55 protein-coding genes (2 of these 55 only partly in view) are annotated in these 57,671 nt (G+C 50.3%); 18 read left to right on the forward strand and 37 right to left on the reverse strand.

The window, feature by feature from the left end; genetic code table 11:
- Window positions 1–808 carry the 3' portion of an Hsp70 family protein gene (locus tag J2I47_RS15275; protein WP_207365452.1) on the forward strand. Its footprint begins 503 nt before the window's first position, so 808 of the gene's 1,311 nt are visible here — the last part of the coding sequence; its start codon lies off the left edge, out of view; it ends in the stop codon at window positions 806–808.
- Here J2I47_RS15275 and purQ read toward each other — a convergent pair.
- The 5 genes from purQ to J2I47_RS15300 all read right to left on the reverse strand — a co-directional run bounded on the left by purQ (window position 769) and on the right by J2I47_RS15300 (window position 4,874).
- Complete coding sequence (purQ, locus tag J2I47_RS15280; protein ID WP_207365453.1) at window positions 769–1,458, reverse strand: phosphoribosylformylglycinamidine synthase subunit PurQ; 690 nt, start codon at window positions 1,456–1,458, stop codon at window positions 769–771. The genes J2I47_RS15275 and purQ overlap by 40 nt on opposite strands.
- Before the next feature lie 240 nt (window positions 1,459–1,698).
- Window positions 1,699–2,661 (reverse strand): beta-1,6-N-acetylglucosaminyltransferase, encoded by a 963-nt coding sequence (locus tag J2I47_RS15285; RefSeq protein WP_207365454.1) that lies wholly within the window; start codon window positions 2,659–2,661, stop codon window positions 1,699–1,701.
- A 6-nt stretch (window positions 2,662–2,667) separates the two neighbouring features.
- A complete protein-coding gene (locus tag J2I47_RS15290) occupies window positions 2,668–3,621 on the reverse strand; it encodes a bifunctional metallophosphatase/5'-nucleotidase (RefSeq protein ID WP_207365455.1) in 954 nt (317 codons plus the stop codon).
- On the reverse strand, window positions 3,599–4,339 hold the full coding sequence (locus J2I47_RS15295; RefSeq protein WP_207365456.1) for a 5'-nucleotidase C-terminal domain-containing protein: 741 nt from the start codon (window positions 4,337–4,339) through the stop codon (window positions 3,599–3,601). Before J2I47_RS15295 ends, J2I47_RS15290 begins: the two co-directional genes overlap by 23 nt.
- A 112-nt stretch (window positions 4,340–4,451) precedes the next feature.
- Window positions 4,452–4,874: a response regulator gene (locus J2I47_RS15300; RefSeq protein ID WP_207365457.1), complete on the reverse strand. Its 423-nt coding sequence runs from the start codon at window positions 4,872–4,874 to the stop codon at window positions 4,452–4,454.
- A gap of 287 nt (window positions 4,875–5,161) precedes the next feature.
- Between J2I47_RS15300 and J2I47_RS15305 the strand changes: the two genes are divergently transcribed.
- Entirely contained in the window at window positions 5,162–6,427 is a 1,266-nt protein-coding gene (locus J2I47_RS15305) for a sensor histidine kinase (protein WP_207365458.1), read from the forward strand.
- Window positions 6,428–6,456: 29 nt separating this feature from the next.
- On the opposite strand, the gene J2I47_RS15310 is transcribed toward J2I47_RS15305, so the two are convergent.
- Together J2I47_RS15310 and J2I47_RS15315 are read right to left on the reverse strand one after the other, a co-directional pair.
- Window positions 6,457–6,708, reverse strand: a complete 252-nt coding sequence (locus J2I47_RS15310) for a hypothetical protein (RefSeq protein WP_207365459.1) — start codon at window positions 6,706–6,708, stop codon at window positions 6,457–6,459.
- Between the two features lie 151 nt (window positions 6,709–6,859).
- Window positions 6,860–7,408 carry a hypothetical protein gene (locus tag J2I47_RS15315; protein ID WP_207365460.1) on the reverse strand — a complete coding sequence of 183 codons (549 nt, stop codon included), beginning with the start codon at window positions 7,406–7,408 and terminating at the stop codon, window positions 6,860–6,862.
- A 189-nt stretch (window positions 7,409–7,597) separates the two neighbouring features.
- Between J2I47_RS15315 and J2I47_RS15320 the strand changes: the two genes are divergently transcribed.
- Window positions 7,598–7,840: a hypothetical protein gene (locus J2I47_RS15320; protein WP_207365461.1), complete on the forward strand. Its 243-nt coding sequence runs from the start codon at window positions 7,598–7,600 to the stop codon at window positions 7,838–7,840.
- On the opposite strand, the gene J2I47_RS15325 is transcribed toward J2I47_RS15320, so the two are convergent.
- Window positions 7,786–8,283, reverse strand: a complete 498-nt coding sequence (locus J2I47_RS15325) for a rhodanese-like domain-containing protein (RefSeq protein WP_207365462.1) — start codon at window positions 8,281–8,283, stop codon at window positions 7,786–7,788. The two genes, J2I47_RS15320 and J2I47_RS15325, sit on opposite strands and share 55 nt — an antisense overlap.
- Window positions 8,280–8,993 carry a DUF2490 domain-containing protein gene (locus J2I47_RS15330; protein ID WP_207365463.1) on the reverse strand — a complete coding sequence of 238 codons (714 nt, stop codon included), beginning with the start codon at window positions 8,991–8,993 and terminating at the stop codon, window positions 8,280–8,282. Before J2I47_RS15330 ends, J2I47_RS15325 begins: the two co-directional genes overlap by 4 nt.
- A 151-nt stretch (window positions 8,994–9,144) precedes the next feature.
- Here J2I47_RS15330 and J2I47_RS15335 point away from each other — a divergent pair, with 151 nt between their 5' ends.
- The gene (locus J2I47_RS15335) at window positions 9,145–12,264 is read left to right on the forward strand and encodes a serine hydrolase domain-containing protein (protein WP_207365464.1); all 3,120 of its coding nucleotides are present in this window, start codon (window positions 9,145–9,147) and stop codon (window positions 12,262–12,264) included.
- 108 nt (window positions 12,265–12,372) lie between these two features.
- On the opposite strand, the gene J2I47_RS15340 is transcribed toward J2I47_RS15335, so the two are convergent.
- The 5 genes from J2I47_RS15340 to J2I47_RS15360 form a co-directional block, all read right to left on the reverse strand.
- Window positions 12,373–13,236, reverse strand: coding sequence for an alpha/beta hydrolase (locus J2I47_RS15340; RefSeq protein WP_229374633.1), 864 nt, complete (start codon window positions 13,234–13,236; stop codon window positions 12,373–12,375).
- A 105-nt stretch (window positions 13,237–13,341) separates the two neighbouring features.
- Complete coding sequence (locus J2I47_RS15345) at window positions 13,342–14,547, reverse strand: serine hydrolase domain-containing protein (protein ID WP_510186172.1); 1,206 nt, start codon at window positions 14,545–14,547, stop codon at window positions 13,342–13,344.
- 218 nt (window positions 14,548–14,765) lie between these two features.
- Complete coding sequence (locus J2I47_RS15350; protein ID WP_207365467.1) at window positions 14,766–16,145, reverse strand: sugar transferase; 1,380 nt, start codon at window positions 16,143–16,145, stop codon at window positions 14,766–14,768.
- Window positions 16,146–16,303: 158 nt separating this feature from the next.
- A complete protein-coding gene (locus tag J2I47_RS15355) occupies window positions 16,304–17,839 on the reverse strand; it encodes a capsule assembly Wzi family protein (RefSeq protein WP_207365468.1) in 1,536 nt (511 codons plus the stop codon).
- Between the two features lie 137 nt (window positions 17,840–17,976).
- Window positions 17,977–19,875, reverse strand: a complete 1,899-nt coding sequence (locus J2I47_RS15360) for a beta strand repeat-containing protein (protein ID WP_229374635.1) — start codon at window positions 19,873–19,875, stop codon at window positions 17,977–17,979.
- A 267-nt stretch (window positions 19,876–20,142) separates the two neighbouring features.
- Between J2I47_RS15360 and J2I47_RS15365 the strand changes: the two genes are divergently transcribed.
- Genes J2I47_RS15365 through J2I47_RS15375 form a run of 3 tightly spaced genes read left to right on the forward strand, consistent with a single transcriptional unit; the run spans window position 20,143 to window position 22,922 of the window.
- The gene (locus J2I47_RS15365) at window positions 20,143–20,877 is read left to right on the forward strand and encodes a glycosyltransferase family 2 protein (protein ID WP_229374637.1); all 735 of its coding nucleotides are present in this window, start codon (window positions 20,143–20,145) and stop codon (window positions 20,875–20,877) included.
- 54 nt (window positions 20,878–20,931) lie between these two features.
- Window positions 20,932–21,651, forward strand: coding sequence for a glycosyltransferase family 2 protein (locus J2I47_RS15370; RefSeq protein ID WP_374759910.1), 720 nt, complete (start codon window positions 20,932–20,934; stop codon window positions 21,649–21,651).
- Window positions 21,652–21,671: 20 nt separating this feature from the next.
- The gene (locus tag J2I47_RS15375) at window positions 21,672–22,922 is read left to right on the forward strand and encodes a WcaI family glycosyltransferase (RefSeq protein ID WP_207365470.1); all 1,251 of its coding nucleotides are present in this window, start codon (window positions 21,672–21,674) and stop codon (window positions 22,920–22,922) included.
- Between the two features lie 20 nt (window positions 22,923–22,942).
- On the opposite strand, the gene J2I47_RS27075 is transcribed toward J2I47_RS15375, so the two are convergent.
- The 15 genes from J2I47_RS27075 to J2I47_RS15450 all read right to left on the reverse strand — a co-directional run bounded on the left by J2I47_RS27075 (window position 22,943) and on the right by J2I47_RS15450 (window position 41,491).
- Window positions 22,943–24,745 carry a hypothetical protein gene (locus tag J2I47_RS27075; RefSeq protein WP_229374639.1) on the reverse strand — a complete coding sequence of 601 codons (1,803 nt, stop codon included), beginning with the start codon at window positions 24,743–24,745 and terminating at the stop codon, window positions 22,943–22,945.
- Window positions 24,746–24,802: 57 nt separating this feature from the next.
- Window positions 24,803–26,428, reverse strand: coding sequence for a glycosyl hydrolase family 28-related protein (locus J2I47_RS15385; RefSeq protein WP_207365471.1), 1,626 nt, complete (start codon window positions 26,426–26,428; stop codon window positions 24,803–24,805).
- Between the two features lie 84 nt (window positions 26,429–26,512).
- Window positions 26,513–27,808 (reverse strand): oligosaccharide repeat unit polymerase, encoded by a 1,296-nt coding sequence (locus tag J2I47_RS15390; RefSeq protein WP_207365472.1) that lies wholly within the window; start codon window positions 27,806–27,808, stop codon window positions 26,513–26,515.
- 14 nt (window positions 27,809–27,822) lie between these two features.
- Window positions 27,823–28,665 carry a glycosyltransferase gene (locus J2I47_RS15395; RefSeq protein ID WP_207365473.1) on the reverse strand — a complete coding sequence of 281 codons (843 nt, stop codon included), beginning with the start codon at window positions 28,663–28,665 and terminating at the stop codon, window positions 27,823–27,825.
- A complete protein-coding gene (locus J2I47_RS26885; protein WP_207365474.1) occupies window positions 28,658–29,755 on the reverse strand; it encodes a glycosyltransferase family 4 protein in 1,098 nt (365 codons plus the stop codon). The genes J2I47_RS15395 and J2I47_RS26885 overlap by 8 nt, the downstream gene beginning before the upstream one ends.
- Window positions 29,752–30,543, reverse strand: coding sequence for a class I SAM-dependent methyltransferase (locus J2I47_RS15405; RefSeq protein WP_207365475.1), 792 nt, complete (start codon window positions 30,541–30,543; stop codon window positions 29,752–29,754). The genes J2I47_RS26885 and J2I47_RS15405 overlap by 4 nt, the downstream gene beginning before the upstream one ends.
- 54 nt (window positions 30,544–30,597) lie before the next feature.
- Window positions 30,598–31,506, reverse strand: a complete 909-nt coding sequence (locus J2I47_RS15410; RefSeq protein WP_207365476.1) for a nucleotide-diphospho-sugar transferase — start codon at window positions 31,504–31,506, stop codon at window positions 30,598–30,600.
- A gap of 21 nt (window positions 31,507–31,527) precedes the next feature.
- The gene (locus J2I47_RS15415; RefSeq protein WP_207365477.1) at window positions 31,528–32,868 is read right to left on the reverse strand and encodes a flippase; all 1,341 of its coding nucleotides are present in this window, start codon (window positions 32,866–32,868) and stop codon (window positions 31,528–31,530) included.
- Between the two features lie 40 nt (window positions 32,869–32,908).
- The gene (locus tag J2I47_RS15420; RefSeq protein WP_207365478.1) at window positions 32,909–34,087 is read right to left on the reverse strand and encodes a glycosyltransferase family 4 protein; all 1,179 of its coding nucleotides are present in this window, start codon (window positions 34,085–34,087) and stop codon (window positions 32,909–32,911) included.
- On the reverse strand, window positions 34,084–34,515 hold the full coding sequence (locus J2I47_RS15425; RefSeq protein WP_207365479.1) for a GNAT family N-acetyltransferase: 432 nt from the start codon (window positions 34,513–34,515) through the stop codon (window positions 34,084–34,086). The genes J2I47_RS15420 and J2I47_RS15425 overlap by 4 nt, the downstream gene beginning before the upstream one ends.
- The gene (locus J2I47_RS15430) at window positions 34,484–35,608 is read right to left on the reverse strand and encodes a DegT/DnrJ/EryC1/StrS family aminotransferase (protein WP_207365480.1); all 1,125 of its coding nucleotides are present in this window, start codon (window positions 35,606–35,608) and stop codon (window positions 34,484–34,486) included. The genes J2I47_RS15425 and J2I47_RS15430 overlap by 32 nt, the downstream gene beginning before the upstream one ends.
- A 10-nt stretch (window positions 35,609–35,618) precedes the next feature.
- The gene (locus tag J2I47_RS15435) at window positions 35,619–36,992 is read right to left on the reverse strand and encodes a lipopolysaccharide biosynthesis protein (protein WP_207365481.1); all 1,374 of its coding nucleotides are present in this window, start codon (window positions 36,990–36,992) and stop codon (window positions 35,619–35,621) included.
- On the reverse strand, window positions 36,985–38,049 hold the full coding sequence (locus J2I47_RS15440; RefSeq protein WP_207365482.1) for a GNVR domain-containing protein: 1,065 nt from the start codon (window positions 38,047–38,049) through the stop codon (window positions 36,985–36,987). Before J2I47_RS15440 ends, J2I47_RS15435 begins: the two co-directional genes overlap by 8 nt.
- 2 nt (window positions 38,050–38,051) lie before the next feature.
- Window positions 38,052–40,343, reverse strand: a complete 2,292-nt coding sequence (locus J2I47_RS15445; RefSeq protein ID WP_229374641.1) for an SLBB domain-containing protein — start codon at window positions 40,341–40,343, stop codon at window positions 38,052–38,054.
- Between the two features lie 173 nt (window positions 40,344–40,516).
- Entirely contained in the window at window positions 40,517–41,491 is a 975-nt protein-coding gene (locus J2I47_RS15450) for a GDP-mannose 4,6-dehydratase (RefSeq protein ID WP_207365484.1), read from the reverse strand.
- Window positions 41,492–41,798: 307 nt separating this feature from the next.
- Here J2I47_RS15450 and hisH point away from each other — a divergent pair, with 307 nt between their 5' ends.
- The 8 genes from hisH to J2I47_RS15490 all read left to right on the forward strand — a co-directional run bounded on the left by hisH (window position 41,799) and on the right by J2I47_RS15490 (window position 46,627).
- Entirely contained in the window at window positions 41,799–42,383 is a 585-nt protein-coding gene (hisH, locus tag J2I47_RS15455; RefSeq protein ID WP_207365485.1) for an imidazole glycerol phosphate synthase subunit HisH, read from the forward strand.
- Window positions 42,384–42,451: 68 nt separating this feature from the next.
- A complete protein-coding gene (locus tag J2I47_RS15460) occupies window positions 42,452–42,904 on the forward strand; it encodes a four helix bundle protein (protein ID WP_207365486.1) in 453 nt (150 codons plus the stop codon).
- Window positions 42,904–43,626: a 1-(5-phosphoribosyl)-5-[(5-phosphoribosylamino)methylideneamino]imidazole-4-carboxamide isomerase gene (gene hisA, locus J2I47_RS15465; protein ID WP_207365487.1), complete on the forward strand. Its 723-nt coding sequence runs from the start codon at window positions 42,904–42,906 to the stop codon at window positions 43,624–43,626. Before J2I47_RS15460 ends, hisA begins: the two co-directional genes overlap by 1 nt.
- Complete coding sequence (locus J2I47_RS15470; protein ID WP_207365488.1) at window positions 43,623–44,051, forward strand: GNAT family N-acetyltransferase; 429 nt, start codon at window positions 43,623–43,625, stop codon at window positions 44,049–44,051. Before hisA ends, J2I47_RS15470 begins: the two co-directional genes overlap by 4 nt.
- Window positions 44,045–44,806: an imidazole glycerol phosphate synthase subunit HisF gene (gene hisF, locus J2I47_RS15475; RefSeq protein WP_207365489.1), complete on the forward strand. Its 762-nt coding sequence runs from the start codon at window positions 44,045–44,047 to the stop codon at window positions 44,804–44,806. The genes J2I47_RS15470 and hisF overlap by 7 nt, the downstream gene beginning before the upstream one ends.
- Window positions 44,807–44,865: 59 nt before the next feature.
- Window positions 44,866–45,480 (forward strand): bifunctional phosphoribosyl-AMP cyclohydrolase/phosphoribosyl-ATP diphosphatase HisIE, encoded by a 615-nt coding sequence (hisIE, locus tag J2I47_RS15480; protein ID WP_207365490.1) that lies wholly within the window; start codon window positions 44,866–44,868, stop codon window positions 45,478–45,480.
- Between the two features lie 92 nt (window positions 45,481–45,572).
- The gene (locus tag J2I47_RS15485; RefSeq protein WP_207365491.1) at window positions 45,573–45,908 is read left to right on the forward strand and encodes a phage holin family protein; all 336 of its coding nucleotides are present in this window, start codon (window positions 45,573–45,575) and stop codon (window positions 45,906–45,908) included.
- An 11-nt stretch (window positions 45,909–45,919) separates the two neighbouring features.
- Entirely contained in the window at window positions 45,920–46,627 is a 708-nt protein-coding gene (locus J2I47_RS15490; protein ID WP_229374643.1) for a VIT1/CCC1 transporter family protein, read from the forward strand.
- Window positions 46,628–46,746: 119 nt separating this feature from the next.
- On the opposite strand, the gene J2I47_RS15495 is transcribed toward J2I47_RS15490, so the two are convergent.
- From J2I47_RS15495 to J2I47_RS15510, 4 genes are all read right to left on the reverse strand, one after another.
- On the reverse strand, window positions 46,747–48,084 hold the full coding sequence (locus J2I47_RS15495; protein WP_207365492.1) for a dihydroorotase: 1,338 nt from the start codon (window positions 48,082–48,084) through the stop codon (window positions 46,747–46,749).
- A gap of 247 nt (window positions 48,085–48,331) precedes the next feature.
- Window positions 48,332–49,306, reverse strand: coding sequence for a porphobilinogen synthase (gene hemB / locus J2I47_RS15500; RefSeq protein ID WP_207365493.1), 975 nt, complete (start codon window positions 49,304–49,306; stop codon window positions 48,332–48,334).
- Window positions 49,307–49,413: 107 nt separating this feature from the next.
- On the reverse strand, window positions 49,414–50,100 hold the full coding sequence (locus J2I47_RS15505) for a response regulator transcription factor (protein ID WP_207365494.1): 687 nt from the start codon (window positions 50,098–50,100) through the stop codon (window positions 49,414–49,416).
- A gap of 120 nt (window positions 50,101–50,220) precedes the next feature.
- Complete coding sequence (locus J2I47_RS15510) at window positions 50,221–52,200, reverse strand: sensor histidine kinase (RefSeq protein ID WP_207365495.1); 1,980 nt, start codon at window positions 52,198–52,200, stop codon at window positions 50,221–50,223.
- 170 nt (window positions 52,201–52,370) lie between these two features.
- On the opposite strand from J2I47_RS15510, the gene J2I47_RS15515 reads away from it, so the two are divergent.
- On the forward strand, window positions 52,371–53,402 hold the full coding sequence (locus tag J2I47_RS15515; protein WP_229374645.1) for a T9SS type A sorting domain-containing protein: 1,032 nt from the start codon (window positions 52,371–52,373) through the stop codon (window positions 53,400–53,402).
- Window positions 53,403–53,482: 80 nt separating this feature from the next.
- Here J2I47_RS15515 and J2I47_RS15520 read toward each other — a convergent pair whose 3' ends face one another.
- Genes J2I47_RS15520 through J2I47_RS15530 form a run of 3 tightly spaced genes read right to left on the reverse strand, consistent with a single transcriptional unit; the run spans window position 53,483 to window position 55,179 of the window.
- A complete protein-coding gene (locus J2I47_RS15520; protein WP_207365496.1) occupies window positions 53,483–54,175 on the reverse strand; it encodes a hypothetical protein in 693 nt (230 codons plus the stop codon).
- Between the two features lie 3 nt (window positions 54,176–54,178).
- Complete coding sequence (locus tag J2I47_RS15525; RefSeq protein ID WP_207365497.1) at window positions 54,179–54,835, reverse strand: hypothetical protein; 657 nt, start codon at window positions 54,833–54,835, stop codon at window positions 54,179–54,181.
- Between the two features lie 2 nt (window positions 54,836–54,837).
- Entirely contained in the window at window positions 54,838–55,179 is a 342-nt protein-coding gene (locus J2I47_RS15530) for a PadR family transcriptional regulator (RefSeq protein ID WP_207365498.1), read from the reverse strand.
- A gap of 185 nt (window positions 55,180–55,364) precedes the next feature.
- On the opposite strand from J2I47_RS15530, the gene J2I47_RS15535 reads away from it, so the two are divergent.
- Window positions 55,365–56,276 carry an ROK family protein gene (locus J2I47_RS15535; protein WP_207365499.1) on the forward strand — a complete coding sequence of 304 codons (912 nt, stop codon included), beginning with the start codon at window positions 55,365–55,367 and terminating at the stop codon, window positions 56,274–56,276.
- A gap of 151 nt (window positions 56,277–56,427) precedes the next feature.
- Here J2I47_RS15535 and murB read toward each other — a convergent pair whose 3' ends face one another.
- Window positions 56,428–57,453, reverse strand: coding sequence for a UDP-N-acetylmuramate dehydrogenase (gene murB / locus J2I47_RS15540; RefSeq protein WP_207365500.1), 1,026 nt, complete (start codon window positions 57,451–57,453; stop codon window positions 56,428–56,430).
- A gap of 80 nt (window positions 57,454–57,533) precedes the next feature.
- Here murB and J2I47_RS15545 point away from each other — a divergent pair, with 80 nt between their 5' ends.
- Window positions 57,534–57,671, forward strand: partial view of an SPOR domain-containing protein gene (locus tag J2I47_RS15545; RefSeq protein ID WP_207365501.1) — the 5' end (the start) only. 438 nt of this gene lie beyond the right edge of the window; 138 of the gene's 576 nt are visible here — the first part of the coding sequence; it begins with the start codon at window positions 57,534–57,536; its stop codon lies beyond the right edge, outside the window.

Raw genomic sequence — 57,671 nt, forward strand, 5'->3', positions numbered from 1 at the left:
TGAGCGTATGGTACGGGGCGAAAAGCTGGCTATTGTAGTCGACCTGGGCGGCGGCACGTCTGATTTTACCGTGATCAGGCTGTCGGACCAGTTTACCCACAAGCCCGACCGGTCGTCTGATATTTTGGCGAATACAGGTGTTCGGATTGGAGGAAATGATTTTGATAAGGCGCTGAGCCTGAGCGCTATTATGCCTGAACTGGGTTTCCGCAGTACCTACGGCGATAAGCACCTGGAAGTTCCTTTAAAGCCCTATCACGACCTGGCCGAGTGGAGCAAAGTTAATTTCCTTTACACAGCCAAACTGATTTCGCAGATCAGGCAGTTGCTATACCAATCGCACGATAAAACGCGCTTTGGGCGACTGTTGCAGGTATTGGAGGAAGAAACGGGTCATACGCTGCTTGCCGCTGCCGAAGGAGCAAAAATTGCCCTCACCAGCCAGCCTGTACATACTGCCGTACTGGATTTCATTGAACCCGGGTTTGCCATCCCGATCCTGCGCAGCACGTTCGACGAGGCTATTCAGGCAGACGTAGCCAACATTTCGGCTTCGGCACAGCAGTGCATCCGGGAGGCGGGCGTGAGTAACGATGCCATTGAGTTGGTTATTCTCACAGGCGGCTCAACGGAAGTACAATCTGTACAGGCCGAATTTCGGCGGCTCTTCCCCCAAGCTGCTATCGCCGATAACAATAAACTGTCGAGCGTGGGGCTTGGGCTGGCTTACGACAGCCGGAATAAATTCGGTGAGAAAAAGAAATTGCCTTACGCTAGCACAGCCGTCAGCAATTGCTCCAGTATGTAGCGGCCGTCTGTGTTACCAAGGGCTGCATCGGCGGCGCGTTCGGGGTGGGGCATCATGCCAAAGACGTTGCGGCGGTCATTGCAAACACCGGCAATATTGTCGAGGCTGCCGTTGGGGTTGGCTGCGTCGGTGCTATTTCCGGCCTCGTCGCAGTAGCGAAACAACACCTGATCGTTGTCGTTCAGACGGGCAAGTGCCTCATTATTGGCAAAGTAACAGCCATCGCCGTGCGCAATAGGTATTTTATACGCCCGGTCATGATCGAGCCCCGCCGTAAGCAGCGCACTGGTCGACTGGGGTTTCAGATAGATGTTTTTGCAAACGTATTGCTGGCTTGTGTTCCGTAACAACACGCCGGGCACCAGTTGCGCTTCGGCCAGGATTTGGAAGCCGTTGCAGATCCCCATCAGGTAGCCGCCCCGGTTGGCGTGGGCAATTACCTCGGTCATGATAGGCGAAAACCGGGCCACGGCTCCTGTTCGCAGGTAATCGCCGTAGGAGAAACCGCCGGGCAGAACGACCAGGTCGCAACCCTGCAAATCGTGGTCTTTGTGCCAAAGCTTAACCACCGACAGATCAAAGCTTTCAAAAGCATCAACCGCGTCCTGATCGCAGTTGGAACCGGGAAAAACAACAACGCCAACTTTCATAGGGCAAAGATAATAGTCGTAAGTGGAGAAGTCGTAAGTGTAAAGAGTCATAAGTCGTAAGTGGCTACGCGTTCTATGTTGCTGTCGCATAGCCCTTCGACTAGGCGTCCCCGACAGGCTCAGGGTGACAGGCCATCTTGGTCCAAGTTCCTAACTGGATTCAAGGTTGTTGTCACCCTGAGCCTGTCGGGGACGCCTAGTCGAAGGGCTATGCGACAGCAACATAGAGCGCGTAGCCACTTACAACTCTAGTTCTTTTAGCAGTTCCTTCGACCTGTTTTCGTCGAACTTGCGGGCGAAAAGGCAGTCTGTGTGGCGCAGACCGTCGGCGTCACGCTCGTCGAGGATAGCGGGTTGCTCGCGCATCGGCGACCAATCGATGTAGGTGAGGTGAAAGAGTTCTTCGGCTAAAAGGTGGTCGGCTTGTTTAGCGGCATCAGACGTTTCAAGGCTCCAGGCTTCGTAGGCCGCCCTCCGAACGACGTTGTCGGCGTGGGGTGAATGCTGCAATAGCGTCTGAAAAACCAGTTCATCGGGCGAATCGGTGTGGCGGAAAAAACCGACCAGATCGGGGCGGTTGTTAAGTGAATCGACCACATAATAAGCCGATTCGGCCCGTAATGCCCACCACTGCGCGCCCCCGTACGGAACCAACGGCTGACCGTTGGGGCCAACAGGTAAGGGTCTTTGACGAAAGCCGTAGCGCAGGGTGCGGCGGTATAACTGCAGCAGGAGACGAGACCACCCGGCGTGTCGGCTATTAAGCCAAAACGTGTCGTGGAAATACCGAAAACGTACTTTGTGCAGCCAGGAAGGCCGGTCAGACAGTCGCCAAAAACTATAGAAGTCGATCTGTTGCTGGTCAAAAAAGACGACCAGATCAGTTGCGCTGCACAATGGGAAACTATCGGCCGATAGCAATTTCAGGTACCGAAACGAGTGACCGCTTTGCCTGGCTGCCCGGATCAGGGCCAGTTCAGCCTCGACCATGCTGTAGCCTTTATGCCAGACCGTTACGCGATCATCAATAAACGTCAGTGAAGCAGGCCAGTTATGATCCTGTTGAAAGATAGCGAGGTCAACCCGTGCGTCGAGATGCACAAATAGGCGGGCCTGCGGGTGCGTGAGTGCCAGGGCCAGTTTGTGGAGCATGCCCGGCTGACGATGCGCCAGTATCAGGTAGGCGATGGTAGGAGTAACCATACAGGTCTATCCCACCGGCACCACCTGCGTACCGCCCACTACGGGTGTTTTCCCCGGCTCGAACGTAAGGTCAATACGCCCCAGGTTAATGCCCGCAAAACCTACCTGGTTGATCAGCATGGGCTTTCCGATAGCATTATTGACGGTGAGGGGAGCATCGAGAAACGTGTGCGTATGCCCACCAATAATGAGGTCTATGTCCTGACTTTTGGCCGCCAGCACGTTGTCTGAAACGGTGGCGTCCGGGTACTTATAGCCTAAATGAGACAGGCAGATTACATAGTCACATTTCTCCTGTTGCCGCAACCGGCGGGCCACGTCGGTGCTGATTTCTACAGGGTCGAGGTAGCGGGTTTCCCTGTATAAATTGTCAGGTATCAGGCCCTTGGGTTGAATGCCAAGCCCAAAAACACCTATACGGATGCCGTCTTTTTTAAACACCTGCCAGGGCTTTGTGCGGCCATCCATCACCGTGTTTTTGAAGTCATAATTAGCCACCAGCAACGGAAATGTGGCCTTGCCAAACTGATCGCGCATGTTATCGATGCCCCCGTCGAAATCGTGGTTGCCAATAGTGCCTGCGTCATAGCCGAGGCGATTCATGGCCAGTATTTCGGGCTCGCCTTTGTAGAGGTTGAAGTAGGGCGTTCCCTGGAAAACGTCGCCTGCGTCGAACAGCAGCACATTTTTCTGTTCATTTCTAATCTGTTGCAACAGCGTCATACGGCGGGCAATGCCTCCACGACCAGCGTTGCGGCTGCCATCCATCGGAAACGGGTCGAGACGACTGTGCACATCATTGGTGTGCAAAATCGTAATCGATATGGGCGGCACTCCGCTGGGTAACACTCCTCCCGCTTGTGTGGCGGCCATGAGTGTCTGAGGCAGGGCGGGGGCAAGCACAGCTGCCGCGCCAAGGTGTTTCAGAAACTGACGTCTATTCGAGCGTGATGCGTCCATCGGCTTGTGGCGTTAGTGGTTTGCCCGCCTTGCCCTGTTCGCGGAAGTAGTCGATCAGGGCATCGCGGATAAGGTAGTTTACGTTGTCGCGCCCGCCGACGGTTTTCAGGAAATCAGCTCCACCACCGCCGTTAGCCACGTAGTCGCTCATGGCCACGGTGTAGGACTGGTCGGGAACGATGGTGCGGCCGTTGGTAAGCGTAGCTGAAGTAACAGCTTTATCATGCACCCGTACCCGCACACCGCCTACGACCAGTGCGTTGTCATTGGCGGCAAAGTGATTTAAAAACTGCATGAGCTGGGCACCCGTCAACGTAAGTACCACAAGCTGGTTGTCAAACGGCATTACTTCAAACAAGTTGCCCGTGGTGACAGACCCGGCGGGTAATCCGTTGCGGATACCGCCATAGTTGAGGTGCGATACGTCGATGGTTTTACCGTATTTTTTACCTGCCTGTGCCAGCAAAGCATCGGCCAATAGGTCGTCGAGGGCCGACTCGGGCGTATTTTTTTCGAGCCGTTCCGTGATGGTAACCAACGGCGCGTTCATCGTAGCGTCGAGTTGCTGTTTGTAAGGAGCCAGCCAGCGCAATGTACTGCTGTCGGCCGCTACGGTTGCATCAACGGACAAACGGCTGCTCTGCTGCCTGGCTACGTAAAAACTTCGCTGGCAGGCGGTCGCGGCGAGTAGTAGGCCGAAGAGAGTGAGTTTTTTCATTGATAAAGGCAAAAGAGGGAGAAACAAGAGATAAGAGTTAAGAAGTAGGGATCAGGTGCCAGACTGCTTGTTTCCTGAGTCTCATTTTTGTCTCTCTGCCACGTTGTTGCGCTTATTGATTAGGCAGGGTAACGGTTTCCCACCAGTAGCGGCGAATGGTTTCAAAGTAAGTCAGCCATTCGGCCTGACCAATTGGCTTCGATATAAATGAGCTGGCACCGAGTTGATAAGCCTGGGCAATGTCATCTTCTTCCCGCGAAACACTCAATACCACCACCGGTGGACGCATCGTAGCTGGCATCTGCTTCACATGCCGCAAAAACTGCCACCCATATTCGGCTTTTGGTAGATACAGATCTAGTAAAACAAGCTTGGGTGGTGCCAGATCGTTTGTGACACAACTATCCAGATAAGCTACTGCCTGGTCGGCAGAATCGGTGAAAACGGGGGTTGTATTCGTCAGGCTACGCTGAATAACATAGCGAAGAAGCACCTGATGATCGGGGTTGTCTTCAACCACCAAGACAGTTTGCATGCGAGATGAAGTATTCACAGAGTGCGTAAAGTCGTTAACATTTTTAGTAGCCTGTTTAGCTGGTAATCTACCCAAAACAGACCCGCCTTTTTAGCAAATATAAGCTCTGGACGACGGCTTTAATATGAAATTTGTTTAATGCTTAGCCGATTTTTGCCCAAAAAATAACCTTGATTACTGCCTGATATCGCTGAAAAACAGCCGCAATAAGTACTTTTGCTTATCTGCCAGTCTATTAAGGTAAGTTTAGGCGTTTGTCTCATTCACTACTTGATATTCCTGCCGTTATGCCAAACGAACCAATCTCAATGGGTATCCAATTGTCTCAGCTAGCCACCTTCTTGTTTAGTCGCCGCGAAGCAATCCTTACCAACTGGCGTACTATCTGCGAAAATGATCCCAGTCTTTTTGGCGTGGCAGGCCTTACGCGCGAAGAGTTTACGGACCAGATACCCGCGCTGTTAAGCGTTGTTGAGCGGCGGCTGCGGCAAGAGCCTGACGCTACATCACCACACCAGATTGCCCGCGAACATGGGCGGCATCGGTGGCACAAAGGCTATGCCCTCCATGAACTGCTCCATGAACTGTCACATTTGCACGAAACCTTACTAGGTGAGTTGCGTACGTTTTGGGGAAAATACGTTGACGTTAGCCCAGATGTACTTATGGTGGCTTACCAGTTGGTTGGAACGCTGATTCACGAAGCCATTGGCGGTAGCATTGCCCGGTATGATGAATTTCAGAAAGCCGAAGCCACCGAACGGGCCCTCAACCTGCAGCGGGTGCTCGACAACGTGAACGAACTGGGTCGGCAACGGGGTGCGATGCTGCGCGTGGCATCGCATGACCTGCGGAGCAGCTTCAGCGTGATACAGGGAGCCGCCTCGCTGCTTGATATGCCTGATAATACCGAGCAGGAACGCACCGAAATGTTGCAGATCCTGAACCGAAATTTCCCCAGGCTGGCCGCTTTGCTGACTGAGCTTATGGATCTGGCCCGCCTTGAAGCAGGCCATGAATCGATGCAGGTAAAAGTATTTGATGCGGCAGATCTGCTTCGGTCGCTCATTAACTCAGCACAGCCATTGGCCGCCAAGCAGTCTGTTTTCCTGACGGGCGATGGTCCTGCCAACCTGATCGTTACCGGCGACGCCACTAAGGTATTTCGTATTGCGCAAAACCTGCTCACCAATGCCTTAAAGAACACCGTTGATGGGCAAGTGTCAGTATCGTGGTCGCATGAAAGCCAGTTTCGCTGGATTCTGAGCATACAGGATACGGGGTCCGGCCTGTCGTCGGCGGCGGCCAACTGGTTGTCTGAACAGCTACAACCCGTGGCGGAAGCAGCAGCAGTATTCGACGAAGATTTGCCAATACAGCCGCCAACGGCTTCCGAATTGTCTGGAGAACCAGTTCCGCCAGATGGTGAAGGGATAGGCCTCTATATCGTGAAGCGCCTTTGCGAACTGCTCAACGCCAGCCTGGACGTGGAGACACATGCCGGATCGGGAACACTAATTCGCGTTCGCTTTCCCATCCAATACGCTAACTAGCAAAACCGCAACCGGACATTGTCAGGAAACTATCGCCGTCCTCTAACTGTATCGATACGGCTCATACCTACCCGCCGGGGTGCCGAATCGAACTGGTTAGCCCGGTAACGCCGGTTCAGCGTATCTACTTTTTGCAGGGCTGTATTACTGGTGGGACGACTGCTCGACGGTCCGGTTTGGACAGGCCCCTGTTGCCATTGAGCAGGGGTGGGCAACGTGCAGGTAACGAATAGTACGCCAGCTGCCAGGCTACTACTAAGCAAATCTTTCAGGAAGTACATTACGGTTTTAATAGGTTATTCTACTCGCAAAAATACAACGCCGTCCAGACGTCAATAAAACTTATTGACCGGACGGCGTTGTCTGTTACTGAACTTTACCTGCTACCGTAGTTTGCCTAGTCAAGCAGGGGAAATAACACATGAAAAAGACTTAATTCGTTGTCGAATTAGGCCGGGTAGTGGTTGTCGACGAACTACGCGTAGACCGTGTGCGTGAGTTATTCCGATTCATGCTACCCTGGCCACTTGGCGTGGTCGTATCCATTTGGTCCATCGTTGTGCGATCCGTAGAACGGGTCCGGTTCCCATTCTGCATGGTTCCGTTTTGCATGGTCCGGTCAGACTGGGTAGACGAAGAGCCGCTCCGCATAGTTCCACTTTGGGTAGACCCTGTTTGCGACATAGTCCCGGTTGTGGGGCTCTGTCCCGTGTTGCTCTGCGTGTTGTAATTACCCGTGTTTGTATTCTGGCTCTGCGGATAGGTACCGGCTGGTTGGGTACCCTGAGTGCCTGTAGCTGGCTGCGTCTGATACGTACCCGTGTTGGTCGACGTGTTCGTCGAGTTATTGTATGTGCCAGTGCCTGTAGTTCCGGTTGCTGGCGTACCCGTTGTTGAGGGTGTTGTGGGTGTCGTTTGTGCCTGGGCACCAAACGAGAGACCTGCAATGAGCAAAGCCCCTAAAATCATTACCTTTTTCATACGTTTAGCCTTTATGTCTATCGTCTTGATAGTCTAATAGCTGAACGCCCGCTACAGCCGGATGTTAGGTTATATTGAGGGAACGGTCTTCATCTGTTAAAAAAATAAAAACAGGTACTTTGTATTGCATAGTACATAGCTATGTATTATGTTTGTGTCGTTATAGAACGGACATAAACCGATCAGGCTATGAAAGCGGCACTACTTGTTGGCATTATCTGGCTCACCACCAGCATCAGTAGCTATGGCATTGGACGACCCCATAACCTGTTTGCTGCTCGCAAAGCCATTCTTGAACGACGGGCCGCCGCCGCTTCCAATCGGGCTGGTACCCCTTCCGAAACAAAGGCGGCGCGGGGCCTGCGCGACATCAGCCGTTACTCGTATATTTTTTCGCCACGTTTCAGCCAAATGCCCCACGTGCGTGAGTAGGCGTGCACACGCTGCGTAGGCTGGCCGGTGTTATCGACAACCGGGTTTCCCTGATTAACCCACTCGAACAGGCTGCCGTATAGGTTTTGTACATTGGTATAACCCGCCGCTTTCAGTTTCTCCCCTACCTTTTCGCTCCGCACACCCACTGAGCAATAAACCACAATAGGGGCTGTTTTGGGCAAGTCGGCCACGCGTTTCAGGTCAAAATCATCGTAACCAATCCAGCGGGCACCGGGCAGGTGGCTCACGTCAAATTCCTTTCGTTCGCGGGCATCGAGTCGTATAGCCTGCGGCATTCGCTTCAGTTCGTTGCAGGTAACTACCGGCACCGATTCGCTGATGAGCGCGTCGACCATGACGCCGAAGGCCTTGCTGGTAGTTCGTTGGGCCAGCGTAGGCAGGGAAAAGGCGGCCAGGGTCATAAGGAGGGCAATTTTCATCTCGATAGTTTTGTAAAAAGTGTCAGCGTCAACGCGTGCTCTTCGTCGAATTCAACCTGACTTCGACGCTGACGATGCGTAAACTGATAACCCACTTCAACCGTCGCCAGGTTCGATATAGCGTAGCCAACTGCCAGATTGGTACGGTTGATTTCGAACAGGTTGTTTGTACTGGTAGCATAAGGTGGGGCATACAGCAGGGTTTCATTCCATAACTGTCCATAAGCATGCGGACCTATACCCTGCCGCCAGGCCGCCCGCGCCCGAAACCGGCCGATGTCAGCGAGGTCCGGGTTCGTAAACAGCCGGTATTCATAACCCGCCCGCAGCCGCAACGCCGATCTACGGGGCATGTCCAGCGTCCATTCGGCCAGAACGGATGGTCGCCACTCGGCAACGGGCGCCCGCCGCAGGTCCGACGCATTGGCCAGGGCCGGATTGGTGTAAAAATAGGAAACCGGATAAACCGTATACAACCAACGCTTGCTGCGATAGCCAATGCCTATGCGCCCTGCCAGCAGCAGTGGTGAATGAAGCGGATTAAGCAGTCCATAATCTGGATGGCTCTGTCGGCGGTAATACAGATCGGTCAACGCGCTCCAGTGCGTTGTAAATGAATAGGTGGGGGCCAGTCGCAACCAAACAGCCGTATGCGAATAGGTCTGTGCGCAGAGGACGGGTGGTTTACTGAGCAAAAATGAAATAGACAAAAAGCAGGTAAACAGATGTCGCATAGGCCTTATTTTCCAGTAAAGCTATGGTTTAAGCTGTTCAAGGGCTAAATTTAGGGTTCCCGACACCCTACATGAAGCTATTGACTACCGTGAGATTGTACGATTTTACTGACCTATGTGCGTGCTTATGCGGAAACGTATTGTTCTGCTGTGTGCAACCAGCATCCTGCTGATTGCTACCTATTTGACGAGTCTGGGGACAAGCGGGCGCGGTTTTTCACGAAACAATACCAGACATCTGGCTGGCTGGCGTGGCGCATCAATGACTTCCAGCGTTTTAAAAACAGCCCATCGACCCGTCGATGATGGGGGTGAACGCAGTCTCCGGCGGCGGTTGCTCATAGCGTTGCCCAAACCCGTCGATGTGTTGCAAATGCCCCTTGCGGGTGAACAATGGGTGGACAGTGTGTTCCAGACCATGACGCCCGACCAGAAAATAGGGCAGTTTTTTATGGTCGCGGCCTGGTCTAACCACAGCGACAGCCACCGGCAGTACATCGAAACGCTGATTCATAATTACCATATCGGCGGGGTTATCTTCTTTCAGGGCGGCCCCTACCGGCAGGCCGTTCTCACCAACCGCTACCAGTCGATCTCAAAAATTCCGCTCTTCATCGGCATTGACGGTGAATGGGGATTGGGCATGCGCTTGGACAGCACGATGGAATTTCCGAAGCAAATGACGCTGGGAGCCATCCGCGACAATGACTTTATCTACCGCATGGGAGCCGAGATAGGCCGTCAGTGCAGCCGATTGGGCATTCATATCAATTTTGCGCCCGTTTCCGACATCAACAGTAACCCCCAAAACCCGGTGATTGGTAACCGTTCTTTCGGAGAAGGCAAAGAGAACGTAGCGGGGAAAGCATCGGCCTATATGCGCGGGTTGCAGGCGCAGCACATCATTGCTACGGCCAAGCACTTTCCCGGCCACGGCGACGCCAGTGCTGACTCGCACCATACGTTGCCGCTCATTAGCCGGTCGTCAGAGCAACTTCACGACATTGACCTGTATCCCTTCCGCCGCCTCATTGCCGACAGCCTTATGGGCGTAGTGACGGGGCATCTGCATGTGCCGGGCGTAGATAACCAGACCCCCGCTGTAGCGGCCACGCTGTCGGGCAAGATCGTGACGGATTTGTTGCAGAAAGAGCTGGGTTTCAGAGGAATAGTGTTTACGGATGCGCTGAATATGGGTGGCGTGAGCCGGTCGCAACGCTCAGAAGTGGTAAACCTGAAGGCATTGGCGGCGGGTAACGACATCTTGCTCTATCCCGAAAATATACGTGAGGCTACGCGGGTTATTCTGGAGGCTGTTCAGAATGGTACGCTGTCGCAGTCGTTCATTGATGAAAAAGTAAAGAAGATTCTGCGGGCTAAATATTGGTCAGGGCTGAGCCAGTATAAGCCCATTTCGCTAGCCAATCTGGCCCAGGACCTGAGCAGCCCGGAGGCGAAACAGCTCAAGCGCGAACTGTGCGAACAGGCCGTAACGGTGGTCAGCGACGAACGTAAGCTGCTGCCACTGACCATTTTAGACACCAGCCGTATCGTTTCGGTGGCCATTGGTACTGTTCCGGGCAACGTATTTCAGCGAACACTGGCTACACTGGCGCCTGTGCGTCAGATCGTTTCGCCCGAACGGCCACAGGGTGATGCCGAGGTTGATGAACTCCTGGCTTCTGTGGGCGATGCCGGTACGGTGATCGTGAGTTTCCATGGCATGAACCAGTCGGCCTTTCGGCAATACGGCATCAATCAGCCGTCGTTGGCGCTCATAAAACGGTTGAAGGGACAAGGCAAACGGGTGGTAGTAGCGGCGTTTGGGTCGGCCTACAGTCTCAATAAACTGACCGATGCCGATGTTCTTCTGTGTGCTTATCAGGAGTTCGACGAAATGCAGCAGGCCACGGCCAAAGTTTTGTTTGGAAATCTGGCGGCCAAGGGCGCATTGCCCGTATCAACGGGCGATTTTAAGGCTGGACTTGGGTTATCTGCCGACCCTGCCGGGCGGCTGGTGCCGGGCACGCCAGAGAGCGTAGGTATGTGGTCGTCGGAACTGGCTAAGATTGACAAGATGGTTGAACTGGCTGTTCACGACCGGGTAGTGCCGGGTTGCCAGGTGTTGGTAGCCCGCCGGGGTAAGATCGTCTACGACCGAAATTTTGGCGGCCTGACCTACGCCAGTAACGCCGAAAAAGTAACCGATCAGACCCTCTATGACCTGGCGTCGCTGACGAAGGTGCTGGGAACATTGCAGGCAGTTATGGTACTCTACGACCAGAAAAAGATCGACATAACCCAGAAGGCGTCGTTCTACCTGCCCGAACTGCGGGGCAGCAATAAGCAGAATATGCTGATACAGGATTTGCTCTGGCACCAGGCCGGGTTGATCTCCTTTTACCCCACTCTTTGGGACCGCACCCGCACCTCGTCGGGGAGTTTGAACCCGGCTTATTACAGCAACAAGCCCGACAGTGCTCATACGCTGCAGATAGCTCCTACGCTCTGGGCCAGGGCCGCGGTGAAAGACTCGGTTTGGAAGTGGGTAATTCAGTCGCCGCTGTCGCGCAAAGTAGATGCCGATGGTAAGCCTTCGTTTGTTTACAGCGACCTCAGTTTTCTGATGTTGCAGAAGATCGTCGAGCGGGTAAGCAAGCAATCGCTCGACCGGTTTCTAGAGCGGGAAATATACCAGCCGCTGGGGCTTAAATACCTGACATTTACCCCGTTGCAAAAAATGACCAATCCGCATTGTGCCCCCACAGAGCAGGACACCTATTTCCGCAATCAGTTGCTAGTGGGCACCGTCCATGACCAGATGGCGGCGGTGCAGGGAGGTATTTCGGGTCATGCGGGCCTGTTCGGCAATGCGCACGACATCGCCAAACTGCTACAAATGGACCTGCAGCGGGGGGTATATGGCGGTCAGCGAATATTGCAGCCACAGACGCTGCCTTACTTTACCCAGACAATCAGCTCCCGTAGTCACCGGTCGCTGGGGTGGGATAAGCCAAACCCGGAAAGTAACACCAGCAGTTATTTGGCTCCGCAGGCATCGGTCCAATCGTTTGGCCATACGGGCTTCACAGGCAACATGGTGTGGGTTGACCCTGCCGAAGAACTGGTGTTCGTGTTCCTGTCGAACCGCCTTTACCCCACTGGTGGCAACAACGCTATCAACACCACCCGCCTCCGCCGCCGTATTCACGAGGTTATTTACGGGGCCTTGAAAGAGGAAAAGTAGGTTTGGCAGAGACAAGAAACGAGAGGCAAGAAGTAAGACTGCGTTACCCGACAATAGGGACGTGGAAAAATCTTACTTCTTGCCTCTCGTTTCTCGTCTCTTCAAATCCTATTTCAAAAAGCTCTTCAGCCAATTTTCGCAGGCGGCGGGCCAGCCTGACACTGATTCGCCGGGTTTTGTGCGCAGTGCAAATCCGTGACCACCGGTAGGGTAAAGGTGCATTTCGGCGGGTACGTTATTGTTGACACAGGCCTGATAATACAGTATGCTGTTATCTACTGGCACGCCTTTGTCGTCCATGGCGTGTACCAGAAACGTACGCGGCGTTTTGGCCGAAACCTGCTTCTCATTGGAATAAAAATTGAGCAGTGCCGGATCCGCCTTGTCGGCACCCAGCAATTTATCGCGTGAGCCGCCGTGGGCTTTTTCGCCGAAGGTGATCACGGGATATAGCAGAATGGCGAAATCAGGCTTAGCCAGTTCGTCGGCTTTGGGGCCTTTGTCGTAATGCGTAGACAGCGTAGAGGCCAGGTGTCCCCCCGCCGAAAAACCCATTACACCAATCCGGTTGGGATCGATACCGTATTTGCCAGCCTGCTGCCGAATCAGGCGCAGGCCTTGCATGGCATCGGTCAGGGGCACTTCCCGAGGCAGCGTTTGGGTGCGGTCATCCGGGAGACGGTACTTCAGCACAAAGGCAGTTATACCTCTGTCTGTGAACCACTTGGCTATTTCTGTACCTTCATGGCCCGATGCTAAAATAGAGTAGCCACCGCCGGGGCAGATCATCACGGCCGTTTTCGGGGCTACCGAGCTTGTAGCCGTCGGCAGGTAGACCGTTAGCGTGGGCGTCGTTACGTCGCTAATGCGAAGAATGCCCCCCTCTGTTATTGATTTTTCGGTTAACGTGGTTCCTGATTTAGCCAGCGGAATGGCTCCAGTGGGCCAGAGGGGCAGAACAGTTTGAGCCATTACGGCAGAAGTAAGCAGACTGACTAAAAGGGCCAGTCCAGTAGTGAAGCGAGTATGCATAGCTGGGTGCTCATTGACAAATGACCAGCAGATAAGCGACTCGCTCTAAATCTCTACTTCACCATCGGCGGTTGGCGTTCCCGACTTGGTACCCCCGTGAAGAATATCGATTAGCTCCTGCACCCGGTACACGGTCGAGTTGAGCCGGTTGCCCAGCATGATGATGACGTACTCGTCTTTGGGGCTAAACCAGAACATGGTGTTATAGCCTTTCCACCAGCCGGTATGGTAGATGAACTCAGGCTGGTTGAGCGCGTTGAGCTGCATCCGGAAGCCATAGCCGTAGTTACGGGCACCTTTCCGCTCGAAACTACGCGGAATAAACGCTTCGGCCAGGGTTTTTCGCGAGAGCAGGCAATCGCCATTGAGGGCACGATACCAACGGAAAAGGTCTCCTATGGTTGAGTAAACGCCTTTGTCGCCTACTACATCATCGAAGTAATCTTTAGGAATACGCCGGTTCATCTGGTAGCCCGCCGTTCGATTCTGATTGATCGAATCGTTTTTGGTAGTGGCCACATACGTATCGTGCATACCCAAAGGCAGAAAAATCGTGCGGCGCAGGTATTCGTCAAACGGTTGTTTCGTCACCTTCTCCACAATAGCCGCCAGCACCATGTAGTTTGTGTTATTATACACAAATCCCCGTCCCGGTACGTTGTAGCGTTTTGGCGTTGGCGACACCGTGGCGAACCAATGCATAATATCGGCATTGGTAGGCAGGTGCGGGTCCTTGCGGTAGTAGTTTACTTTCATACTATCGTCGAATGAATAGACGTAGTTGGGCAAACCGCTACGATGACTCAGCAAGTCGCGGATGGTAATGTTGTGGTACGGAAAATCCGGAAAAAAATGCTGAATAGAGTCCGTGAATGCCAGTTTATGCGCCTCCTGTAGTTTCAGCACCGCCACTGCCGTAAACGTTTTCGAGAGCGAAGCCAGTTGAAACTTTGACTGCTCGACCAGTGAATCGCGGCAGCTTTTCTCGAAATGCGATAGGCCAAAACAGTGTTTGTAGAGAACAATCCCTTTTTGAGCTACCAGCACGTTGCCGTTTAGGCCACCACGTACTTTCTGCTGCATGATGGCGGCAATCTGCCGGCTTTTCTCGTCGGCCCTGATCGCTTTACGGATTGTTTGCTCTTCCGTTGGCGACAAAATCTGATCATCGGCACAGTTGCGGAGTTCAGCAACGGAACGGTTGGTGGTTTGGGTTGATTGCCCACACGACAAACCAACAACAGTGCTCACAATTACAGTGGCAATAGCTGCCCAACGGCGACACAACAACAGTCTCATCTGCACGAATCCAGTCGCTCAATGCGATCACTAACAGGTTGAAAAGAAAGAGGAGGTTAATAAGCGTAGAGCCTATTGGTTGCAAAAATACCCATCTCTACGGCCTGTTAACGACCAGTGAGCTTAAAATCGCGCTGTAAAAACGAAAATTTAGGGAATAGCCCAGAAAATTATCGGCCCCGGCCCTGAGCCATGACGCGTAAGGTTTGGATGATGATCCACAGATCAAGCACCAGTGAGCGGCGTTCAGGATAGAGCAGGTCGAACCGAAGGCGCTGCACCATTTCGTCGACGGTGGCGGCGTAGCCAAACCGGATCTGACCAATAGAGGTAATGCCAGGCTTTACTTTGAGCAGGTTGTTGTATTCGGGAGCCAGCTCCACAATCTTATCAATGAAATATTGCCGTTCGGGCCGTGGGCCTACCACCGACATATCGCCCCTCAACACGTTGACAAACTGCGGAATTTCGTCGATACGGGTTTGGCGCATAAACCGGCCCCAGGGCGTAATGCGGTTGTCGAGCAATCCCTGCGATAAGGAAGGGCCTGCTTTTTCAGCGTCGACATACATACTCCTGAACTTATAGATCATAAACGGCTTGCCATGACGCCCAACCCGTTCCTGTTTGTAGAGCACTGGACCCGCTGAAGTGGCACGGGTAATTAACGCGACCAGCAGGTACAGCGGCGACCCCAGCAGCAGCACCCCCGCCGAGAAGAGTACATCAAACGAACGCTTTAAAAATGCCACCCGGAAATCGTCCAGCTCTTTGGTCGACAGGTTCAGAACGGGCAAAAAATCGTGGTATTCAACGGAGGCTCCCTTTGTCAGAAACCCCCTGAAATCAACTAATAGCTTGATCTGAAAGTCGAGCCGTTCGGACTGATCAACAAGCTGTTTCAACTGAATATTGTCGATATAGGGCAGGCAGCAGTATACGCAGTCAATGCCTTCACGCTTCACAAACGCCGCCAGCTGGGTGTAGTCGCCCGCTAACTGACCCGCGTTTTCGGGGGTAGACCAATCAAAATAGCCTTGAAAATGGAAACCCATTTCGGGGTGGACATCGTAAAAGCGTGTAATGGTCTGAGCCAGCTTACCGTAGCCTACGACCACAAACCGGCGGCTGTTGTAGCCTCGTGCCCGGTATGCCTGCAAAAACAGCAAACCGCCAAGCCGGAATACGCCAGCTGCAATCAGGAAAAGAAAGTAGGTAACGAGTAGCTGAGTTCGGGAGAAGAACACCTCCTGGAAAAACATCCAGAACAAGGCAATAACGGCCATATGGATGGCTGTCAGCATCAGCAGCTTACTTAGCAACGGCCCGGCTTTAAACAACTGGCGCGGGAATACATAGGGCTGAGTAAGCAGGATAATAGCGGCCCAAACAACGTTAAATGCAATCCAAAGCGATTGATACGGCGGCTGGGCAATGTCGTCGATAGTGCCGAAAACCCAGCCGTAGGCACCCACAAAGGATGCATTCAGGCACACGAAATCAAAGAAAACGTGCAACGGGAATAGCAGTATGGAATAACGATGCTTCATAAAGGAACCCGACAAGCTACTGGTAACTGAAAGATACGCCCTTCCGATAACATAAAGTCAACAGTTTAGGCAACGGAAAACGATGCGATCAGCACAAAGGTAGTAGCAAGCTAATGAAAATAAGGCAAGGATTTGAGTAGTCGGTTTTTAAGTAGACGCTACTTAGCCCATTGCCGACGAAGCCCTATGTATAAGCCAAACGAATCTGAATATAGTCCACCGCTATCATAGGCAACCCGTCCGATAATTTCAGTACCATCAAAAAATTGGCCAAAGCCACCTTCGGCATGAATAGTCGTAGAAAGTTGCCCGAATAACGACACCTGCGAAACCGGGGTCCGGTAGGGGGTATCGTAGGTGCCCAGGTTACGGCTTACAGATAACTTTGTTTGATAAGACAACCCTTTTGGCAGTAGGTTTCCACGCCAGGGCAATGTACCTGCCGCGGCCAGATGCCAGGCATACACCCGGTTGTTGTTGGTAAAGCCGCCAAACGAGGTATTGCCCAAGCGGTCGTAATAGGGGTTGATAAAGGGGGTGCCAACAGTGAGGCGCTGGTAAGCCCACCCGTCCCGAAACTGGGCGTTGTTGAAATAATTGACCCGCCCACGCCGTTGCGGATCGTCGATCACGAATTCTGATCCACCCTGATTGGCTGTGTTCAGAAATTCAATTAATACTGTTCGCACCAGGGCATCTGGATTATTGCTGCGCAACCGAATACCGTTCAATCCATCGGCAATGCTGGTGAGGTAGAAGAGCGCCCCTGAATCATAGGGGTTCTGCCGGTAAATGAACAGCGAATGTCGCCGCAGGTCAATTTCCAGCGCCAGGTCAACTGAGCCTAAATGGTTTCCGATTCGATTGGTCAGGTCAAAGTCAGTGATGCCCGGCGAAGGAGTAAAAATAGATTGGCTACCCGTGCGTAGCCCCGAAACGACCAGCAGGTAATCCTGAAAACTGGATGGCAGTTGTTCAGATTTAATAACCCCCAGGTTGGCCAGTTCCGGACTCTTACCCCCCCAGACTACGTCGTGGTTAATACCGCCGTAGGCCCGAAAGGTGCTCTGTTCCTTACCAAGCCTGAAAAAAAGTGATTTCTGGTGCAGAAATGCATGACGAACGTAGGTGCCGCTGCCCAGCCAGCCATGAGCAAACGTACCCATAACCGACAACCAGCCTTTGGTGAACTTAATCGGCGTGAATCGGGGAATACTGATCTGTATCTTGGGAACAGGCAGAGCATTGCCCGACCAGGTGTAGGAACCTGATGTCAGCAAGGTATCAACCAGCCCGAAAATTTCCCGGCGACGACCAACGTAAGCTTCAAAAATGCCCAACCTTGCCTTGACGTAAGCCTGCTGCAAAATCACCGGCGACGATGGCGGCAGGTAGCCGTTGTAGTTGGCACCATTGGCAATTACATCAAGCCCGTAGCCTACGTCAAATCTCTGCCGGGTGGTGTCGTACTCGCTGGACAGACCCACACGGAGTGTAGCAGAAGGTGTATAATAAGGAACCGACCCGTACTGATTGGCACGCAACCAGAAAGGTGTTTGCCCCGATGTAGAAAAATAGGTGCCTGCCTCGACCTGATACTGATTCGGTGACCGAATCACCGACGACTGAGCGCACAGTTGAATGGAACCTAGGCAAAAACTACTGACTGTGAAGAGGTTGAGCCAACTACGCATCGTAACCGGTTTGCGGTAAATAAGTGGAATATACCTTAACTATGCCGCCAAAGATAGCCGCAAAAAGGCCGAAGCCACCCCGTTGGAGGTGGCTTCGGCCTTTTAACGACGTAATGGACGTTTTTCGTCCCTACTATTTATTTACGGGTGCCTGCAGCGGCTCCCCGACGAATTTGTTGCTTGATGCGCTTATTCTCAAGACGCAACGCCTGCGTTTCTTTCTTCAGTTCGATCATGTAGAGAGTCAACTCCTCAATTTTTTCCAGCAGTTTAGCGTCCATCTTACCCACATCGACACCATCACGTACCACTTCTTCGGCAGAAGGCACGCCTGGCAGGTGACCATGCGCATTGATGTGTTGCTCTACCTGCGCCAGCGAACGGAGATTGTAGGTTTTGTCAAACACCTTATCACTCCAGTCGGCGGTGTTGGCTACGGCTACTTTCACTTTTTCGGTCAGGATCCCTTCGCTCACATACAGGCGGTAGCCCGCCGGCGTCTTGCTCACCCCAGGACCGATCACCACCCCACCGGCGTTATTGTTGGTCAGGTTATCGCCACTTACCGACCAGTTGGCATCGGCCCCCTCTGCCCCCAGCCGCGCACCAGTGGTGCTACCCAGTACTACATCCCCTTGGGCATTCACCGTCAGAAAACGGGTGGCCGTGGCAATGGTGCCAGGGCTGGCCGTAGTCAAGTTTTTCAACCGCAGACCGCTGGTGCCCGCCGCGGCGCTAACAATTTCAAGTTTGTTGCCGGGAGCCGTCGTGCCAATGCCCACGTTGGCGTTGTTGCCTAAAATTACTGAGTTGGCTTGGGTCACTTTTGCGCCAACACCTATCGTCACTACATTGTCTAACTGTACGGTGCTGAAGGATTGAGGCACCCCCGAGTCTTTACCCAAAAAGACACTGTTGGAGGTATTGGTAGCAAAAGATCCCGCTACTTGTCCTATAGCTACGTTATTAGTGGAAGCTCCTTGGAAATTAAGGCCTGCATACTGGCCAATGGCGACATTGTTAGACGTGTTGCCATATAGGCCTGCTCCATCGCCTATAAAGATGTTGCCGCTACCAGTGGTGTTAGAATTACCCGCGGCGTTGCCCATCATGAAGTTGCCACTGCCAGTAGAATTATTAGAACCGGCTGTGGCGCCAAGAAATAGGTTATTGATCCCTGTTGTGTTACTGGATCCTGCCCGTTGTCCAATGAACGTATTGTTAGTGCCAGTGTTAATTAAACCTGCATTGTAGCCAATTAACGTATTAGCACTACCGCCTACGTTAGCATAACCAGCCCGATAACCTATAAATACGTTCTCTAACCCGTTTTGGTTGACCCAGCCTGACTTAGACCCAATAAACGTGTTGCCATCAACGGTGTTGCTCATACCAGCTGAATCACCCATCATGACATTGTACTTGCCAGTCTGATTGTTCATACCAGCCCGTGTCCCGATGACCGTATTTGCCAGACCGCTCGTGTTACCAGAACCAGCTAGCGAACCGATGGCTACGTTACTTACACCATTTGTGTTTGCGGCTCCCGCATCAGCTCCCACAAAGGCGTTATCAGAACCGTTTATGTTAGCATAGCCCGACCCGGAGCCCAAGAAGGTGTTGTTTTTGCCTGTAGTGTTAGCGAAGCCAGCGCGGTATCCTAGGATGGAATTATTAAAACCATTACCATTGGCTGTGCCAGCTCCTGACCCAACAAAAGTGTTGTTATTGCCGTCAACGTTGCTTGAGCCAGCCGAATAACCAATAAATGAATTACCCTGGCCGGAGGTGTTAACCGTACCAGCACTGGCCCCAACAAATACGTTTTGCGTACCGGCCATATTCTGGGCTCCGGTGCCGCGGCCAATAAATAAGTTGCTGGCACCGCTCATGTTCAGGTTGCCAGCGCCAACACCCACCAGGGTATTATCAGCGCCTGGCGTAGCCGACGAGGGTGCGGTAGATACGTAATTGGTCTGTGCCCAGCCAGAAGCGGCTATTAAACAGCTTAGTGTAGTGTAGAGTATACGTTGCATAGAGTTTGATGTACAGGTCAAAGCCAAATGTAGTGTAAGGTTTAGATGTATAACCATAAAAGTACTTTTTTATCTAATTGCTTGATTAAAAGGGGTGTTGTTTTTGAAAAATCTAAAGTACAGATTAATAAAAAACTCCAACCAGATACCACAGCACATTGATTGTCAATTACTTGGCTATCCGGAAGAGTTAGATATATTGCCAATAGAAGGGCTCAACTTGAATTAACGCTTAATTTTGAGCGCTCAACCCGTTCATGGCATCGTTTGAAACCTGTTGTCTCCATTATCATGCCTGCTTACAACGCGGCCACCACTTTGTCGGCCGCGATTGATTCTGTGCAGAGGCAAACTGGTTTAGCCTGGGAATTGCTGGTTATTGATGGCGGCAGTACAGATAATACGACAGCCATAATTGATCAGTTAGCTGGCGAACCAAACATCCGTTGTTTCTCAGAACCCGATCTAGGCATCTATGACGCCATGAATAAGGGAATAAACCGTGCCAAGGGCGACTGGTTGTACTTTTTAGGTGCTGATGATCAGTTAATGCCACAGGCACTGACAACCGCAGCAAAAAATTTTACTTCTGCTTACAAGGTTGTCTTTGGTGATGTTCAGTTTGAGAATGGGTACCGTATGCAGTCATACCTAGGACCCAGAACCTGGCTACAGAACACACTTCACCATCAGGCGGCTTTTTATCACCGATCAATTTTCGACGATTTCCGCTATGACCTGTCGCTGCAGTTACTGGCCGACTACGAACTAAACTTACTGGTTTATCAGCATCAATGGCCTGTTTATTACACAGGGCAACTGGTGGCGATGTGTCATTCGGGCGGAGCCAGCAGCAACTGGACAAAATCGCTGAAAGAAACCAACATCGTTAGAAAGCGCTTTCTGAAACAAGGATGGAAACAGGCTTTGTTGTCTACAGCTTTGTTCCTGTATTATGGTCAGAAACGGTTACGACGCAAATTGTATGGTCATAAAATCTGACGCGAGTTGTAGTAGTTTATTGGTTAGGGTATGAATGGAAACGTGAGCGTTTGTATGGCTACTTACAACGGAGCCATGTACGTAAAAGAGCAGATTGATTCTATTCTGAGTCAGTTAGCAGTAGACGATGAATTGCTCATCTCAGACGATGCGTCGACAGACGACACAGTACAGATCATTGCCGATATACAAGACTCGCGTATCCGCTTTCTGGGTAGTCAGCATTTTGGTTCGCCTGTGCTAAATTTTGAACGGGTTCTTCGTGAGGCAAGGGGTCAATACATTTTTCTGGCAGATCAGGATGACGTTTGGGCACCCAATAAAGTAGTTCGGATGCTTGAAGAGCTTCAATCGGCTGATCTGGTTGTCAGTGATTGTACGTTCATCGATGGGGCCGGCAAAGTCATTGGAGAGTCTTATTTCAAGGCTTACAAATCGGGGGAGGGCGTTCTCAAAAACTTTGTCAAGAACACGTATTTAGGTAACTGCATAGCCTTCAGACAATCAGTTTTGTTCAAGAGCTTGCCTTTTCCCCCCTCTCTTTACAAGGCCAGCAAATTCGCGCTGTACCATGATGTATGGATTGGCATGGTAGCCAATATATGGTTTCGGGTTCGTTTCATTCCGGATAAGCTATCAGCGTATCGCCGTCACTCGGCCAATGCCAGTCCTACTGAAATGAACGCTAAAAGTCCCAACAGTTTCATCAAAAAAATCAAGTCAAGGTACCTGCTGGCTACCGGGCTTGTGGGCAGGCTATTGCGTTTTTCCTGACTTCATTCTTATTGTCAACAATGCGCATTCTCTTATACAGTATCAGCTACCCACCTGAAGTAGCTGGATCAGGTCGTTTCAATGGCGAATTAGTTAAATGGCTTGCTGAACATGGTCACGAAGTAGATGTTATCACGGCTCACCCATACTACCCCGAATGGAAAGTAAGAGCTGATTACCGGGGGAGAGGCTGGTTTGTAGAAAAAGAAGGAACATTAGCCGTATATCGAACGCCGCTATATGTACCCGAGCGTGTAACCGGCACAACCCGAATTATCCATGAATTATCGTTCGCTCTTAATTCGCTGGTGCATTGGGGGAGGCTATTGTTTAAACGATACGATGTATTAATAGGTGTTTGCCCTCCTTTGCAGGCTGGTTTGGTGCCTTATATGTTTAGTCGCCTGAAACGAACACCATTTGTCTTTCACATTCAGGATTTACAGGTTGATACTGCCCGCAATCTAGGCATGATCAAAAATGAATTTCTGCTCAATTTTCTGGATGGAATTGAGCGATATCTGTTGCGTAAAGCCGACAGGGTGTCGAGTATCAGTGAAGGTATGAAGCGCAATATTTTGTCAAAAGGCACACTACCTGATCGGTATCGCATGATTGAAAACTGGGTCGATATTGATACGTTTCAACCCTTATCGCAGGACCAGTCGCTGCGTGCCGAATTCGGCATTTCAGCAACAGACCGTGTTGCTCTTTATGCGGGTAACATTGGTGAAAAACAAGGGTTGGAGGTGTTAATTGACGTTGCTGTTTTGTTGCGACATCATCCTGACATCAAGATTGTTGTTATTGGCGAAGGCGCTGCCCGCGAACGTCTACAGGAAGCTGCCCGGCAACAATCGCTCAGTAACCTGATGTTCTTTCCTATTCTGCCTTTTGAACAGGTTCCCCGTGCCTTAGCGATGGCAGATGTGCATTTGGTTATACAAAGGCGAGCCACTTCTGATCTGGTTATGCCATCTAAACTGGCTAACATAATGGCCGTAGGGGGCGCATCTATCGTTTCATCAGATAAAGGCACATCACTTAGTGATATTATTGTAGCGAGTCAGGTAGGTTGGGTAGTGGAACCAGAACAAGCCAGTGTACTGGCAGACACAATTGTTTCGGCTATCAGTTCTCCTTTATTAAAACAATATCGACTCAATGCTCGAAAATACGCGGAGGAACATTTAAGTAAACGAACTGTACTTCCTCGTTTTGAAGCAATGCTAGTCGAGCTTGTCAATAAGCATACCAAGACGAATGGCTAATATGTGTTTTTATTCGTTGTTTACCGGCCAACATAACGATAATTAAAGCGTCGGTCGGGTGCACTATCACCATTCAGGAAAAACTCATTAATGGTGTTCCATTGTTGAATATTATCTGCCCAGTGAAAATCAAATGATGGCACAGGTTTCGAACTAATTAAACTCTTGGTAATTCTTACTTCTACTTTGTTTCCGGTGGCCTGGTAGACTGCTTCCCCTATTGGTTGCCAGTTCCCTTTAACCCAGTGATGGACACTCGTTTTACCGTTGAGTTTTACTTGTTTGTTGATTACTACATCATAGCCCTGCCATCCTGTTTTTTTGGACTGATCACTATCGATAAAAAGTAGCATCCAGTTTTTGCCCGCCGATGTTGTAAGAGGGCCTGCGGTTTCAGCAACTACATAAACGAAGTTTTTATCATATGTAATACGTGATGTTATAATATCATTACGACCTGTTTTGTTAATTAACCGAATCTTTTTATTGTACCCGAACCAGTTACGATTGGCAATGTCTCCCCTGGGATCAGCAAAAATGGGCTTCACTGTTTCCCATTCGGCAAATTTACCGTCTATAACTATCGTTCTGGCAGGTGTAGCTTCTTCTGGGGCGTTGAGCCCTTTAAATCGACGTATATTGGCCACTAACTGATAATAATAATTATCTGAGTAACCACCTTTCATTGGCTCAATGTCCCGGTTAAATTCCTCGTTATATAAGTCCTGAAAGAAAGTCTCGCCCTGACGTAATTTGTGATCAATAAAGGTTTTAAAAACCTGGTTTCTGTCATTGGTGTCTGCTACAAACCGTTGCGCGATCCATTCATTCCAGCCAGTAACAAAAACGACTGACGGATTTACGGTTAGCGCACGTTTCCATTGTTCGGCAAAATGTCCTCCTTCGGCTGTGGCTGAGGTTGTAAAATAACGGTTCAGTCTCCCTCCCCGGCTATTAACATTGCTTTTTCCAACACCAAACACAGGATGGCTGGCAACGGCTACTGGAATTTCTTCTGGTTTGTTTGGGTCATCTACCCAACCATAATCTTGTGGAGTGGTATCAAGCCATTGCCAGTGACCGGGCTGTGACTTGGCATCAGTAAACTGCCAGCTGTAACGCCAGGTAAAAAAACTGCGTTGTGTGGGGTCACTAACCTCTTCCTGTTTACCCAGTACGAGTGGTTTGCCCTGCCAGCGAAACCACAAATCAGCATACAGGTTTTTTGCATATATGGCATTGTACAAATCGGCTAAGGTCTCCTTGGTTTTACTGTTCATGACAAAACAGATGTAAGGTGTATGTTGACCCTGCCTGCGCATCTCCATCGAAATTCCACACAGCTTTTTCACTGTGTTTATATACGTAGATCCATTGGTGACATCCATAAATAGAATATCAACACCGGCGTTCGTCAGCATCTGAAGATGGCGCCGGATCAACCAGGGGTCATCCGCTCGGTAATACCCCGCTTCTGGTTCTCCCCACCAATGAAAAGTACCCGCTGGGCCATAGGCCGGTTTGGTTGGGTTGGCCTTCAATAGTTTGGATATATCGTATATACTGCTTTGGTATTCCCCGTGCCACAGAAAATAGAATATGCCTACATACTTGCTATTACGGGCCGGACCCGCTTCAGACCGGTTGGGCAACGATCGGCCAAGGGCATCTGTAGCAACCCAATTGGTGTTCCCTATTGGTTGAGCAGGTGAATTTTCCGAACGCTGATAAGTGTGCCCCGCGATGTTTGGTTCATACATGCTGAAAACAGAGCATGTGAACAACGCACCGAACGTAAGACATGTAGCAAAAAAGAAGCGCATAGTAAGGTAGTTAATGATACGCTCTGTGGGTAAACTGTCTGAAGGCAGCTACAGGATTTACCGGAAAACAACTGAATCGTTTGCCAGGAAATCAGCCTGTAACTCCGCTTTTCCATTGTAGGTAATCGGATCATTAACGCTTGTACCCATTATACGTGGCGTAAGTATAACGGACCCTATGCCGTTCACAAAAGTCACATCAATGGCTACACCAATGACATCAACGTAGGCTGGATTGGTTGAGGTACGATCCAGAATAATAGTAGTGACAGAAGTAGGGCTGAACTGACCGTTGTAATTCTGAGTAACTAGCAACTGGGCCTGAAATGCCAGCGTGGCAGATGCCTGTGTTCCATATGAACCCGCCTTGATTACGCCGTCAACCCATATCCTGTAGCTACCCCCGTTTGTATTATTAATTGTGGCTGCACTAGCTAACGCGAAACGCAAAATAGCCGTTGTTGCCCCGGTGGGAGTTTGGCCAACGTTAATTAGATTATTAAACAGTTGCCTGTTGAGGCCGGCCTTCTTCTCGAAAGGCTGGTCTGTGTTGAATACTACGTTCTCAGCACGCCGAAGCAAATTGGCAGAAATTACGTTTCTGTTATCTGTTATATCGGTGCAGGTTATAGTTGAATTAGTGAGGATACCATTGGCCTGCTGAGTGCCACCGCCTACAGGGGCATGGTAGAGCACTATTCGGTTACGTTCACCCGGATTAGGTAGGCTAACCTGAAGATTTAACCCCTTCACGCTACAGTCTGTAAAGTCCATTAGTTCAGTGGCTGGAGCAGAGTTGTTAGCAATAGCTACCTTGATTTCGTTACCGTCAAAACCACCAAGTGTCGCTTTTAAGATCCGTGAGAACGATTCAATCGTTGCATGAATTTTTAAGTTAGTCGTATAGCGTACGCAGAGAATGGCCGTTTCATTCGTACCAGCACTAGCTGATATTCTGCTGAGAAAGCCCTGGAAATAAATACTGTTTGTGCCAACCAGTACCATGGCGGGCTGACGCTTCTCGTAGTTTTGCAATGATGTACCCGTAATATTTACGACACCCATTGAACCAGTACCACTCGCCAGAGTCTGAAATGGACTCGACGCCGTAAAGTTTGTCCCAGTCTCAGAAAAGCTGCGGTTATTAGAAAAAGCCACCGATGTGTTGGCCCGGACCAAACAGTCGCGTGTGTAGAATTCTTCGCTTCGAATGTTTAAGATACCAATTGATCCGAAGCCTCCATTCGCCGCCGGTGTGTCATTCATCTCGAAGTAACAATTGCGGATACCGCAGTTCAAACCACCATTGCTTGTTAAAGCAAACAATGTTCCGATTGTAGACCGACTATTTCTGTCGGAGGTAAGAAAGGAAAAATTCTCGCAACCGGAGAGCGACGAACCACTAAAGTCAAAAATAACGCCCCCAGTACTGCCAATAATGTTGGTATTCAGATAGGAACCGCCATCGCCAACCATCCAAAGACCGTTGGTATTGGTTAAGTCAAGAGCCCCCGTCACGTAATAATAGCCCGCCGGGAAGTAGATTGTCACTCGATATCGTACTGCTGCGTTACCGGTAATAGTTAGGTTTTTGGCGTAGTCGATAGCTCGCTGGATAGCGGCCCGGTCATCTGTAGAGCCGTCTCCAGTGGCTAAAAACGGAGCGTCCTTAACATTAATCATAAAGAAAGTTGGATCTGTGTAGTGGTTGTATTGGTTTTAACTGGGTCTGACAGGAAAGGTTAAAATAACCAGCATGGGACCTGGCTAGACCTTTGGTGTGTTGAACTGAAGACGACGGAAAACAATCTTACCGTTCTGGATAAAGCAAACCAGTACATATATAGGTAGCACAAGCAGTACTGTATCAAAAGCCTGTGTGATGAACAATTTTAAATCAACTAAAATAGCGGCAGAGAACTGATAGATAGTGCTGAGAAACACGAGCAGAAAGGCCGAACTCGACTGTAACGAGAAATAAATAGATCTAAACCAGGAAGCCAGACAGCCTAGTAGGAAACTATAGAAGAATGCGCCGTAATACCCAAAAAAAACCTGGCCTTCCGTATAAAATGAGGAATTAGGCCCCACAATAACATCCATACTAACGCCTGGGGGTAGCGTGTTCTCGACCATGATATTCCCGAAAGCCTCCTGATAAGGCGCCAACCGCAGGAACCCCAATATAGGATTGATGATATAGGAGGGAAAATCGGTCCAGGAGTAGCGGGCGAAGTAGTCTACGTTGGCTGGAGCATAGAAAAACAAAAGGCCGTCGGCGCCGTAGAGCAATCGTCGAACAAAAGCGAGCAGTACGGCCTCTGAGTTATCGTTCTCGCGGGCGAGAACCGTGAAAAAAATGCCGAAAATGGCTACTGCTGCCAGTGGAGTGTACTTTTTTATCTGATTTCTGAGCTTTTTGTGTTGGTTGAAGACTGGATGATAGATGAATAATGCGGCCATGACGGCATACCGCAGCAGTGCTCCCTTTGACCCTTCAAGCGCGGTGAGGCCAATGATTACAAACAGCAGAATTAGATCCTGACGCTTCTTTTTGAGCAGAAAGAGAAATAGTAACCCGGCAGAGGCCACACCACCTACAGCCCAGTTGATTTTGCGAAAGATCCCGAACCCTTCCTGAAAATTGGCCACCTTGGCTTCGGTTGGTGCGTCAGAGAGCAGTGCAAATCCTTTAGTACGCAGGATGATCAAATTTGATATAAAGTAGATGCAGAAGAGCACATAACAGCTGTAGCGCAACAGCGTCACATCAGTAAAATGTATACCTTCTGAGGGTGCCTGAATGGCCGGATTGCCAGTGCGTCGTTGTACCAGAGCAAAACCTGCCCAGACAAAAAATTGGCATAAAAAGTAGTGAGCGATGTTGCGCGGCTCTTCCACTACCTCAATCACCAGCACGCTGGCAAATGTAGTGGTGACTAAAAAAATGAAAAGAGGGTCTGCTACTGAAAATATATAGCGTCGATAAAGCAACCAGAAGGTCAGCCCCAGTAAGGCTGAATACGCTATAATTTCAGGTAAAATATCGGCACTGACTAGCATAGACAAAGATAAGTTCACATACTAAGCTTCCCTAGCTTTCCCCGCCACGCATCGCGCAAGCCCCGCCACAGCAGGCTAATCCTTTGCCCTTTCTTGTTTTCAAATAGAAGGGCCTTCAACCACTCTTTGCTAATCAGAATTGCCGCTTGCGTTCGAAAAGCAGGATACAAGCGGGCCAATGCCCAGCCGTTTCTGGCAATATAATAGCCTCGCAATGGTGCGTGTGATATAAATTGACGTTTCCCTAAACCAGTGGCTTTGTGTTCACCTAGCTGGTGTTGCAACAAAATACCTGGTAGCTCAATTACTTTAAAACCTGCTTGGTTTAACCTCAGGCCGTATTCGTGATCAATATGATCAATAAAAAAATCGTCGCGGAAAGGCCCCGCCAGCTTGTAAGCGGATAGGCTAAGCAGGTTTCCAGAAGTCATCGTAAAGGCAACCGCTCTACTGGCAACTACGTGTTTGGGGGGAGTATGAACCCCCGTTACTATACCTATTCGTGCAGCGTCAGGCGTATCAGTCACGAACCTGATCATTGTCGCTAAGGCATGACGAGGCAAAGCAGTATCGTCGTCCATGGTGAGCAAATAATCAAATCCATCTGCAAGAGCCTGCCTGGCGGCTCGATTCAAAGCTGCACCCACGCCCAAATTACCTTCATTGGATAGGTATTGCACTGTTGGCCACTGGATTAGTTGTGTGATCAGCGCCTGATCGGGTTTCTCCGAATTATCGATCAAATAAACCCGCTCAACCTGATCCTGATATGTCGCCAATGCATCGGCGCAGCTGGGCAGACTGTTATAAAGCGTGACACAGGCTGCTATTCGCATCTGTTTTGGTGAATTAACCATGTGTATCAAGTACAGACTGATAAACAGCCAACGTCTGGTCAACGGCCTTTGTCCATGAAAATGCCTGAAGCCGTTGATACCCTTTTTCAACCAGCTCTGTTTGCAGCGCCTGATCTGCCAACAAAGTGCTGATCACCAGCGCCATATCTTGAGGATCAGTTGGGTCCATATAAACAGCAGCTGTCTGGGCAACTTCTGGCAATGAAGACGTTCGGCTAAGTATGCATGGGCAGCCGCAAGAGAATGCTTCCAGAATTGGAATTCCAAAGCCTTCGTACAGGGAGGGAAAGACAAAGGCCGAGGCTGCCGCATATAAACTAGCCAGCACGTCGTCTGTATGAAAAGCTTGCTGCTTCACTCGGGTGATCAAGCCAAGTTCCTTTATTTGCTGCAGTTCTCTGTCAGTGAAAGCACCCCCACCTGCACAAATTAGATTCAGGTTTGAGTGGTTTTTAAGTAAAGAAATCGCTACCAACAGGCCCCCAAAATTTCTATAATGACCTCTACTCCCTACAAAAAGCAAATAAGGTTCATGAGATGGTGCCAAGGTTTTATTATGCAACGTAGGTAAAGAGCTAGCATGATGTATTACATGGACACGAGCGGCATCAACCCCAAGTAAAGTAATGATATCGTGTTTTGTATATTCTGAAACAGTAATAATAGCTGCCGCTTTCTGGGCAAGGATATGTTTACCTTCAATGTAATGATCTAATTGTAATTCAGCAAATTGACTATGCAGACGTTCATGAATCATATCATGAATAGTGATCACAAAAGGTCTATGGTCAATTTCTTTTAAAAAATAAGGATCGTAATAAGTAGCATGGAGTAGATCAAAATTACCTCGTCGGATGATTTGTCGACTATAGCGCTGATTGGCAATATATAACAACCGCCCACGACCTTTGAATTTAGCACTCAACAGTGGTAGTGGCTTGTCGATATAATTGTTATCAGACCAGCGAATGGCTAATGAAGCTTGATTGCAGCCAGTGGCATTAATACCATTAATTAATCTATCAAAATAACGAGATATACCCCCATAAGACTGGATAGAGAAGGTTTGGTGGTCAAAAAGTATCTTCACCGGGCATCATTAGACTTAATAAATGAATTTGAATCTTCTTTTCTATTTCGTAAACGGGCAAAGTCACTATTTAGTAGAGAAGGCTGACGGTTTCGGGTAACCTGATTATAAAGCTGTGAACCCCGCCAGTTAGTTAACCCATTAAACCATTTGCCATTAACTGGTTGTTCGCTTAGCAAATGCATGTTATTTTGACCATGCACATAATGTAAGTTTTGTTGTTCAGCTATAACATGCAATGATTTGGCAGTATAGAAGGATATATGTTGTCCTGTTTCAGGCAAAACATACCACCAGGTGTCGAGTTTAGGGACCCAATTAAGAGGCTGCAACTCAGTAGAAAATAATATATTACGACTATAACTCAACATAAGCGCAAAGTCATTTTTAGGTTCTACCAAATGCTCAAAAACCTCGAAAGCGGTCAAAAGTGTATAAGGTAGCTGACCATCGACTGGATGTGACGCTTCAAACGTCTGTGCGAACAAGTTCTCGCAATGCATATCATAGCGCTCAAAATTGAATCCGCGGTCACGCATCATCCGGACTAACATTCCGTAACCTCCGCCATAATCAACAAACCGTCCTTTTACATCGAACCACTTAGCTATAACAGACTGAACAATACCAGCTGAGACCTCATTGCGCTGAATAAGACCAATGTCCAGACTGGCTATGGCGCTAGAATAAGCTTCATCTAACCAATAGGGCTCTTCTGTCTGAATAAATTGACAGGCATTGCATTGATAATACACTACACTGTACTTACCAAGCAACTGAGCCTCCATGCAGGGAGTGCTATTAGCACCACATACTTTACAAACCATGTAACTACCGATTTTTTACAAAGGTAACCTTCTTTTCACCTTTTCTACCCAAATAGCCAGCCTGGAGGGCCGTCTATAAAGGGTGCGAAAAAGCCATTCTGTGGCCTCTAATTGTTCACAAACGCTGTTCGGATGACGAATATCTGTTAGCGAGGTGGTAGGAATTGCAGAGAACTCGGTAATAAATTTAGTATGAGTCGCTTCAGCGTCAAAGCCAATATTAGTAATAAGATTGACGGCAGGTAAAACGCACAACCCACCTGCTGCCCATATACTGTATACCCATTGGTAATCCCAAGTATCTATCTTATTAGCATAGACTTTATCAAATACCTGCCGCCAGTATACTCTCGATGATTTGTCGGTCACTTGCTGAGCGAGTAATGTATCACGTCGGGCTGGATAGGTATTCATGCCCAAGTCATACTGCTGCCAAGCTCGTCGCCAAGAGGCCCAACCCCAGACATGGCACACCTTGGTGAAGAGATATGATTTGTTCCCCCACCAATGTCCGGTAGCCAAATTTGCCCCATTAATATGCATAACACGATTATCGTTAGCATACCGTGATAGCAGATCAGCACAGAAAGTGAAAAAAGTAGGGTCGGGCAGGCAGTCATCCTCTAAGACAATGCCTGCTTCAACTTCACTAAAAAACCAGTCAATTGCCTCACTAACAGCTTGTTTGCATCCTCTATTTTCGGTTCTAAACAGGGTGTGCACCTGACATGGCCAATCTATACTGCTGGCTATCGACTGACACTGCCATACAAGATCAGCTTCGGCGGGCTTATTGGCTCTTGGGCCATCAACTGCCAGAAATAGTGCCGTGGGCCTTACTGCTCTAATTCGCTCGAATACTCGCCTGGCGTGGTCCGGACGGTTAAACATGATAAGCAGTATAGGCGTATGCTGGGCAATCATAAGAGTGGTACTAATGCAATCCTATTCTAAAAACGTTCGTTTTACTCTATTATTAAGCCATTTGGGTATGAACAACAGGGCGTTAGTCTGAAGGATAAAGACCTCTTTTGTGCGTCGATAAAAACCGTTGGTTAAATAAGATGCAACCATTTGAGCAAGTAAAGTAGCAATAGATGCCCCTAAGGCCCCGTAGTGTGGAATCAATAAGATATTCAGGGAAACATTAATTAATACGCCTGCAACAGTACGCCATAGTAAAAATGTTTGGAGATTTTCAACCACATACCAATTATTAGAACCTACGCCTAGAAAAACAAAAATACCTGTCCAAATATGAATAGCTAGAATATTCCCTACACCTACATATTGAGCACCATAAAGAAGCTGAGAGATCGGTTCTGCCGCGATATTGAAAGCCAAACCAATACTGATACCAATTGCTACTAGTAGGTTTAACAAATACTGATAGCGCTGCAAATAGGCCGAATAGTTTTGAGATCGTAGAATGATAATACCGGGATAAAACGAAGCAGTAAGTGCACCTGCAACAAAATACCAAGCCTCAGAAATACGCAAAGCAGCACTATATTTTCCAAGCTCAGCACTGTTCGCTAGGTACTTTATCATAACTTGGTCGAGCCGCATATAGATAAAAATGAAAAATTCGGCAACCATCAGCGGCCATGCCATCCGTAACAACCGGTAGGCAGTGCTTTTATGAAAAGACCATTGTAGAAACGGCAATCGTCTTTGCTTAAAAAAAAGCAGATAGATAGTCACATAACTTGTTGCCAATTCAACGACCATAACTAACACAAAGAAGGTTAACCCTAATCCATGAGTGAGACCATATAATCTAGCCAGCGTTGCCAAAACAAACGCAATCACCTTCGGAATGATAGAATACTGTACTCGCCGGATGCTCTGAAAATAAATATCAACCGCGTCGAAACCCTGAAAAAGCAAGCCTGAGGCAGAAATGGTAATTAAAACAAAAAGTTGGGATAGATGACTATGGATATAATAATTAGTTACCAAAATAATTCCGAAGGCTATTATACCAGCAAACATTTTCAATGCTACTGACGTCAATACGAGCCGGTCTATCTCAATATGATTCGATGCCACAGGTATCTGACTGACAAGCAGAGGGTTAATACCTAAGCCAACAAAAGCTGACATGATCAGCGGAAAGACGTATGCGTAATTTAGTACACCGAATTGTTCAGGTCCTAAGTATCGGGCTAACCAAACGCCAACTATTAGACCGGTAGCCATCCGAAATATTTTGTCAAAAAACAGCCATCCTGCGTTGCGCAGTCCAACAAACAATTGACTAGAAAGGGGTTTCGGTATACTCACAGTAGGTAAACGCTGAAGTTACCTAGTTAATGTGTATTATTTATATTTGTGTCAGCGCCTGTGAAATCTTTTTTAGAGCACCGGAATCACGCAGGTTAACAGCTTGTTTCTGGCTATTCAGCAGATTAGCATCTATAAAGGCGGTGTCTGTGCAGATACGCTTAATCATTTCAGCCATATCGACTGTATTGGTGGGGTCGAATAGGAAACGAGAATCGCCCATGGCTGTAGGTAACGAGGTTACGTTAGAAGCAATAACTGGTACACCCATTATGATACTTTCCATAAGTGGAAAACTACCTGCTTCATAAAGGGTTGGTACAACAACTGCCTGAGCAGCATGATACAGGCTGAACAAAGTTAACTCATCAACTATACCAAGGAAATAGACTTGGTCTTCTATTCTCAGATTATGTACTTCATTTTTTATTACCTCATAGTGATTATGCTTGTGACCTGTGAATACAATATTTATTTTTAAAGAATAAATAGTTCGTAGATACGCAATCGCTTTTATTAAGCCAATGTGATTTTTGTGAGGCCACATGGCAGCGGGGTAAAATATAAAAGAATCAGGTAGATTGTAAGATGATAGGTCTATTATTTGGTCAGGTTTTATTTCGTCAAACCATAAATTTTTCATATCTAACAGGCACGTCAAAACGTTCTCTTCTGTGCGATAGAAATAATTTATCAAGTCGTCTTTTATATGATCGTAACTTACAACAATTAAAGTTGCTCGTTCGGTAATTGTCTTGTGAATAGCGGCCCGGTGCAAACGATCGTGAGGCGTAAAAAAGCCGGGAAAATGTAACTCTTGTACATCATGAAGAGTAGAAACAGTTTTTCTATCTGTGTTAGGAATATACTGATATGGACAATATACTATGTCTATGTTATATTTGTTGCATAAGCGTTGCGTACGGCTAAACATTGTACTATTTTTAAACTTGGTATATTTGTCTGATAGCAGAGCACTTATTCCAATAAATTGACGCATTAATTTTTCATAACTTCGTTCGCGAGCTAGATTATTAGGAATTAAAATTACATTCGCATTATCTTGTATTATGGATGTAATAATTGGATCATTTGTTTGTGTTAAAACATAATACTCGTTGTTTCGTTCTTGAGCCAATAATTTTAATAAAGCACAAGCGTATTGCCTTATTCCTCCATTACTCTGTGTTAAATCAGCTATGTAATATAAAATTTTCATGGTATTTGATAAACGTACTTGTAGTAGTTATGTTTTTCGTCAGAAATAACAAAACCAAAGGATTCGTACAAGTGTGCGGCAACAGCGTTACTTTTGTCAACAGTCAGATTAATGGTTTTCTCGTTATGTTCCCTAGCGAAATTAATCAAATAGTGCATCATTAGCTTGCCAATACCTTTTCCTTTCTGCTCTTCTGCTACAGCTATACCAAGCCATAAAACACCATCCTCACGCTCCAGATGACCATAAGCTAATGGTCCCGATGTTTCATCAACCAAAACAACTGCTAGTAGATGGTCAACTACAACTTCGAGCGGCCTTTTCTCAAAGTATCTGAATGACCTTACCCCTTCACCTAACCTAGCGAGAAAATCATTCAATAAAATGAGATTATCCTTACTTATATGTTGAAATTGGCGCATTTGCATAAAAAGACAAAAGGGAATCAACGATGTAGGTTACATCTTCATACGTTAGTCCAGGGTAGCTAGGTAGATTCATGCCGCGCCAGCCTAAATTTTCAGCTACTTTAAATCGAGCAAATTTTTGCGAGTACATTGGCATTGTATGTACTGGATAAAATAATGGTCGGGTTTCAATCCCTTTTTTCTCTAAGTGATTACGTAGAACATCACGGTCTTTAGCTTCATGCACTAAAACGGAACACATCCAGTAAGCATGATAGATGTCGCCTACAGGTTCATGTAGTGTCAGAGAAGAACCGTTTAATCCTTCTCGATACCAAGATGCAATCTGTTGTTTTTTCGATAAAAATGTATCGATTTGTTCCAGCTGAGCTAATCCTATTGCTGCACAAATATTTGTCATTCGGTAATTGTAACCAATTACATCATGCCAGTATTGACGATGTTTAGCAAGACCCTGTCCTTTAAAATGAACACAGCGATCGTGAAGTGTTTCATCATTAGTAACGACCATACCACCTTCGCCAGTAGTGATGGTTTTATTACCATAAAAGCTGAATGTAGCTATATCACCGAACGTGCCTGTGTGTTTTCCTTTATATAAACTACCAAGCGATTCAGCGCAATCTTCAATAACGAACAAATCATGTTCACGTGCAATAGGAAGAATGCTATCCATATCACAGGGATGTCCGTACAAATGAACGCACATAACTGCTTTGGTATTTGCTGTTATTTTACGTCGGAAATCGGCTGGATCCATTTGCCAGGAATCCGCTAGGGAGTCTACAAATATTGGTGTAGCGCCTGTATAGGCAATAGCGTTAACTGAGGCTATATAAGTTAACGTTGGAACGATAACTTCATCTCCCTGTCCGATACCCAAAGCAATTAAAGCAAGGTGAAGTGCCACTGTACCGTTACAAACCGCTGTAGCATGTTTCACACTCAGGTATTCAGCTAAGCCAGATTCAAACTTATTTATGTATTCTCCTTTCGATGAAATCCATGACGTATCTAGGCAGTCCATGACGTACTTTTTTTCATTACCCGTTAGGGACGGTTCATAAACTGGTAACTTTTTGACAAATTCCATAATGCAAAAATTATTTAGCCCAAATACCGGTTGCTGATCTGTTTAATAAACGATGTGCCTGAAGAACACTACCTACCGAACCACAAAGCAGTGATAAACTTGTAGCTAGAATAACTCCAGTACTACCCATGTTTAAATGTTTTCCTAAAAAAACACACAAAGGTATATTGATAGTTGCCGACAAGAACGATAATATTAGCTGAAGTTTGATCTTGCCTAACCCATTGATTACCACCACAGCTACATTATTAAAACAAGCAACGATGACGCTTAATCCCATACAAACATTAAGCATGGTAGGTATCTGTACCCGATCTCCAACCCAGATTTCGTAGACAGATGAAGCAAAGATAATCCCAACTATCACAAGGCCAACCGCTCCTGCCCAGAACCACCACAGACGCCTATAAATTGTACGCATCCAATGATATTCACCCTTCATATGTGCTTCTGTGAATGCAGACCAATAAGGCGCTATGACGATTGCGAAAAGGGTATTTATAACATTAAAGTACCGGAACGCTATATTATAACTTGTTACTTCTGTGGGACCAAACAACTGTGTAATTATTAGATTATCGCTGTAAAAGATAACGATGACTGCTATCTGTACTAAAAAAAACTTAGATCCTATACCAAGCAAACTTTTGACATGCTCTCTGCGATATAAATAGATAAATGGCCTAATATGCTTTAAAGAACCCTTATATAGAAATATTGAAGCAATAATAAGCAAAAAAACAGGACTGAAAGCAGTGATTATCCCTAGCGAAAATAAGTTTCCTTCCTTAAAATGTATTAAAATCAATAGTCCTAATAAAGAAAGTAAATTAGTCAAAAAAATCAATAGATTTGCTTTAGCTGATTCCTGCCGAGCGTATAATACAAATGTTAATAAGTCGAGCAAGAGTTTAATACTAATACCTGTAAATAAGACTAAGGCAAGATTTTTTAGGGTTGAATTAGGTACTGTGGTATTTAGTATTGTTGCCCACGGTATAATTGTGTTTGTAATAGTGAACAGAGCTATTAAAATGAGTTGAATCCCACCGAACATTACATATGCTGTGCTAACGTATGACTGCGCTAAACCTATGTCATTTGTTGAGAGAGCAACAGCTAGCTTGTTTCTTAGACCATTTCCCAGCCCAATATCAAAAAAAGCTAGCAGCATTAACAACGAGCTTAATGTAGTCCAAACACCAAACGTACTGTTATCTAGGCAAGATAATGTGAGTGGAACCATCACTAAGTTTATGGCCATACCACCTCCTTTGATCAGTAGTCCCCAGAAACTATTTAGTAAGGCATTTTGTGTACGCGGATGAATAGTTTTCAGCCGTGTGTTAATGTGCCCAACGCTGTTACGTAAACTATTAATCACGACGAAAAAATGAGTAGAGGAGGCTTATGGCCATACCTGCAATTACGCTAACCAATACAATGATTGTTCGCTTGGGTGCACTCTTCTTCAACGGAATCTGGGCAGGCTCCAGTATCTTGAAGACGGGGGTGTCTTGCTGAACTTTGATCTTGGCCATTTCTGATTGCTTCGAAAGGGCATTGTACAGGTCCTGCGCCAGTAAAAATTCAGCCTGTATACGCTGCTCTTCAATTTTGGCTGTGTTCAGGTAAACACTCCGGTTCTGGTCGCGGTAGGCCGAAAGGGCGTACTCGGCCTGTTGGTAGCGTTGTTTGGCTGCTGCCACCTGCTTGGTCAGAAAATCGACTTCCATCCGGGCCTTCTCTGTACGATAACCAGTAACGTAGTCGGTCAGGTACGCGAGAGTCTGTTGAGTTGTTGATGCGGCTACAATTGGGTCAGGCATGGTGGTACTGATGGTAAGCACACCTGACTTCTTATCGTAGGTACCCAGTACCCGTGCCAGAATGATCTTGGTAAGCTCATCCTGCTGCTTGGTCAGACGTAGGGCCCCCGTGTTGGGTCCGAAGCCAGTGGCCGACGTGGAATCGGTTGACCCTGCAAAGAGACGGCTAAACCAATTCGGCTCGTTTTTGGCTTCCAGATACGCCTCCAGCGATTGAGTCTTTTTAAACTCTTTAGAATAGACGGGCTGCTTGGCTATGGCCAGCGCGAAGGGAACACTCTGCAGCACAGTAGGGTACAGCTCGGGCCGGACTGCATCTGCGTTTCCACTCAACCCGTTGATATCGATGCCGGCCAGACCCGCCAGCGAGCTTAGCCCACCCATAGTACCCCCGCTTTTGGCCTGGATTTCGGGTAATAGCGTTACCTGGGAGGTGTACTCATTGGGTTTGTTAAAGGCATACAGCGCTCCTAGCAGCCCGCCGATTAGTGCGCCAACCAGCATGGCCCGACGGCTACGCTTCAGAAAGGCAAGGATGTCGGCCAGTGTTAACGTGAACACCACATCGTCTTCATCGCTGGATATCGGCCGGTTCTGTTCGGTGACAGACATACTTATTTCCGGGTCAGGTTTATGATGATCGTCGTGAGCGTGGCGGCTAGCGTACCAATGAGTGAAAACGTACCAATCCGCTCAGATGGGGTTAGTTTTCGGTCATCCATAGGCTTAAATGGAACAACAATGGTAGACCCTGGCTGGATCTTCGGAAACTTTTTTAGACCCAGAAAATGCTTGGTGCGGTCTTTCCGGCCGTTGGGATACACAACGTAAGAACGGCTCACACGGGCATTTTCGGTAAAACCACCTGACAAGGAAATATAGTCTTTCAGGTTCATGCCCTGCTCGTAACTAACCGTAGTAGGGTTCAGCACGGCTCCCTGCACGCCAACCAGATCAGACCGGCGGGGAATCAGCAGGGTGTCACGGTCCTGTAGTAGCAGATTGCCTTCAATCTTTGGGTTACCCATCACTGCTGCAATATTGGTACCCACCACCTGACGATTACGAATAAACTGGGCACCCGGCAAATAGGCATCCTGTTTGAGGCCCCCGGCTCGCTGAATCAGATCGGCAATACGTTCGGTACGGCTCAGGATAGCATAAAGACCGGGGTGCATGACCTCGCCGTTGACAAAAACCTGCTGCTGGGCTTCGTAGAAAGGCTGGGTACGGACATAAACAATATCAAACGGTTGCAGCACAAACCGGGCGTCGGCTTCGTTCAACTGCAGTGAACGGTCGAGCGAAAAACGGTAAATCTCAGTGTTGGTATGACCAGCCGTAGTGTCTCCCCGCAGGCGGCGGGCAATCTCGACGCGGTTGGCCGAAGCTCCTTCCTGAAAACCGCCCGCCAGCGCAATCAGGTCAGACACGGTCATGTTGGTGGCGAAATCGACGGTGTCAGGTCTGTTAACGGCCCCCTGGATGGTAACGAAATAAGCTTCGCGCAGGTTACGAATAGATTGCACGACTATGCTGTCCTGACGACGAAGGGCAATATCAGCAGTCTGGCCGTTGAGCAAGGCCTTTAAATCAAACGGGATGACCTCCGTTTCGCTGTTGTCACGCTCACGGAAAATGGTTGCTCGGTTGGTGAAGGCGTCTTTCCGAAGGCCGTCGGCCCGGCGGATCAACTCGCCCACGGTGGTCAGGCCCGGCTCCAGGGCATAATCGCCGGGGCGCATGACGGCACCCACCACCTGCACCCGGTTTTCGTAACGGTTTAAAATGCGGCCTACGGTAAAGCGGTCGCCCCGTTGCGGAGTAAATCTGGCGAACTCATCGGGTGTAAGGTTGATCACCTGCCGTTCTTTGGCGGTATTGCGCCGCACCGAAACCGACGCGGTATAGGCCTCGTCGTTGAACCCACCCGCGAAGTTCAGCAATGTCTGGAAGGTTTCGCCGGGCAGCAACTCGAACAGGTATGGCCGGCGCACCTCCCCCTGCATGTCTACGCGGGTTTGGTATTCGGCCACCCGAATTACGTCCTGATCCTGCAGCCGGATGTTGTCGCGCTGATCGGCGCGGAGCAAAAAGTCGTAGAGGTCAATGGTGCGCACCACCCGGTTGCCCCGAATCACCTGAATACGCCGGAAGGAACCTGTTTCAGGGTTTGGCCCACCCGCCAGATACAACGCATTAAACGCCGAGCCCAGTGAGGAGACGGTGTAGGTACCCGGCCGCACCACCTCACCCACCAGCGTGACGCGGATGCTGCGAATTTTGCCTACCGAGGCCGAGGCATAGGTGCCGCTGCCTGCCGTGCCCAGGTCTTTGAAGCCACCCTGCTTCAACCGGGCAATGATGCGCTGCTCAGCTTGCTCAACCGTAAGTCCACTAACCTGAACGGGAGCAAGGTTGGGAATTTTGACAGTGCCTTCGGGCGTGACGCGAAGGCGGAAATTCTCAGACGACGCACCGTAGATATCCAGCAGAATCTCGTCGTCGGGGCCAACGATATAATTTTTTGGCGTGGCGATTCGGATGTCGGGTTCAAAAGAAAGGCCGGCGTTCTGGAATAGCGAGGCACCAAATACCCGGCTCCGGCGCAGGGAGGCCGAATCCAGGCGGGGTAGCCCAAGTGTGTCTGCCCGGCGCGAAAGACCCGTGGGGCTGGTGCGCACGGCGCTGGTGTCGAAAGAACTGTTACTCCGGTTACCCCGTCCGGCCTGACTCCGTATCTGAACAAGACGGCGGCGCATTTTGGTAATATCATCCAGGGTATAGCCCTGCGACATAGCTGCCTGCTCAATTTGCGTTTCGCTAAGTCCACTAGCCTGGGCGCGGCGGTAGAATTCCACCACCTGATCATCAGACAACTGGTCGACCCGCGACTGAGCTATCATTGGCACACTACTGATGCAAAAAGCCAACACGCTGATAAACAAGCGGATGTGAGCGTGAAGAGAGCGAGGCAGAAAAAGAAATGAAACGTTTTTTACGGACATACCAATCGGCCATGAAGCCACCAATAAGGCCGCAAAGCTACGACCCTTTACCCGAAAAATAGCTCCGCTGCCTAAGCCGGCTGGGGTTGTTGCCGTATCCGGATGGCGTCGACCATGAGCCGGGCCACGTCGTCCATACGGTGACTGGCCGACCAGCCTAACTGCCGCCGCGCTTTGATGGGATAGGCGTGCCCTTCGGCAATATCGGTGGGCCGGTAAAACTGCATGTCGGTACTGACGTGTTCTTTCCAGTTGAGGTCGAGCTGGGCGAAAACGGCCTGAATAAACTCGCGCAGGGTGTGCGTATGACCCGTGGCAATGACATAGTCGTCGGCCTCGTCCTGCTGTAGCATCCGCCACATGGCGTCTACGTAGTCGGGTGCCCAGCCCCAGTCGCGGGCAATGTCGATGTTACCCAGCTTGAGGGTCTCGCCACTGCCAGCGGCAATGCGGCAGGCCGTAGATACAATCTTTTGGGTGACAAACCGCTCTGGCCGCAGGGGTGATTCGTGATTAAACAAAATCCCTGTCGAGGCGTGCAGCGCATAGGCTTCGCGGTAATTGGCTACCTGCCAGAAGGCTGCTGCTTTGGCAACACCATAGGGGCTACGGGGCCGAAACGGGGTTTGTTCGTCGGCGGCGAGGGTGCCGGTATCACCGAAACATTCGCTGGAACCCGCGTTATAAAACCGGATAGGCTGTTCACTGAACCGAATGGATTCCAACAGGTTAAGCGTGCCCACGCTAATGCTTTCCAGTGTCTCCACGGGCTGGTCGAACGACAGGCTGACCGAGCTTTGTCCCGCCAGATTATAGACTTCATCGGGCTTAACTTTCAGCAGCGTCTGCAGCACTGACCTGAAATCATGGATATTGATGGAGAGCAGGTTTACGGCTTCCCGGATGCCCAGGCGTTCCAGATTTCGGAATGACGACATTTGGGCGTCGCGTGAGCCACCATATACGGTATAGCCTTTTTCGAGGAGGAGTTTGGCCAGGTAGGCCCCATCCTGGCCCGAAACGCCGCAAATCAAGGCTGTTTTCATGGGTTGTTGGTCTTTGCACTGTAAAGGTAATGGCTTGCAAGGACCTTGCCACGCCTGCATAGGGGTTGGAGTTTCGGGCGGGGTGCCGTAATTTTGCGTCATGCTTCGTCGCTCAGCCAGCCATCGTGTCCACGTAACCTTCGTTGCCTAACGCAGAACGATGGAGTTGGCTTTGTGATTGCACCACATTATCTAGCCCGGTTCTGATCAGAGCCGGGTTTTTTTATTGTCTAACGGAGTGGGGCGCACAGCCCGATTTGCTCCGTTTTTTACACTGAGACGAACGGAGCAACGCTCCGTTAGATATATGAACACAGTCATTATAAAATATAACGCGGGCAATGTGCAGTCGGTGATGTATGCGCTGGAGCGAATTGGAGCCAGCTATACCCTCACCGACGATGAAGCCGCTATCCGTGCAGCTGATAAAGTTATCTTTCCCGGTGTGGGAGAGGCCAGTACTGCAATGGCTTATCTGCGCGAACGGGGCCTGGATAAACTCATTCCCAGTTTGAAACAGCCTGTTTTGGGTACCTGCGTAGGCATGCAACTCATGTGTCGGTATTCGGAAGAAAACGATACCGCCTGCATGGGTATCTTCGATATCGACGTGCGGCGGTTTCCGGCTTCGGCAGGGAAAGTGCCCCACACGGGCTGGAACAGCCTGCACAGCCTGCGCGGTCCACTGGCTGAAGGCATTCCGCCCGAAGCTTACATGTACTTTGTACACAGCTATGCCGCCGACGTGTGCCCCGACACCACCGCCATCTGCGACTACGGGCGTCCGTTCAGCGCGATGCTCCAAAAAGACAACTTCTACGCCGCCCAGTTCCACGCCGAAATCAGCGGCAATGTGGGGCAGCGGATACTGGAGAATTTCCTGACATTGTAGAGACGAGAAGCAAGAAGCAAGAAACAAGATGTACTGTAGCTTGCAACGTACTTAACCGTTTCTAAACAATGCAACATCACAATTTTAAAAATTTGAAAGCCTGGCAATTAAGTAGGTCTCTGGTAAAGCTAGTCTATGAATTGACAGCTACGTTCCTACCCGATGAGCGTTATGGAATCTGTTCGCAAATGCGTCGGGCTGCTATATCCATACCATCTAACATTGCTGAAGGATCAGGCCGGACAGACAAAGATTTTCATCGGTTTCTATCGATGAGTTTATCATCTGCTTACGAATTAGAAACCCAATTAATCTTGTGTGCTGACCTTAATCTACTATCCTCAACTGACTTGGAAATCCTGTCTTTACAAATTCAGGAAGTGCAACGGGTTGTCTACGGCTTCCAACGAAAGTTATCGGCAACTTTTCTGGGCTCCTTCTTTCTTCCCATCCCACTTCTGAAAAGTCTGTTAAGACGTAGCCTGGTCTTGTCTCTGGCCTCTCACATCTTGCCTCTCTAATGCACATCATCCCCGCTATTGACCTTATCGACGGGAAGGCCGTTCGGCTGACCCAGGGCGATTATGCCCAGAAAAAAGAATACAACGCCCGTCCGCTGGAGGTGGCGCAGCAGTTTGAAGACGCCGGGCTGACGCGCCTGCACCTCGTTGACCTCGACGGGGCTAAGGAAAAACGCGTGATCAATTATAAAGTGCTCGAGCTGATTACGTCCAGAACGAACCTCCATGTCGATTTCGGGGGAGGTGTACAGTCAGACGATGACCTGCGGATTGTGTTTGAATGCGGGGCTAAACAAGTAACGGGCGGGAGCATTGCCGTGAAACAACCCGACGTGTTCGAGCGGTGGCTTAGCCGCTACGGGGCCGGGGCCATAATTCTGGGTGCCGACGCCAAGAACGAAAAAGTGGCCGTGAGCGGTTGGGAAGAAGATACACACATCTGGGTCTACGATTTTGTGGACAACTGGTTGGAAAAGGGCATAACCTATGCCATCAGCACCGACGTGGCCAAAGATGGGTTGCTGCAAGGCCCTTCGTTCGATCTGTATCGCAACCTGCAAGACCGTTCGCCCAACCTGAACATCATCGCCAGTGGGGGGGTGAGCAACATGGGCGACCTGGAAACACTGGCCGATATGGGCCTGTTCGGAGCCATTGTGGGCAAGGCGATCTACGAAGGCCGCGTGACATTAAAAGAGTTAGAGCAGTTTAATCAGCAATGAACAGCATCGAGATAAGTACTGACAAGGCCCGGCTTGCTGTACCGATGATTCACCAGTTTCTGAGCACGGAAGCGTATTGGTGCCTGAATATTCCGCTGGAAACGGTGCAACGGTCTATTGACAACTCGCTGTGTTTTGGCGTTTACCTGGAAAACAGACAAATAGGTTTTGCACGGGTGGTAACCGATTATGCTACGTTTGGCTACCTCGCCGACGTGTTTGTCTTGCCCGAACACCGGGGTAAAGGGTTTTCCAAACAGCTGATGGCCGCTGTCATGGCGCATCCCGCCTTGCAGGGGTTGCGCCGCCTGATGCTGGTGACGCAGGATGCACACGGCCTGTATGAGCCGTTTGGTTTTCGGCCCATCGAAAATCCGGAGAACACGATGTTCATTAAATTCTTCACCGCTTACGAGCCATGCTGACGAAACGAATTATTCCCTGCCTCGATATTAAGGACGGGCGCACGGTGAAGGGCACCAACTTCGTGAACCTGCGCGACGCCGGTGACCCCGTTGAGCTGGGGGCCATCTACGCCGCCGAAGGGGCTGATGAACTGGTTTTCCTGGACATTACCGCTACCGTCGATGAGCGCAAAACGCTGCTTGATCTGGTGCGGCGAGTGGCCCACGCGGTCAACATTCCGTTTACGGTGGGGGGCGGCATCTCGTCTGTGGCTGACGTGTCGGCCCTGCTCAACGCGGGTGCCGATAAGGTCTCCATTAATTCGTCGGCGGTACGCAACCCAGCTCTGATCAATGAGTTAGCCCTCGAATTTGGATCACAGTGCATCATCGTGGCCATCGACACGCGGTATAGTAACGGTGAACACATCGTACACACGCATGGCGGGCGGAAACCAACTGAGTTGCGGACGCTGGCCTGGGCAAAGGAGGTGGAAGAACGGGGAGCGGGCGAAATTCTGCTGACCTCGATGGATACCGACGGCACTAAGGCAGGCTTTGCGCTGGAACTGACGGCGGCGGTGTCAGGCGCAGCCAACATTCCCGTGATTGCCTCTGGCGGGGCGGGTACGATGGCCCACTTTACGGACGTATTTACCACCGGAAAAGCTGACGCCGGACTGGCCGCCAGCATTTTTCACTTCAAGGAAATCGGCATTCCCGATCTAAAACAGTACCTCGCCGGAAAGGGTATTCCGATGCGGTTGACCATTTAAAAAACTGGGCCACAGCGTAACTCCTCTGCCTCTGTGTAACGCTGTGGCCCCAAACACATATGACAATCGACTTTACAAAATCGCCGGATGGGCTGGTGCCTGCTGTGGTGCAGGACGACCAAACCGGTAAGGTGCTGATGCTGGGTTACATGAACGCCGAAGCCTACGAAAAAACGCAGGCTGAAGGCATCGTAACCTTTTTCAGCCGCAGCAAACAGCGCCTCTGGACCAAAGGCGAAACGTCGTCTAACTTCTTGCATGTGAGGGAGTTGCTGGTCGACTGCGATGGCGACACGCTGCTCATTAAAGCTACTCCCGATGGCCCAACCTGCCATACCGGGGCCGACACCTGTTTTGCCGAAGTGAATAGAGGACGGGCCAATCCAGGCCGGGGGCAGTTTCTGAACTACCTGCAGGGCATTATCCATGACCGGAAGGTGAACCCATCAGACCAATCCTACACGGCATCGCTGTTTAAAAAAGGGGTGAACAAGATTGCGCAGAAAGTGGGCGAAGAGGCCGTGGAACTGGTAATCGAGGCCAAAGACAACAACGATGACCTGTTTCGGGGAGAAGCCGCCGACCTGCTGTTTCACTACCTGGTGCTGCTGGAAGAAAAAAACATCGACCTCGACGAGATCATTGACGTCCTGCAACAGCGACACGCCAAATAGCGCCCGTAAACAATGGTTTACCGTTCGGCGTTTGAACGTCTGACGTTTCTGCCCCATTCACAAACCTTCAATCTGAAACGTCAACTACCATTATGGGTCTTATTATTCGCGTTCTCATCAGTGCCGTGGCAGTATACATTGCCAGCCGGTTTGTGCCGGGTGTTCGGGTTGCCAACTTCGAAACGGCACTCATTGTAGCCATTGTGTTGGGTTTGCTCAATGCCTTCGTGAAACCCATTCTCACGATTCTGACCATCCCCATCACGGTCCTGACGCTGGGGCTTTTCCTGATTGTGCTTAACGTATTAATGGTATATCTGACAGCCTCGCTGGTCAGTGGGTTTCGGGTGGATGGGTTTATTGCCGCCTTGCTGTTCAGTATCGTGGTCTCGGTTGTAACCTGGCTCATCGACGCCATCGTTAATTAATAAAACCAACATTGGCAGCAGACATTGGGTATATCCATCACGAAGCTCACCTGCGGAGTTCTGACGTAATTTCTGACATCGTCATTGGCATGTCTGATGGGCTTACGGTGCCTTTTGCGCTGGCAGCAGGGCTGAGTGGAGCCGTGGCCAGTTCGTCGCTGGTAGTCACGGCGGGCATTGCCGAAATCGTAGCGGGGTCCATTGCTATGGGCCTGGGCGGCTATCTGGCGGGCCGCACCGAAGCCGACCATTACTCGTCGGAACGGCGAAGGGAGGTGGCCGAAGTGGAATCGGTACCCGAAAAGGAAAAGGAAGAAGTACGTGAAGTATTCGCCGAAATGGGTCTCAGCCCCGCTCTGCAAATCACCATCGCCGACGAACTTGCCAAAGACAAAGTGAAGTGGGTCGACTTTATGATGAAGTACGAACTTGGCCTCGACGAACCCGACCCCAACCGAGCCACCAAAAGTGCCTTTACCATCGGGCTGTCGTATGTGGTGGGTGGCCTGATTCCGTTGACTCCCTACTTTCTGATCAAAAGCCCACACGAGGCCCTGCTCTATTCGGCGGGCATTACGCTGCTTTGCTTGTTCATTTTCGGCTATTTCAAAAGCAAAGTTACCGGCCAACCCCCGGTAAGTGGGGCACTGAAGGTCATGCTCATCGGCGCCCTTGCCGCCGCTGCCGCCTTTGGCATTGCGCGTTTGGTAGGTGGGTGAAAAGTTTTTTTAGACAGGGTTAGCAGGATTTTGGGCTATCTGAGTCGTTGTCACTCGGCAAGAGCCAAGCGACAACGACTCAGATAGCCCAAAATCCTGCTAACCCTGTCTAAAAGAATCTACCGCACAAACGCCAGCCGCTGCCCGGCCCGCTCCACCTGGAAATCACCGTTAGCGTAGACCAGTTCACCTGACACAAATGTGTGGGTAATCTTATGCCCAAAGGTTTGGCCCGTCAGGGGCGACCAACCGCATTTGTAGAGAATCGATTCGGGCGTGACATGGGTGGCCTGGTTGGGGTCAACCAGCACCAGATCAGCCCAGTAGCCTTCGCGCAGATAGCCCCGACGGTCAATCTGAAAACAATCGGCGGGCGCATGGGCCATTTTCTGCACCACTTTTTCGGGCGAAATTTTTCCCTGTCTGGCTGCTTCCAGCATCAGCAACAGCGGGTGTTGCACCAGCGGTAAGCCCGACGGTGCCTGCCAGTAGGGCTGCTGTTTTTCAGCCCAGGTGTGCGGCGCGTGGTCGGTGGCGATGATGTCGAGGCGGTCGTCAAGCAGGGCCTCCCAGAGGGCGGCGCGGTGATGCGGCGCCTTGATAGCCGGGTTGCATTTGATCTGATTACCAAGCTGTTCGTAATCATCAGCCGAAAACCAGAGGTGATGTACGCATACTTCGGCCGTGATGCGCTTTTGGCTTAGCGCTACATCATTTCGGAACAACGAAAGCTCGTCGGCGGTAGTCAGGTGCAGAATGTGTAGCCGGGTGTTGTGCTGCCTGGCAAGCTCTACCGCCATGCTCGACGACCGCAAACAGGCCAGTTCATCGCGCACGAGAGGATGAATCCAGGCAGGAGCATCTTCTCCATACTCGGTTCGGAAGCGTTCTGCATTGGCCCGCACGGTGGCCTCGTCTTCGCAGTGGGTAGCAATCAGCATAGGGCACTCCCGAAACAGCGCATCCAGCGTTTGTACGTTGTCCACCAGCATATTGCCCGTCGACGAACCCATAAATACTTTCACCCCGCAAACTGTGGCCGGATCGGTACGCAGCACCTCGTCCAGGTTGTCATTGGAGGCGCCCATGAAGAACGAATAGTTACCAAAGGCAGTCCGTTCGGCAATGTCGTACTTGTCCTGTAAAAGCTTTTGCGTCAAGGCGTTGGGCACAGTGTTGGGCATTTCCATAAACGTGGTCACGCCCCCCGCCACGCCCGCCCGCGACTCAGTGCCTATGGTGGCTTTATGCGTCAGGCCCGGCTCCCGAAAATGCACCTGATCGTCAATCACGCCCGGCAACAGATATTGCCCCTGGGCATCAATCACCACGTCGCCCGCCCGCGCCGAAACAGATGCGCCTATCTCGGCAATGAACCCGCCTTCAGTGCGCAGGTCGAGTTGTTGACTGGTGCCTTCGTTAATGAGTTGCGCGTTGCGGATGAGGTAATTGGGCATCGGAAAAGGGTTTTTTGACAGGATTATCAGGATTTCGGGATGAACAGGATTTTTGTTTGCAGTCGTTGTCGCTTGGCTCTTGCCGAGTGACCCATATCCAAGGGCCTCCGGCCCGTGGGTCGAACTTGATGTAGTTAGGCCAACCTGTTTCAAAGGCCAAGTACGGACCGGAGGCCCTTGGATATGGGTCACTCGGCAAGAGCCAAGCGACAACGACTCAGATAGCCCGAAATCCAAAAACCCTTTTTTACGCTAACAATTGCGCGGCTTCTTTAGCAAAATACGTCAAAATTACGTCGGCACCGGCGCGTTTGATAGACATCAATGACTCCATCATGGCGCGTTCGCCGTCGAGCCAGCCGTTTTGGGCGGCGGCTTTAATCATGGCATATTCCCCGCTGACGTTGTAAGCGGCAATGGGCAACTGACTGTTCTGACGTAACAAACTAATAATGTCCAGATAGGTTAGGGCGGGCTTAACCATCAGTATATCAGCACCTTCCTGCGTATCAAGCTCCGCCTCAATGAGGGCTTCGCGGCTGTTGGCAGGATTCATCTGGTACGTTTTCTTGTCGCCAAATTTGGGTGCCGAGGCTAGGGCATCACGGAAAGGACCGTAGAACGCAGAGGCATATTTCGCCGAATAGGAGATGATGCCCACGTGCTTGAACCCTGCATTGTCCAACGCCTTCCGCAGGTAGCCCACGCGCCCATCCATCATATCCGACGGGCCAATCAGATCAGCACCGGCTTGTGCCTGGGCTACAGCCATTCGGGCCAGAATTTCCAGCGTTTCGTCGTTCAGGATCACGCCGTTTTCCACCAGCCCGTCGTGCCCGTCTGAGCTATACGGGTCCATGGCTACGTCGGTCATGAGCAGTACATCGGGGTACTTTGTTTTGATCGCCTGAATCGTTTGCAGATACAGCCCGTCGGGGTTGTGGCTTTCGCTGGCAGTGCGGTCTTTTTTGTCGTCAGACAGGTTTGGAAACAGATCAAATGCCTTGATTCCCAGGTCAATACAGCGGCCGATTTCGTCCAGCAGCAGATCGGGTGAATGCCGAAAAATGCCCGGAATGGAGGCTACTTCGGTACGCAGGTTGCGCCCTTCAAGCACAAACAGGGGCAGAATAAAATCAGAGACATGCAGGCGCGTTTCCTGCACCATATCGCGCAACACACCCGACTGGCGGTTGCGGCGGGGACGACGGAGACTATCCATTGATTATTAGTTTGTCTGTTTGTTGGTTTGTCTGTTACCGACGAAGCCCCCTTGCATAAGAGTTCTCAACAACCAAACAGACAAAGCAATAAACACCTGAACAACCGTCACACCACTAATTTAAATCCCTCTCCATGCACGTTTACGAGCTGAACGCGCTCATCTTCCTTGAGGTATTTGCGCAGTTTAGTGATATAGACATCCATGCTACGAGCGTTGAAATAGGAATCGTCGCCCCAGACCATTTTCAAGGCAAAACTGCGACTAAGAGGCTGGTTGAGGTTTTGGGCCAGCAGTTTCAACAGTTCCGACTCCTTGCTGGTGAGGCGTTGCCCGGCGGGTTCTCCCTCCCGAAACAGCATTTGATGGGGGTAGTCGAACCGGAACGAGCCGAACTGGTAGACGTTCATGTCGGGCACGCTACCGGTGCGTTGATAGCGCCGCAAAATGGCCTGAATTCTGAGCAAAAGCTCCTCCATGCTGAACGGCTTGGTCATATAATCGTCAGCCCCGGCGCGCAGTCCTTGGATAGTATCCTCCTGCATCGACTTGGCCGTAAGGAAGATGATAGGCACGTCGCGACCCGCCATGCGGAGTTCTTTGGCCAGAGTGAAGCCGTCTTTTTTGGGCATCATCACGTCCAGAATACAGAGGTCATATTGCCCCGCCATAAACTGTTGCAGGCCCGCGTTGCCGTCGGTGGCGCGGTCGGTGGGGTAGCCTTTCATCGTCAGGTATTCCTGCGTGAGTTGGCCCAGATTCGGGTCGTCTTCAACAAGTAGGATTGAGGGCATAAGGAAATTGTGAATGAGTGACTGAGCGAATGAGTGAATAGCTTGGAGCGCTTCGCGCATAGTAAAACACATGCGCGAAGCGCTCCAAGCTATTCACTCATTCGCTCAGTCACTCATTCACTAATTAAACGTTGGTATAACAATTTCAAATTCGCTGCCTTCGCCGGGGGTGCTGGAAACGGTGATCAGACCGTGGTGCTCTTCGGCCATTTTCTTTACGTAACTCAATCCCAGGCCAAAGCCTTTTACATCGTGGCGGTTGCCGGTAGGTACGCGATAAAACGTCTCGAAAATACGGCCCTGTTGTTCTTTTGTAAGACCTAACCCCTTATCAGCCACGGCAATACCCACCGCTTCCTGTCCCGATGGCAACGTAGTGTTACGCGTACGGATGCGTAGCGACAACTGGTCGGGTGAATACTTAATGGCATTGTCGACAAGGTTATAGAGCATATTGGTCAGGTGCACTTCATCGGCCTCCACGAGTTCATTGGTAGCATCGAATTCCAGGTCCAGTTCGCCCTGCCGCTGCTCAATCTGGAGGCCCACGCTGTTAATTACCTTCTCAATCACGTCATGCACATTCACCGACGACAGGCTCAGTTGAATAGCCCCCCGGTCGAGCATAGCCATCTGCAGTACTTTTTCCACGTGTGAGCCTAACCGTTGATTTTCGTCGCGGATAATACCAATGTACCGATTCAGCCGGTCGGCAACGGGTGGATTTTCGTTTACAGGCCCGCCACCCGCCAGCGCCATTGGGGCGGGCTGATTCAGTTGCTCGCGCGCCATGTCTACGGCCAGGGAGATGGTCGAAATAGGCGTTTTGAACTCGTGAGTCATGTTATTGATGAAATCGTTTTTAATGTCGGCCATTTTTTTCTGCCGCAGAATGGTGCTGATGGCGATGTAGAAGCAGGCCATAATTACTAAAATCAGGATGGCCGATCCCGCCAGCGTGGCCGTGAGCCGTTCAAGTATAAACGCCTGCTGATTGGGAAAGAATAGGTAGACGTAGTTGTTGGTTTCGAGCAGATTGTTTGGAAACAAAGCTGCTTTATAACCCGCTGTTTGAAAGCGTTTGTCTGCCTCGCTGGCGTCTCCTAACCCACCCGAAGCCCCATTTGATACGAACAGAAGTTGTGGCCGGTCTTTACTCCGCACGGCATAATCGAACGGAATGGCGATGCCGCGCTCCTGTAACGCCTGCCGCAGCAACGTATCCAGCGTAAACCGGTCGACGCGTTCTTCCAGGGGGCGGTCAGAAAACATCATACCTCTGAAAATAGCTTTGATTGCCTCCGACTGATCGGCCACCGAGGTGCCATTAGCGGGCTTGTTGGCTGCCCCGTTGGGTGGGGCTGGCATCGTCATTGTTGATGTCAGCGTGGGCTTTCCCGTTATTTTTCGATTGCGTTTCACGCGCGCCAGCAAGCGGCCGTTGTCGGCTTTCACAGCACCGGGCGACGTCAGCCGGGCTACCGAATCGGGAACCACCAAACCCGACGACGACCGCAGGTAATCATTAACGTGGCTTTGTAGAACCTGATCGATCCAGCGACTAAAGCGCTCTTGCTGAATAAGTTGTGCTTCAATATCGCCTGCCGCTACCAGCTCATCCTGCTGCCGGTAAAAGGCTTCTACGGTACGAAGCTGTTCGGGCGTCAGTTGCCGCTGAATGGGTTGGAGCGCGTCCATCTGGATCGTAACCGTACCCGGAACACCCTCGCTGGCCATGTAGGGCGGGGCGGGGCGTTGTTTCGGCCGCCGCGGAACTGCCGGGGCGGTCCGGCGCTCGGGCTTGCGGAACACCACTGGACTTTGTGCCGCCACTGACTGTGTCGCTTTGGGTGTGTCCTTGCCAATGGCAATCAGTTGCTGGTGTTGTTCCTGAGCGTTTAGCCGCTGCCGGGCCTGATACTGAATCTCCTGCCGTTCCAGCGTCCGGACCACTTCCTGGAGGGCGTCGGTCACTTTATAGTCGAACTGTTCTTTCTGCAGGTGAAGGGCGTTACTGATCCAGTAAAGTTGAAACCCTACTAAACCAAGTAGCCCCACGGCCATCAAACAGACAATCCAACGAATACGATTGGTGGACATATTATTTTTGGCAAATCCATGCAACGCCGCTCGCCGGGCAGCCATCTTTAGCAGACAACCATTAAAAGTACGCCAACCTCACCGGCAGGGGTATGGGCTTAACAACTTTTAACAGCCGCAAACCGTCGCTAACTCGTTAGCAAACAAACCCCTTTCAGTAGCTGACTATCATGAAAAAAACAGTGAAACAAAGCCTGCAGTTCGCCCTGGGGCTGAGCCTGATGGCCACCGTTGCCCACGCGCAGACAGACGCCAATAAGCCCGGCGAACTGCGTCTGAAAGTAACCGAGCGCAGTGGAAACGATATCCGCGAAATTGAACGTACCTACCGTGCCGATGGCATGACCGATGCCCGCCGCGATGCCATTGTGAATAAGCTGATTGATTCACTTCGGGCTACACGCAAGGGCAAAGACAGTCAGATTTCGGTTACGATGGAAGGTAAATATGCCCAGGAAGGCAAAGGAGGCCCGTCGGGTAGGGTTGGCGTGCAGGAAGACCGTGTGATTTTGCGCAACCGCAACGGCATGAACCGCACGGAAGTAGAAACCATTGAAACAAGGCCAGATGACAACAACACTGATCGGCGCGTAGAAGGTTACGCCTATAAAGCGCCACGGCCCCCTCGCCCGCCGCGTGCTCCGCGCCCACTTCGCGGTAATGTTGACACCAACGTCGACGTGTACATAGACGACTCTTCGATGGCCCACTTCGACACACTGGGTCGGCAACTGCGCCGTCTACGCTTAGACCGCCGTAAAATGGATTCACTGGCTAGTGGCCTGCGTCGGTTTCAATACAATTTCCGGCGCGATTTCCAGCCCATGGTAGACCAATTGAATCGGGGCGACTGGGCAGCTGATCTGGAAGGGCAGCTGGCCCGCCCGTTCGAGGCCTGGAACCGAAGCGGCGCTAACCAACCATCGACCGTGCGTGGCCTGGACGCGTATCCCAGTAACCCCGACCGCAACATGCTGAATGTACGGTTTAACGCCCCTGCTAAAGGCGATGTGAGCATTGTGGTAACAAACCCCAAAGGCAAAGAAGTAGCTCACCGTGAGCTGAAAGACTTCGCTGGTGAATTTGTCGGTCAGGTTGACTTAGGCAGAAAAGCCGAGGGAGTCTACTTCGTCACCGTTACTCAAAACGACGACGGTGCCGTACGCCGAGTGATGATCCGAAAGGATGAATCCGCGAAATAATTATCAAACGTGTTAGGTCTCGGAAACCCAATACGTTTATGTGCAAAAATGCCCTGCCGACGTCGGCAGGGCATTTTTGGTTATGCACGGCTGGCAGTTTTCAGGCGGGCGGTGCGTTGGGCCAGTGCGTCCAGGTAATCAATGACGGCGGCCTCGTAAAGAATAACCGCAATCACAGTCAGCGATGACAAGATGGGATGGTGGTTGGCGAAGTTGCCCGTTTCAAAGCGGTCGAAAATCAGATGAGGCCACATGCCTGCATAGATAATGATGCCATAGCCACTATACAAGGCAAAGAAGTTATACCGATTCAGGAGCGTAGGACGCTTTCTAATCAGTTTATACCCCTGCACAAGCAGCAGTATTGCAAAGTGCCCTACAGCCGCGGCTCTGGCATAAAAGGGTACATAATCAAAAAAATAAGTAGCTACCGGGCTACAGGCCAGATACGCCACGGAGCTAATCACAACCAGTGTAAAAAGCAGCCGGGGCCAGCGTAGGTAGCTTTTTAGCTTGTCTGATAATAATCGACGGGCGTCTTTGTGCCGGGCTAACTCAAAATTCTCCTCCATCGCTAGCAAACCTTTCCGGCCACCAAAGTCGGTGTGTACGGCTCGTAATGCTTCGTCAAAAGTTTTACTCTCGGCCATATACATTGCAATGGCTTCCTGATAATGATCCGTCAATTCGGCAATTAATACCCTGTTCAATAGCCAGTTATCACTTCGTAAGTGTTTGTCAATCAGCGCGATTTGTGTAGGGTTCAGTGGCATGGCTTAAAAAACAGGCTTATAATAGAACGTTTCGCGGGTAAGCTCAGCTAGGCAAATGGCCTGAAAAAGCACGCCACCTGCCAGCAATGCAGTAACGCTTAAGTGTGTGGTGAAGGGTACCAGAATGCGCTCATTATCTGTCATAATGAGAAAAAGATTGGCCATGTTGACCGGCCAGCTACCATTATTGGAAATGTAGCGCCAGACCAGTTTTTGGCGGCTGTCTTTGTTACGATAGTATGGAATCCAGGCTGCTAACATGACAGCAGCAGGCAAAAAAACGAATAGGTAATTTATGATTTTCGCCAAATCAGCGGGTAAGTTGCTGTAGACGGTGCCTAATATCGCGCTTACCAGTACCGTCGCTATCACCATAGGCCAGCGGAAATAGCTTTTCATGATGGCCACGTGTCGCGCCCGAACTTGCTTTTTAGTAACGGCCTCGTAATCGTCCTGAATCTGCCGTATGCCCGTGCCATCGCCCAACTCCTGCCAGGCAGTGGTGCTTGCCTCGTAGAAGGATTGGCCTGCTGCCATCTTTTCTTCCGTCAGCGTGGCGTAGTGATCCAGCAACTCTTCCCCTAAATGGTCGTACTTAATGTTAACCCGAGAATACAAGTCGTGATTAAGAATAATTAGCTGTTTATGAGTCAGTTTCATGCCTAAATAGCTGGTTTCAGGTTCAGGATTGTGTTCAGGTTTTCCATGAAGGCGCGTAATTCAGACGTTCGGCTGACCGACTGTTGCTGTCCGTCTTTAGTGAGCGAATAATATTTGCGCGCCCGGCCGTCTACCACTTCGGTTTCGGTGGTGAGCAGGCCTTCGGCTTCCAGTTTGTGCAGGGCGGGGTAGAGTGCTCCTTCCGTAATGGCCATCTCGCCTGCGGTAAGGGCTTTTACCTGTTGCGTGATTTCATAGCCATACATCCGTTCGCGGTCTTCCAGCAACTTCAGGATAATCACGGATAAGCTGCCTTTCAGTACGTGTTGGGTGGTGCTGTTCATGAATGCAAGTATACTCAAAAATTATATACCTCGAAATCTTAGGTATATAATTTTTTCGCCCTTCCGTACTTTAGCATATTCATCTACGGTCAACTGTCGGCGTAGTACATTGTCATTGTTCAGCGGATGGTGGTGAGCAGCCGAAACAAATCGTAAATCATACCTCGTAAATCGTAAATCAATTCATGGCTTCAGTTCAGTATCTGGGTATCGACGTTGGCGGCACGAACGTCAAAATGGGCGTTATTGACGCCAAATCGGGTAAAATCACCAATTTCTATAGCCACGACACCGATAGCTGGCGCGAATCAGGGCACTTCATGGATCAGTTTGCCGATGCCATCGCTGTGGAGCTGTATGCCAACAAGGAGGTGAAGAAAGTGGGTATCGGTCTGCCCGGCATGATCAACCGCGAGCGCACAACCCCCCTCGAAATCACGGCCATTCCCGAACTGAACGGTGTGCCAATGGTCGATATCCTGACCAAACGCTTTCCCGACGTTGAGTTTTTCCTTGAAAATGACGCCAACGCGGCCGCGCTGGGCGAATTCTATTTTGTGGAAGACATGAACGATGAAAACTACATCTTCATTACGCTGGGCACGGGCGTGGGCGGGGCGGCCATCATCAGCAAAAAAGTATTTGTGGGTGGCGACGGCAACGCCATGGAGCCGGGCCACATCCCCTCACGGAATGGTAAGGTGCTGGAGCGCAACATCGGCAAGAAAGAACTGCTTGAACTAGCCGTTGCCCGCCGGGCAAGCTACAAAGGCCAGACCACCCTTCCCGCCGACGGCAGCATCTCAACCACAGGCCTGGTAGCCGCTGCTGCCGAAGGTGACGCCCTGGCGCTGGCCATCTGGGGCGAAGTAGGCGACATGTTGGGCGAAGGCCTGGTGTCGCTCGTGCGTATCCTCGACATCAAGCAAATTCTGATTGGCGGCGGTCTCTCGGCCTCTTTCGACTACATCATGCCCGCCGTGACCAAGCAACTCGACTACTGGCTCACACCCTATTACAAAGACGGCCTGAAAGTAACCCGCGCCACGCTGGGCAACGATGCCGGCCTGCTGGGTGCCGCGTCGTTGTGTTTTTAGTAGGGGCGGCCCCTCGTGGCCGCCCGCACTCGGACACGATAGTGGCCGCTGATTTAAACGCACTTTACTACTATCCCTGGCGGCCCTTATCTTATCCACATATCAGCGGCCACTATCGTGTCCGAGTGCGGGCGGCCACGAGGGGCCGCCCCTACAATACATTCACTTCCGGGTTGATAGCAATACCAAACTTCCGATTCACGGATTCCTGCACCTGCTGGGCCAGGGCTAAAATCTCGTTGCCGGTAGCGCGTCCGTAGTTAACCAATACCAGTGCCTGTTTGGCATGAACGCCTGCGTCGCCGTGGCGGTAGCCTTTCCAGCCCGCCTGTTCGATGAGCCATCCGGCGGGTACTTTCACCTGCCCTTCGGTGGTGGGGTAACCGGGTAGGGCGGGAAATTGTGTTTTCAGGGCATCGAACTGTGCTGCCGGGATCTCTGGATTTTTGAAGAAGCTGCCCGCGTTGCCAATTTCGGCGGGGTCGGGGAGCTTGCTGCGCCTGATCTTGATAACCGCGTTGCTAATGGCCCGGATGCTGAGCTTATCGTCCGTGATGCCCATCTCGTCGAGAGTTTCCTGAATAGCCCCATAGCGGGTGTGGAATGTGGGCGTTTTGTCGAGGCGGAACGTGACCGAGGTAATGATGTATTTGCCTTTCAGCTCGTGCTTGAATACGCTCTCGCGGTAGCCAAACTGACAGTCGGCATGGGCAAACCGGCGTTTTTCTCCCGTATTGATGTCGATTGCTTCGAGGTGGTCCACCAATTGCTCAACCTCAACACCATAGGCGCCGATATTTTGCATGGGTGCCGCCCCGGCCGTGCCCGGAATCAGCGACAGGTTTTCCATGCCGGCATAATTATTGTCTACGCAGAAGAGCACCAGTTCATGCCAGTTGACGCCCGCGCCCACCCGTATGTATATATGCAGGTCGTCTTCGCGCACTACCTCGATGCCCCCTATGCTCAGTTTTACAACCAGCCCCGGCACATCGCGGGTTAAGAGGATATTGCTACCTCCGCCCAGCATGAGTTTAGGCATTTTGGCCAGGTCGGGTAGTTGAAGTAAGGTTTGCAGGTCGGTTTCTGACGCGACTTCGGCAAAATAGTCGGCGTTGGCCGCGATGCCGAACGTAGTATAAGGCCGCAGCGACACGGCACGTTGAACGGTGAGCATAGGTTCACGAATGATCGGGGCAAAATTAGTAAGTTTGCAGGCAGTTTTTCCCGTAATTAAACGGGCTTTCGCTTTATCAGATGGTACATCGTATCCGCGTTTTCTGTTGTGTATGTGGGCTATTAGCCGTTGCCGGGGCATGTGCGCCGAAAGTGACCACAGCCAGTCGAAGCAATGCGGGTAGTTATAATGACTATTCCGAAGACCTATCGACGATA

This window comes from Fibrella rubiginis, from assembly GCF_017353185.1.
GTDB lineage: Bacteria > Bacteroidota > Bacteroidia > Cytophagales > Spirosomataceae > Fibrella > Fibrella rubiginis.

Excerpts from the sequence above, each read along its gene's own strand:
- J2I47_RS15300 (WP_207365457.1), bottom strand. The coding sequence starts at position 4,874 with ATGCAAACTGTCTTGGTGGTTGAAGACAACCCCGATCATCAGGTGCTT.
- J2I47_RS15370 (WP_374759910.1), top strand. The coding sequence starts at position 20,932 with ATGGCTACTTACAACGGAGCCATGTACGTAAAAGAGCAGATTGATTCT.
- J2I47_RS15375 (WP_207365470.1), top strand. The coding sequence starts at position 21,672 with ATGCGCATTCTCTTATACAGTATCAGCTACCCACCTGAAGTAGCTGGA.
- J2I47_RS15290 (WP_207365455.1), bottom strand. The coding sequence starts at position 3,621 with ATGGACGCATCACGCTCGAATAGACGTCAGTTTCTGAAACACCTTGGC.
- J2I47_RS15535 (WP_207365499.1), top strand. The coding sequence starts at position 55,365 with ATGGCTTCAGTTCAGTATCTGGGTATCGACGTTGGCGGCACGAACGTC.
- J2I47_RS15310 (WP_207365459.1), bottom strand. The coding sequence starts at position 6,708 with ATGTACTTCCTGAAAGATTTGCTTAGTAGTAGCCTGGCAGCTGGCGTA.
- hisH (WP_207365485.1), top strand. The coding sequence starts at position 41,799 with ATGAACACAGTCATTATAAAATATAACGCGGGCAATGTGCAGTCGGTG.
- hisF (WP_207365489.1), top strand. The coding sequence starts at position 44,045 with ATGCTGACGAAACGAATTATTCCCTGCCTCGATATTAAGGACGGGCGC.
- J2I47_RS15440 (WP_207365482.1), bottom strand. The coding sequence starts at position 38,049 with ATGTCTGTCACCGAACAGAACCGGCCGATATCCAGCGATGAAGACGAT.
- J2I47_RS15460 (WP_207365486.1), top strand. The coding sequence starts at position 42,452 with ATGCAACATCACAATTTTAAAAATTTGAAAGCCTGGCAATTAAGTAGG.
- J2I47_RS15430 (WP_207365480.1), bottom strand. The coding sequence starts at position 35,608 with ATGGAATTTGTCAAAAAGTTACCAGTTTATGAACCGTCCCTAACGGGT.
- J2I47_RS15305 (WP_207365458.1), top strand. The coding sequence starts at position 5,162 with ATGCCAAACGAACCAATCTCAATGGGTATCCAATTGTCTCAGCTAGCC.
- J2I47_RS15405 (WP_207365475.1), bottom strand. The coding sequence starts at position 30,543 with ATGGAGGCTCAGTTGCTTGGTAAGTACAGTGTAGTGTATTATCAATGC.
- hemB (WP_207365493.1), bottom strand. The coding sequence starts at position 49,306 with ATGGATAGTCTCCGTCGTCCCCGCCGCAACCGCCAGTCGGGTGTGTTG.
- J2I47_RS15390 (WP_207365472.1), bottom strand. The coding sequence starts at position 27,808 with ATGCTAGTCAGTGCCGATATTTTACCTGAAATTATAGCGTATTCAGCC.
- hisA (WP_207365487.1), top strand. The coding sequence starts at position 42,904 with ATGCACATCATCCCCGCTATTGACCTTATCGACGGGAAGGCCGTTCGG.
- J2I47_RS15450 (WP_207365484.1), bottom strand. The coding sequence starts at position 41,491 with ATGAAAACAGCCTTGATTTGCGGCGTTTCGGGCCAGGATGGGGCCTAC.
- J2I47_RS15395 (WP_207365473.1), bottom strand. The coding sequence starts at position 28,665 with ATGGTTAATTCACCAAAACAGATGCGAATAGCAGCCTGTGTCACGCTT.
- J2I47_RS15525 (WP_207365497.1), bottom strand. The coding sequence starts at position 54,835 with ATGAAACTGACTCATAAACAGCTAATTATTCTTAATCACGACTTGTAT.
- J2I47_RS15410 (WP_207365476.1), bottom strand. The coding sequence starts at position 31,506 with ATGATTGCCCAGCATACGCCTATACTGCTTATCATGTTTAACCGTCCG.
- J2I47_RS15315 (WP_207365460.1), bottom strand. The coding sequence starts at position 7,408 with ATGAAAAAGGTAATGATTTTAGGGGCTTTGCTCATTGCAGGTCTCTCG.
- J2I47_RS27075 (WP_229374639.1), bottom strand. The coding sequence starts at position 24,745 with ATGCGCTTCTTTTTTGCTACATGTCTTACGTTCGGTGCGTTGTTCACA.
- J2I47_RS15470 (WP_207365488.1), top strand. The coding sequence starts at position 43,623 with ATGAACAGCATCGAGATAAGTACTGACAAGGCCCGGCTTGCTGTACCG.
- J2I47_RS15350 (WP_207365467.1), bottom strand. The coding sequence starts at position 16,145 with ATGAAGCATCGTTATTCCATACTGCTATTCCCGTTGCACGTTTTCTTT.
- purQ (WP_207365453.1), bottom strand. The coding sequence starts at position 1,458 with ATGAAAGTTGGCGTTGTTGTTTTTCCCGGTTCCAACTGCGATCAGGAC.
- J2I47_RS15320 (WP_207365461.1), top strand. The coding sequence starts at position 7,598 with ATGAAAGCGGCACTACTTGTTGGCATTATCTGGCTCACCACCAGCATC.
- J2I47_RS15355 (WP_207365468.1), bottom strand. The coding sequence starts at position 17,839 with ATGCGTAGTTGGCTCAACCTCTTCACAGTCAGTAGTTTTTGCCTAGGT.
- J2I47_RS15485 (WP_207365491.1), top strand. The coding sequence starts at position 45,573 with ATGGGTCTTATTATTCGCGTTCTCATCAGTGCCGTGGCAGTATACATT.
- J2I47_RS15360 (WP_229374635.1), bottom strand. The coding sequence starts at position 19,875 with ATGCAACGTATACTCTACACTACACTAAGCTGTTTAATAGCCGCTTCT.
- J2I47_RS15445 (WP_229374641.1), bottom strand. The coding sequence starts at position 40,343 with ATGATAGCTCAGTCGCGGGTCGACCAGTTGTCTGATGATCAGGTGGTG.
- J2I47_RS15335 (WP_207365464.1), top strand. The coding sequence starts at position 9,145 with ATGCGGAAACGTATTGTTCTGCTGTGTGCAACCAGCATCCTGCTGATT.
- J2I47_RS15420 (WP_207365478.1), bottom strand. The coding sequence starts at position 34,087 with ATGAAAATTTTATATTACATAGCTGATTTAACACAGAGTAATGGAGGA.
- murB (WP_207365500.1), bottom strand. The coding sequence starts at position 57,453 with ATGCTCACCGTTCAACGTGCCGTGTCGCTGCGGCCTTATACTACGTTC.
- J2I47_RS15340 (WP_229374633.1), bottom strand. The coding sequence starts at position 13,236 with ATGGCTCAAACTGTTCTGCCCCTCTGGCCCACTGGAGCCATTCCGCTG.
- J2I47_RS15325 (WP_207365462.1), bottom strand. The coding sequence starts at position 8,283 with ATGAAAATTGCCCTCCTTATGACCCTGGCCGCCTTTTCCCTGCCTACG.
- J2I47_RS15515 (WP_229374645.1), top strand. The coding sequence starts at position 52,371 with ATGAAAAAAACAGTGAAACAAAGCCTGCAGTTCGCCCTGGGGCTGAGC.
- J2I47_RS15510 (WP_207365495.1), bottom strand. The coding sequence starts at position 52,200 with ATGTCCACCAATCGTATTCGTTGGATTGTCTGTTTGATGGCCGTGGGG.
- J2I47_RS15505 (WP_207365494.1), bottom strand. The coding sequence starts at position 50,100 with ATGCCCTCAATCCTACTTGTTGAAGACGACCCGAATCTGGGCCAACTC.
- J2I47_RS15285 (WP_207365454.1), bottom strand. The coding sequence starts at position 2,661 with ATGGTTACTCCTACCATCGCCTACCTGATACTGGCGCATCGTCAGCCG.
- J2I47_RS15530 (WP_207365498.1), bottom strand. The coding sequence starts at position 55,179 with ATGAACAGCACCACCCAACACGTACTGAAAGGCAGCTTATCCGTGATT.
- hisIE (WP_207365490.1), top strand. The coding sequence starts at position 44,866 with ATGACAATCGACTTTACAAAATCGCCGGATGGGCTGGTGCCTGCTGTG.
- J2I47_RS15495 (WP_207365492.1), bottom strand. The coding sequence starts at position 48,084 with ATGCCCAATTACCTCATCCGCAACGCGCAACTCATTAACGAAGGCACC.
- J2I47_RS15385 (WP_207365471.1), bottom strand. The coding sequence starts at position 26,428 with ATGATTAATGTTAAGGACGCTCCGTTTTTAGCCACTGGAGACGGCTCT.
- J2I47_RS15520 (WP_207365496.1), bottom strand. The coding sequence starts at position 54,175 with ATGCCACTGAACCCTACACAAATCGCGCTGATTGACAAACACTTACGA.
- J2I47_RS15295 (WP_207365456.1), bottom strand. The coding sequence starts at position 4,339 with ATGAAAAAACTCACTCTCTTCGGCCTACTACTCGCCGCGACCGCCTGC.
- J2I47_RS15425 (WP_207365479.1), bottom strand. The coding sequence starts at position 34,515 with ATGCAAATGCGCCAATTTCAACATATAAGTAAGGATAATCTCATTTTA.